The sequence below is a fragment of the Streptomyces olindensis genome, from assembly GCF_040645895.1.
Lineage (GTDB): Bacteria > Actinomycetota > Actinomycetes > Streptomycetales > Streptomycetaceae > Streptomyces > Streptomyces olindensis.
In genome coordinates this window covers 1-57,341 of sequence record NZ_JBEYZD010000047.1, presented here as the reverse complement: position 1 = coordinate 57,341, position 57,341 = coordinate 1, and the positions used below count along the sequence as shown (strand labels likewise).

At 71.8% G+C, this 57,341-nt stretch carries 46 protein-coding genes, 2 tRNA genes and 1 riboswitch (1 of these 49 running past the window's edge); of the genes, 18 read left to right on the top strand and 30 right to left on the bottom strand.

All coding sequences use genetic code 11. The annotated features are described in order from the left end of the window. Both ABZ948_RS27375 and hutU read right to left on the bottom strand, forming a co-directional pair. Window positions 1-982, bottom strand: the 5' portion of a protein-coding gene (locus ABZ948_RS27375) for an allantoate amidohydrolase (RefSeq protein WP_359763783.1). 236 nt of this gene lie to the left of the window's left edge; only the first 982 of its 1,218 coding nucleotides appear in the window; it begins with the start codon at window positions 980-982; its stop codon lies off the left edge, out of view. Beyond that, window positions 979-2,643 carry a urocanate hydratase gene (gene hutU / locus ABZ948_RS27370; protein ID WP_359763781.1) on the bottom strand — a complete coding sequence of 555 codons (1,665 nt, stop codon included), beginning with the start codon at window positions 2,641-2,643 and terminating at the stop codon, window positions 979-981. Before hutU ends, ABZ948_RS27375 begins: the two co-directional genes overlap by 4 nt. A 127-nt stretch (window positions 2,644-2,770) precedes the next feature. Between hutU and ABZ948_RS27365 the strand changes: the two genes are divergently transcribed. After that, window positions 2,771-4,150 (top strand): type III PLP-dependent enzyme domain-containing protein, encoded by a 1,380-nt coding sequence (locus ABZ948_RS27365; protein ID WP_359763780.1) that lies wholly within the window; start codon window positions 2,771-2,773, stop codon window positions 4,148-4,150. Between the two features lie 202 nt (window positions 4,151-4,352). Here ABZ948_RS27365 and ABZ948_RS27360 read toward each other — a convergent pair whose 3' ends face one another. Together ABZ948_RS27360 and ABZ948_RS27355 are read right to left on the bottom strand one after the other, a co-directional pair. Next, complete coding sequence (locus ABZ948_RS27360) at window positions 4,353-4,934, bottom strand: hypothetical protein (protein WP_359763779.1); 582 nt, start codon at window positions 4,932-4,934, stop codon at window positions 4,353-4,355. 105 nt (window positions 4,935-5,039) lie between these two features. Beyond that, on the bottom strand, window positions 5,040-5,882 hold the full coding sequence (locus ABZ948_RS27355) for a MurR/RpiR family transcriptional regulator (protein WP_359763777.1): 843 nt from the start codon (window positions 5,880-5,882) through the stop codon (window positions 5,040-5,042). Between the two features lie 153 nt (window positions 5,883-6,035). On the opposite strand from ABZ948_RS27355, the gene ABZ948_RS27350 reads away from it, so the two are divergent. Beyond that, a complete protein-coding gene (locus tag ABZ948_RS27350; protein ID WP_359763806.1) occupies window positions 6,036-6,458 on the top strand; it encodes a hypothetical protein in 423 nt (140 codons plus the stop codon). 565 nt (window positions 6,459-7,023) lie between these two features. Here the strand turns inward: ABZ948_RS27350 and ABZ948_RS27345 are convergent. Further along, window positions 7,024-8,412: a cystathionine beta-synthase gene (locus ABZ948_RS27345; RefSeq protein WP_359763776.1), complete on the bottom strand. Its 1,389-nt coding sequence runs from the start codon at window positions 8,410-8,412 to the stop codon at window positions 7,024-7,026. 156 nt (window positions 8,413-8,568) lie between these two features. On the opposite strand from ABZ948_RS27345, the gene ABZ948_RS27340 reads away from it, so the two are divergent. The 3 genes from ABZ948_RS27340 to ABZ948_RS27330 all read left to right on the top strand — a co-directional run bounded on the left by ABZ948_RS27340 (window position 8,569) and on the right by ABZ948_RS27330 (window position 12,043). Further along, entirely contained in the window at window positions 8,569-9,597 is a 1,029-nt protein-coding gene (locus ABZ948_RS27340; RefSeq protein WP_359763774.1) for an SGNH/GDSL hydrolase family protein, read from the top strand. 172 nt (window positions 9,598-9,769) lie between these two features. Beyond that, the gene (locus tag ABZ948_RS27335) at window positions 9,770-10,987 is read left to right on the top strand and encodes an acetyl-CoA C-acetyltransferase (protein ID WP_359763772.1); all 1,218 of its coding nucleotides are present in this window, start codon (window positions 9,770-9,772) and stop codon (window positions 10,985-10,987) included. Window positions 10,988-11,260: 273 nt separating this feature from the next. Further along, the gene (locus ABZ948_RS27330; protein ID WP_359763770.1) at window positions 11,261-12,043 is read left to right on the top strand and encodes a hypothetical protein; all 783 of its coding nucleotides are present in this window, start codon (window positions 11,261-11,263) and stop codon (window positions 12,041-12,043) included. 15 nt (window positions 12,044-12,058) lie between these two features. On the opposite strand, the gene ABZ948_RS27325 is transcribed toward ABZ948_RS27330, so the two are convergent. Then, window positions 12,059-12,364, bottom strand: coding sequence for a hypothetical protein (locus tag ABZ948_RS27325; protein ID WP_359763768.1), 306 nt, complete (start codon window positions 12,362-12,364; stop codon window positions 12,059-12,061). Between the two features lie 101 nt (window positions 12,365-12,465). Here ABZ948_RS27325 and ABZ948_RS27320 point away from each other — a divergent pair, with 101 nt between their 5' ends. Beyond that, window positions 12,466-12,696 (top strand): DUF4287 domain-containing protein, encoded by a 231-nt coding sequence (locus ABZ948_RS27320; protein ID WP_031119260.1) that lies wholly within the window; start codon window positions 12,466-12,468, stop codon window positions 12,694-12,696. Between the two features lie 73 nt (window positions 12,697-12,769). On the opposite strand, the gene ABZ948_RS27315 is transcribed toward ABZ948_RS27320, so the two are convergent. The 4 genes from ABZ948_RS27315 to ABZ948_RS27300 all read right to left on the bottom strand — a co-directional run bounded on the left by ABZ948_RS27315 (window position 12,770) and on the right by ABZ948_RS27300 (window position 15,900). Then, a complete protein-coding gene (locus ABZ948_RS27315; protein WP_359763766.1) occupies window positions 12,770-13,678 on the bottom strand; it encodes a Bax inhibitor-1/YccA family protein in 909 nt (302 codons plus the stop codon). A 213-nt stretch (window positions 13,679-13,891) separates the two neighbouring features. Then, window positions 13,892-15,067 carry a 4-hydroxybenzoate 3-monooxygenase gene (locus ABZ948_RS27310; protein ID WP_359763764.1) on the bottom strand — a complete coding sequence of 392 codons (1,176 nt, stop codon included), beginning with the start codon at window positions 15,065-15,067 and terminating at the stop codon, window positions 13,892-13,894. Window positions 15,068-15,243: 176 nt separating this feature from the next. Continuing rightward, window positions 15,244-15,320: transfer RNA gene (locus ABZ948_RS27305), tRNA-Leu, on the bottom strand. A gap of 496 nt (window positions 15,321-15,816) precedes the next feature. Then, a tRNA-Leu gene (locus ABZ948_RS27300) sits at window positions 15,817-15,900 on the bottom strand. 416 nt (window positions 15,901-16,316) lie between these two features. Between ABZ948_RS27300 and ABZ948_RS27295 the strand changes: the two genes are divergently transcribed. After that, the gene (locus tag ABZ948_RS27295; protein ID WP_359763762.1) at window positions 16,317-17,087 is read left to right on the top strand and encodes an ABC transporter ATP-binding protein; all 771 of its coding nucleotides are present in this window, start codon (window positions 16,317-16,319) and stop codon (window positions 17,085-17,087) included. A gap of 38 nt (window positions 17,088-17,125) precedes the next feature. Then, a complete protein-coding gene (locus ABZ948_RS27290; protein WP_359763760.1) occupies window positions 17,126-19,660 on the top strand; it encodes an ABC transporter permease in 2,535 nt (844 codons plus the stop codon). 74 nt (window positions 19,661-19,734) lie between these two features. Here ABZ948_RS27290 and ABZ948_RS27285 read toward each other — a convergent pair whose 3' ends face one another. The 16 genes from ABZ948_RS27285 to ABZ948_RS27210 all read right to left on the bottom strand — a co-directional run bounded on the left by ABZ948_RS27285 (window position 19,735) and on the right by ABZ948_RS27210 (window position 37,162). Beyond that, window positions 19,735-21,042, bottom strand: coding sequence for a class I SAM-dependent methyltransferase (locus ABZ948_RS27285; RefSeq protein WP_359763758.1), 1,308 nt, complete (start codon window positions 21,040-21,042; stop codon window positions 19,735-19,737). Window positions 21,043-21,249: 207 nt separating this feature from the next. After that, a complete protein-coding gene (locus ABZ948_RS27280) occupies window positions 21,250-22,638 on the bottom strand; it encodes an NAD(P)/FAD-dependent oxidoreductase (RefSeq protein ID WP_359763757.1) in 1,389 nt (462 codons plus the stop codon). A gap of 442 nt (window positions 22,639-23,080) precedes the next feature. Further along, on the bottom strand, window positions 23,081-24,022 hold the full coding sequence (locus ABZ948_RS27275; RefSeq protein ID WP_359763755.1) for a Ppx/GppA phosphatase family protein: 942 nt from the start codon (window positions 24,020-24,022) through the stop codon (window positions 23,081-23,083). Then, entirely contained in the window at window positions 24,019-24,549 is a 531-nt protein-coding gene (locus ABZ948_RS27270) for a DUF501 domain-containing protein (RefSeq protein WP_190053880.1), read from the bottom strand. The genes ABZ948_RS27275 and ABZ948_RS27270 overlap by 4 nt, the downstream gene beginning before the upstream one ends. 35 nt (window positions 24,550-24,584) lie before the next feature. Continuing rightward, entirely contained in the window at window positions 24,585-25,061 is a 477-nt protein-coding gene (locus tag ABZ948_RS27265; RefSeq protein ID WP_359763753.1) for an FtsB family cell division protein, read from the bottom strand. 115 nt (window positions 25,062-25,176) lie between these two features. Next, window positions 25,177-26,457 (bottom strand): phosphopyruvate hydratase, encoded by a 1,281-nt coding sequence (gene eno / locus ABZ948_RS27260; RefSeq protein WP_031117962.1) that lies wholly within the window; start codon window positions 26,455-26,457, stop codon window positions 25,177-25,179. 331 nt (window positions 26,458-26,788) lie between these two features. Then, entirely contained in the window at window positions 26,789-27,475 is a 687-nt protein-coding gene (locus ABZ948_RS27255; protein WP_359763751.1) for a transglycosylase family protein, read from the bottom strand. 4 nt (window positions 27,476-27,479) lie between these two features. After that, window positions 27,480-27,646: riboswitch (cyclic di-AMP (ydaO/yuaA leader) on the bottom strand. Window positions 27,647-27,874: 228 nt separating this feature from the next. Then, complete coding sequence (locus ABZ948_RS27250) at window positions 27,875-28,855, bottom strand: LysM peptidoglycan-binding domain-containing protein (protein ID WP_359763750.1); 981 nt, start codon at window positions 28,853-28,855, stop codon at window positions 27,875-27,877. Between the two features lie 180 nt (window positions 28,856-29,035). Beyond that, window positions 29,036-30,346 (bottom strand): cytochrome P450 family protein, encoded by a 1,311-nt coding sequence (locus ABZ948_RS27245; RefSeq protein ID WP_359763748.1) that lies wholly within the window; start codon window positions 30,344-30,346, stop codon window positions 29,036-29,038. A 46-nt stretch (window positions 30,347-30,392) separates the two neighbouring features. Further along, window positions 30,393-31,421: a nucleoside triphosphate pyrophosphohydrolase gene (locus ABZ948_RS27240; protein ID WP_359763746.1), complete on the bottom strand. Its 1,029-nt coding sequence runs from the start codon at window positions 31,419-31,421 to the stop codon at window positions 30,393-30,395. Window positions 31,422-31,490: 69 nt separating this feature from the next. Then, window positions 31,491-32,138 (bottom strand): SurA N-terminal domain-containing protein, encoded by a 648-nt coding sequence (locus ABZ948_RS27235; protein WP_359763745.1) that lies wholly within the window; start codon window positions 32,136-32,138, stop codon window positions 31,491-31,493. A 141-nt stretch (window positions 32,139-32,279) separates the two neighbouring features. After that, window positions 32,280-33,779 carry a serine/threonine-protein kinase gene (locus ABZ948_RS27230; protein ID WP_359763804.1) on the bottom strand — a complete coding sequence of 500 codons (1,500 nt, stop codon included), beginning with the start codon at window positions 33,777-33,779 and terminating at the stop codon, window positions 32,280-32,282. A 38-nt stretch (window positions 33,780-33,817) separates the two neighbouring features. Further along, a complete protein-coding gene (locus ABZ948_RS27225) occupies window positions 33,818-34,447 on the bottom strand; it encodes a hypothetical protein (protein WP_359763743.1) in 630 nt (209 codons plus the stop codon). Between the two features lie 182 nt (window positions 34,448-34,629). Beyond that, the gene (locus ABZ948_RS27220) at window positions 34,630-35,373 is read right to left on the bottom strand and encodes an N-acetyltransferase (RefSeq protein ID WP_359763741.1); all 744 of its coding nucleotides are present in this window, start codon (window positions 35,371-35,373) and stop codon (window positions 34,630-34,632) included. A gap of 154 nt (window positions 35,374-35,527) precedes the next feature. Beyond that, window positions 35,528-36,232, bottom strand: coding sequence for a DNA alkylation repair protein (locus ABZ948_RS27215; RefSeq protein ID WP_359763740.1), 705 nt, complete (start codon window positions 36,230-36,232; stop codon window positions 35,528-35,530). A 153-nt stretch (window positions 36,233-36,385) separates the two neighbouring features. After that, complete coding sequence (locus ABZ948_RS27210) at window positions 36,386-37,162, bottom strand: HNH endonuclease family protein (RefSeq protein WP_359763738.1); 777 nt, start codon at window positions 37,160-37,162, stop codon at window positions 36,386-36,388. A 160-nt stretch (window positions 37,163-37,322) separates the two neighbouring features. Between ABZ948_RS27210 and ABZ948_RS27205 the strand changes: the two genes are divergently transcribed. Beyond that, window positions 37,323-37,508 (top strand): antitoxin, encoded by a 186-nt coding sequence (locus tag ABZ948_RS27205; RefSeq protein WP_359763737.1) that lies wholly within the window; start codon window positions 37,323-37,325, stop codon window positions 37,506-37,508. A 337-nt stretch (window positions 37,509-37,845) separates the two neighbouring features. Here the strand turns inward: ABZ948_RS27205 and ABZ948_RS27200 are convergent, their stop codons facing one another. Next, window positions 37,846-38,682 (bottom strand): SCO6745 family protein, encoded by an 837-nt coding sequence (locus ABZ948_RS27200; RefSeq protein WP_359763802.1) that lies wholly within the window; start codon window positions 38,680-38,682, stop codon window positions 37,846-37,848. A gap of 240 nt (window positions 38,683-38,922) precedes the next feature. On the opposite strand from ABZ948_RS27200, the gene ABZ948_RS27195 reads away from it, so the two are divergent. From ABZ948_RS27195 to ABZ948_RS27185, 3 genes are all read left to right on the top strand, one after another. Next, on the top strand, window positions 38,923-39,525 hold the full coding sequence (locus ABZ948_RS27195; RefSeq protein WP_359763735.1) for a TetR/AcrR family transcriptional regulator: 603 nt from the start codon (window positions 38,923-38,925) through the stop codon (window positions 39,523-39,525). 112 nt (window positions 39,526-39,637) lie between these two features. Further along, complete coding sequence (locus tag ABZ948_RS27190) at window positions 39,638-40,471, top strand: SDR family NAD(P)-dependent oxidoreductase (protein WP_359763733.1); 834 nt, start codon at window positions 39,638-39,640, stop codon at window positions 40,469-40,471. 26 nt (window positions 40,472-40,497) lie between these two features. Then, window positions 40,498-40,869 (top strand): MerR family transcriptional regulator, encoded by a 372-nt coding sequence (locus ABZ948_RS27185; protein ID WP_359763801.1) that lies wholly within the window; start codon window positions 40,498-40,500, stop codon window positions 40,867-40,869. A gap of 147 nt (window positions 40,870-41,016) precedes the next feature. Here the strand turns inward: ABZ948_RS27185 and mfd are convergent, their stop codons facing one another. Then, complete coding sequence (gene mfd, locus ABZ948_RS27180; protein ID WP_359763731.1) at window positions 41,017-44,574, bottom strand: transcription-repair coupling factor; 3,558 nt, start codon at window positions 44,572-44,574, stop codon at window positions 41,017-41,019. Window positions 44,575-44,823: 249 nt separating this feature from the next. Between mfd and ABZ948_RS27175 the strand changes: the two genes are divergently transcribed. Continuing rightward, window positions 44,824-46,263: a DUF2079 domain-containing protein gene (locus tag ABZ948_RS27175; RefSeq protein ID WP_359763729.1), complete on the top strand. Its 1,440-nt coding sequence runs from the start codon at window positions 44,824-44,826 to the stop codon at window positions 46,261-46,263. Between the two features lie 197 nt (window positions 46,264-46,460). On the opposite strand, the gene ABZ948_RS27170 is transcribed toward ABZ948_RS27175, so the two are convergent. Together ABZ948_RS27170 and ABZ948_RS27165 are read right to left on the bottom strand one after the other, a co-directional pair. Continuing rightward, window positions 46,461-49,040, bottom strand: coding sequence for an ABC transporter permease (locus ABZ948_RS27170; RefSeq protein ID WP_359763728.1), 2,580 nt, complete (start codon window positions 49,038-49,040; stop codon window positions 46,461-46,463). Then, complete coding sequence (locus ABZ948_RS27165) at window positions 49,037-49,825, bottom strand: ABC transporter ATP-binding protein (RefSeq protein WP_094053521.1); 789 nt, start codon at window positions 49,823-49,825, stop codon at window positions 49,037-49,039. Before ABZ948_RS27165 ends, ABZ948_RS27170 begins: the two co-directional genes overlap by 4 nt. A 499-nt stretch (window positions 49,826-50,324) precedes the next feature. On the opposite strand from ABZ948_RS27165, the gene ABZ948_RS27160 reads away from it, so the two are divergent. The 5 genes from ABZ948_RS27160 to ABZ948_RS27140 all read left to right on the top strand — a co-directional run bounded on the left by ABZ948_RS27160 (window position 50,325) and on the right by ABZ948_RS27140 (window position 57,094). Continuing rightward, window positions 50,325-51,818, top strand: a complete 1,494-nt coding sequence (locus ABZ948_RS27160; RefSeq protein ID WP_359763726.1) for an MFS transporter — start codon at window positions 50,325-50,327, stop codon at window positions 51,816-51,818. Window positions 51,819-51,838: 20 nt separating this feature from the next. Then, a complete protein-coding gene (locus ABZ948_RS27155) occupies window positions 51,839-52,345 on the top strand; it encodes a GNAT family N-acetyltransferase (RefSeq protein ID WP_359763724.1) in 507 nt (168 codons plus the stop codon). 81 nt (window positions 52,346-52,426) lie between these two features. Beyond that, window positions 52,427-54,850 (top strand): hypothetical protein, encoded by a 2,424-nt coding sequence (locus tag ABZ948_RS27150; protein ID WP_359763723.1) that lies wholly within the window; start codon window positions 52,427-52,429, stop codon window positions 54,848-54,850. Between the two features lie 193 nt (window positions 54,851-55,043). Further along, window positions 55,044-55,484, top strand: a complete 441-nt coding sequence (locus ABZ948_RS27145; protein WP_359763721.1) for a DUF485 domain-containing protein — start codon at window positions 55,044-55,046, stop codon at window positions 55,482-55,484. Further along, a complete protein-coding gene (locus tag ABZ948_RS27140) occupies window positions 55,481-57,094 on the top strand; it encodes a sodium/solute symporter (protein ID WP_359763720.1) in 1,614 nt (537 codons plus the stop codon). The genes ABZ948_RS27145 and ABZ948_RS27140 overlap by 4 nt, the downstream gene beginning before the upstream one ends. Window positions 57,095-57,341 lie beyond the last annotated feature (247 nt).

Here is a 57,341-nt window from a genome sequence, read left to right as displayed (position 1 = left end):
GGGCGTGGTCGAACTCGACGACCGGGGTGAAGGACTCCCGGGTGACGGCGAGATCGACGCCGTGGGCGGCGGCGTACTCCCCCGCCGCCTTCTCGACGCCGGCGACCACGGCGTCCAGGCGCTCCTGGTCGGCGGCGCGCGAGTCGAGCCAGCCCCGCACGAGGGAGGGGATGGCGTTGACGCCGTTCGGCTCGACGGCGATCTTGCCGAAGGTGGCGACGGCACCGGCGAGTTCGGCCTCGCGGCGGGCGGCGAGGACGGTCTCGGCGTAGGACAGCATGGGGTCGCGCCGGTCGGCGAGGCGGGTGGTGCCGGCGTGGTTGGCCTCGCCGCGGAAGTCGAACCGCCAGCGGCCGTGCGGCCAGATGGCGCTGGCGATGCCGACCCGGTCGCCGGACAGGTCCAGGGCCCGGCCCTGCTCGACGTGCAGTTCGACGAAGGCCCCGATGCGGGCGAGCCGTTCGGGGTCGGGCCCGATGGCGTCCGGGTCGTATCCGGCGGCCTCCATGGCCCGGGGCAGGGTGGTGCCGCCCCCGTCGGTCAGCCGGTGGGCGTCCGCGACGGTGAGCTGCCCGGCCGTGAGCCGGGAGCCGACACAGGCGAGCCCGAACCGCGCGCCCTCCTCGTCGCCGAAGTTCACGATGCCGAGAGGGCGGGTGATCGGCGTGTCCCGGTCGCGCAGTTCGTCCAGCGCGGCGAAGGCGGACACCACTCCGAGGGGCCCGTCGAAGGCACCGCCGTCCGGTACGGAGTCGAGGTGCGACCCGGTGACGACGGCGTCGCCCCGGGCGGGGTCGCCGAGCCAGGCCCACTGGTTGCCGTTCCGGTCGACCTCGTACGTCAGCCCGCGTGCCGTGGCCTGCTGCTGGAACCAGGCCCGGCAGTCCCGGTCGGCGCCGGTCCAGGCGAAGCGACGGTAGCCGCCGGAGGCGGAGCTGCGGCCGATCGGCAGCAGCTCCGCCCACATGCTGTGGAAGGTCACGCCTGGTCACCCTCGCGCATCGGGACCCGGACACCGCGCTCGCCGGCCACCGACTCGGCGATGTCGTAGCCCGCGTCGACGTGCCGGATGACGCCCATGCCGGGGTCGTTGGTGAGGACGCGGCGGATCTTCTCCCCGGCGAGCGGGGTGCCGTCGGCGACCGTCACCTGCCCGGCGTGGATCGACCGGCCCATGCCGACGCCGCCGCCGTGGTGGATGGACACCCAGGAGGCGCCGGACGCCACGTTCACCATGGCGTTCAGCAGCGGCCAGTCGGCGATCGCGTCGGAGCCGTCGAGCATGGCCTCGGTCTCCCGGTAGGGGGAGGCGACGGAGCCGCAGTCGAGGTGGTCGCGGCCGATGACGACCGGAGCGGCCAGCTCGCCGCTCGCGACCATGTCGTTGAACCGCTCACCGGCCTTGTCGCGCTCGCCGTAGCCGAGCCAGCAGATGCGGGCGGGCAGGCCCTGGAAGTGCACCCGCTCCCCGGCCATGCGGATCCAGCGGGCCAGGGACTCGTTCTCCGGGAAGAGGTCGAGGATCGCCTTGTCGGTCTTGGCGATGTCGGCCGGATCGCCGGACAGGGCGGCCCAGCGGAAGGGGCCCTTGCCCTCGCAGAACAGGGGGCGGATGTAGGCGGGGACGAAGCCGGGGAAGGCGAAGGCCCGGTCGTATCCGGCGAGGCGGGCCTCGCCGCGGATGGAGTTGCCGTAGTCGAAGACCTCGGCGCCGGCGTCCATGAAGCCGACCATGGCCTCGACGTGGCGGGCCATGGACTCGCGGGCCCGGGTGGTGAAGCCGGCCGGGTCCTTGGCGGCGTAGGAGGCCATCTCGTCGAAGTCGACGCCGAGGGGGAGGTAGGCCAGCGGGTCGTGCGCCGAGGTCTGGTCGGTGACGATGTCGATGGGCGCGCCCATGGCGAGGAGCTGCGGCACGAGTTCGGCGGCGTTGCCGAGGACGCCGATGGACAGCGGGCGGCGCGCGTCGCGGGCCTCGGTCGCCAGGGCGAGGGCGTGGTCGAGACTGTCGGCCTTCACGTCCAGGTACCGGTGCTCGATGCGCCGCTCGATGGCGCGCGGGTCGCAGTCGATGCACAGGGCGACGCCGTCGTTCATCGTCACGGCGAGCGGCTGGGCGCCGCCCATGCCGCCGAGGCCGGCGGTCAGCGTGATCGTGCCCGCCAGCGATCCGCCGAACTTCTTCGCGGCGACGGCGGCGAAGGTCTCGTAGGTGCCCTGGAGGATGCCCTGGGTGCCGATGTAGATCCAGGAGCCGGCGGTCATCTGGCCGTACATGGTCAGGCCCAGCTGTTCGAGCCGGCGGAACTCCTCCCAGGTGGCCCAGTCGCCGACGAGGTTGGAGTTGGCGATGAGGACGCGCGGGGCCCACTCGTGGGTCTGCATGACGCCGACCGGGCGGCCGGACTGCACCAGCATGGTCTCGTCCTGCTTCAGGCCCTCGAGCGTGCGCACCATCGCGTCGAAGGAGCGCCAGTCCCGGGCCGCCTTGCCGGTGCCGCCGTAGACGACGAGCTTGTCGGGGTGCTCGGCGACCTCCGGGTCGAGGTTGTTCTGCAGCATCCGCAGGGCGGCTTCCTGCTGCCATCCCAGGGCGCTCGGTTCCGTGCCGCGCGGCGCTCGGACGGGGCGGGGTCCTGACATGGTCTGCCTCCTGGTGGGGTCTCCCGGCGGATGTTGCTGATGTTATTCACATCCTGGACTCATGAATAGAGCTAGTCAATACGTCGGGAGGTCGGCGCGGCGGTGCCGTGGGTGTTTGGCTGGACGCATGGGCACACACAGCGAGCCGGAAGAGACGGAACAGCCTGACGGGACGGACGACTCCGGGGCCGGGCGGGCGGCCCGGCGGGACGAGGCGGTGCGGGCCGCGGTGGAGCAGGGGCTGCTGGGGCCCGACAGCCCCATCGTCGGACTGCTGGACGTCACCGGCATCCGGGAGTCGGCGGCAGAGCTGCGGGCGGCGTTCGACGCGGTGGTGGCGCCGGGCACGCCCGTGCTGCACGCCTTCGCGGTGAAGGCGACCCCGCTGGTGCCGGTGCTGCGGCTGCTGCGCGAGGAGGGCGTCGGCGCGGAGGTGGCGAGTCCGGGCGAACTGGCGCTGGCCCGGCCGGCCGGACTGCCGCCGGCCATGACGGTGCTCGACTCGCCCGCGAAGACGCCGGTGGAGCTGCGCGAGGCGCTGGACCTGGGCATCGCCGTCAACGCGGACAATCCGCAGGAACTGGCGCGCATCGACGCGCTGACGCGGTCGCGGACCAGCCGCTCGCCCCTGGGGATCCGGGTGAATCCGCAGGTCGGCGGAGGTTCCATCGAGGCGTTGTCGACGGCGACGACCACCTCGAAGTTCGGAGTGGCGCTGCGCGACGAGGGGGCCCGGGAGTGGGTCGTGCGGGCGTATCTGGACCGGCCGTGGCTGACCCGGCTGCACGCGCACACGGGCTCCCAGGGGATCCCGCTGTCGCTGATGGTGCGGGGCGTGGCGGAGACGTACGCGCTCGCGGAGGAGATCAACCGGCGGGCCGGGCGGCTTCAGATCGACACGCTCGACATCGGCGGCGGGCTGCCCGTGAACTTCGCCTCGGACGCGACGACGCCGACGTACGCGCAGTACGCGCGCATGCTGGCCGAGGAGGTCCCGGGGCTGTTCGACGGGCGGTACGGGCTGGTCACCGAGTTCGGGCGGTCACTGCTGGCCAAGCACGGGACGGTGGTGGCGCGGGTCGAGTACGCGAAGGCCTCCGGCGGGCGGGCGGTCGCGGTGACGCACGCCGGGGTGCAGGTGGCCACGCGGACCGTGTACGCGCCGGGGAGCTGGCCGCTGCGGATCGCGGCGTACGACGCGAAGGGGCGGGTGAAGGACGGGCCCGTCGTCGTGCAGGACGTGGCGGGGCCGGCGTGCTTCGCGGGGGACCTGCTGGCGGAGGGACGGTCCATGCCGCTGCTGGAGCAGGGGGACTACGCGGCGGCGCTGGACACGGGGGCGTACTACTTCGCGCATCACTACGCGTACAACTCGCTGGTGCGGCCCGGGGTGTACGGGTTCTGGCCCGGGGGGCGGTTCGCGGTGGTGCGGCGCGCGCAGACCGTGGATGAGGTCGTCGCCGAGTCCGGCGGGGCGCAGGCGGACGGGCTGACGGGATCGCCGTGAGGCGTGCCGTGGGACGCAAGCGGACGGGCTGACGGGATCGCCGTGAGAGGCGCCGCGTCGCCGTGAGGGTGCCGTGGGGCGCAAGCGGACGGGCTGACCGGATCGCCGTGAGAGGTGCCGTGGTCGCCGTGAGGGTGCCGTGGGGCGCGGGGTGCGGGCCTCGTCGTGGCCGGTCGCGCAGTTCCCCGCGCCCCCCGGGGGGTCAGACGAGGGCCGGCGTCTTCCGCCGCGTTCCGCCCGGGGCCGCGTCGCCCGCCGCGATGCCCGTGCTGCGGAACGCCTTGACCTGCTTGCCCGTCGGGCGGGCCACGCCCGCGCGCAGCCAGTCCACGCGGACCCACAGCAGCACCTCGTCCGCGCGCTCACGGCGGCCCAGCCACGCCGCCTTCAGCCACAGGCCCACTGCCCAGCCGGCCAGCAGCATGCCGCCCGCGGCCGGCAGGGCGAAGGAGGTGCCCAGGGCGGCCAGGAAGGCCAGGAGGAGCCACCAGCGGTGGACTCGGCGCCAGTTGCGTGCCGTGACCGCGCGGTCCTGGAGCACGTCGTGCTTGCCGGCCCGGGCGGCCGAGGCGGCCAGGGCCCTGTAGCGCTTGCGGCGGGCGGCGCCCACCACGGCCGCGGCCAGGAGGAAGAGGGCCGCTCCCGTCAGCACCCCGATGCGACGGCCGGTGAGCCCTTCGGGGAGCAGGCCGATGCCGGCCGCCAGTACTCCCAGCCACCACAAGGGTGCGGCACCCGCCCGTACGACGACGGCCACCCGGGCCAGTCCATGTCCTCCACGCATGTCGATCAGCCTCCGTCCGGTACCCGAAGCGTCTGAAGAGTGTTGTAGGAGACGCACGTTAGCGACGCAACGTGAGACGAACCTGAGAATCCGCAGCGCGTGCCGTCAGTCGACGAACAGACCCCGTGCCGCCGCCCTCGTGTCGAACTCCTCCAGGCGGGACTGGGCCTCGGGCAGGTCGTCGCACATCGCCTCCAGCAGGACCCGGCCGAGCAGCATCGGGGCGCAGGCCGTGTCGAAGGCGAGGCCGGTGCCGACGGCGGCGGGCAGCAGCAGGTCGGACACCTTGGCGACGGGCGCGAACGCGGAGTCGGCGACCGTGACGACGGTCAGTCCGGCCTCCTTGGCGTAGGCGAGGGTGTCGACGACCTCGCGGGGGTGCCGGGGCAGCGCGAAGCAGAGCAGGGCGGTCGCGCCGGCCCGGGCGGCGGCGTCGATGCGGTCGTGGAGCATGGTGCCGCCCTCGTTGAGGAGCCGCACGTCGGGGTGGACCTTGGCCGCGAAGTAGGCGAAGCCGTGCGCCTGGGCGGCCGCCGCCCGCAGTCCGAGGACGGGGAGCGGGCGGGAGGCCGCGAGGAGGCGCCCGGCCCGCTGCACGGGCCCGGGGTCGGCCAGCGCCTCCGCGAGGTGCCGCAGGTTCTCGATCTCGGCCTCGACGGCCTGCTGGTACTCGTTGGCGGACCCCGCCTCCGCCGCGGGTTCGGCCGGGGCGACCTCGCGCAGGTGCCGGCGCAGGGCCGGGTAGCCGTCGAAGCCGAGGGCCACGGCGAAACGGGTGACGGAGGGCTGGCTGACCCCGGCCAGCTCGGCCAGCTCCACGCTCGACAGGAACGGCACGTCGGCGGCGCGGCGCACCATGCTGTGCGCGATGCGCCGCTGCGTCGGCGTCAGCCGGTGGCCCTCGAAGAGCGCCTGCAGCCGCGCGGCAGGGCTGTCGGTCGCGCTCATGACGTGCTCCCCCTCGCCTATTCAGTAGCTGAGGATTCTGCATGAGCATATGCAGCCCGGCAAGCGGCGGCAGGGCGTTCCCCCAGTCCGACAGGGGGGCTAACCCCAGTGCGGCCGGCGCGGGCGCTTTCTACCGTGGGTGTCATGACCGGAATGGACGCGCGGGACACCGACCTGAAGAAGGAACTCGACGCCACCCTGCACGCGCGCAGGGAGCTGGGTGAGGAGTACGAATCCGCGCTGGTCGACTCGTTCCTGGAGAAGATCGACCAGCGGATCGACGGCGCGGTGGACCGGCGGGTGCGCCGGCAGCTCGCCGAGCAGCAGATGCAGACGGCCCGGGACTCCCGCTCGCCGCGGGCCACGGACTCCTTCGGCGAGCGCTTCGGCTTCGGGATCGTCTCGCTCGTCCTCGCGGTGCCGCTGTCCGCGATCGGCGGGGGCGTGGCCCACCTGCCCGGGCTGCTCGTCGCCTGGGCGGGCATCGTCGGCGTCAATGTCGTGCAGGCCGCCCGCACCAACCCGGGCCTGTTCGGCCGCCGCACGTCCTCCGAGAAGAGCGACTGGGAGGACTGAGCGCCCGCGGCCCGGTCAGACCTGCCGCGTCGGCACGGCGACGGCCTCGCCGACCCCGCTCGCGCACCCGGTCGCGGGCCCGCTGACCCTCCCCTACGAGACCCTGATGGAGACCGCGGAGCGCCTGGCACCGCTGGGGAGCTGGGCGACGAGCCGGGCGGACTGACCGACCCGGGAGGCGGACCGCCGAAGAGGGAGAGGCGGACCGCCGGAGAAGGTGAGGCAGAACGCCGGAGAAGGGAATTGCGCGGGGACCGCCGCACCCCCGTGAACGGGGGGCGGGACGACGGCGGTCCCCGCGAAGGACGCGGGCCTGGTCAGGCCGGGCCCCCGCGTCCGTGGCGTCGGTGGAGGTCCGGGAGCCGCTCCGGAGGTCCTTGACGCCTACGGCGCCGGCCGGGGCGGGGAGCCGCTCCCGCCCTGCCGACACCCCCTAATGTGCAGGACCCGTGTTAAGCGGGTGCTGCGCGAACGTGACACGCTCGTACCACTTCCGCGAAGTCCACGAAGATCGCGGACGCCGCAAGTTCACCCGGTTCACGGGCGGTTCACCGGAGGTTCTCCCTCACTTCCCCGTACGGGCGAGGAAGGACAGCAGGTCCTGCCGGCTGACCACACCGGTCGGCTTGCCCTCGACGAGGACGATCGCCGCGTCCGCCTTGCCGAGGACGGCCATCAGGTCGGCGACGGGCTCGCCGGAGCCGACCTGGGGCAGCGGGGCCGACATGTGCTTCTCCAGCGGGTCGTCGAGCGAGGCGCTCTTGCTGAACAGCGCGTCCAGCAGCTCGCGTTCCACGACCGAGCCGACGACCTCGGCGGCCATCACGTCGGGGTGGCCCGCGCCGGGCTTGACGACCGGCATCTGCGAGACGCCGTACTCGCGCAGCACGTCGATGGCCTGGCCGACCGTCTCCTCCGGGTGCATGTGGACGAGGGAGGGCATGCGGTCGCCCTCCTTGTCGTTCAGGACGTCGCCGACGCGGGCGCTCGGGCCCGCGTCCTCCAGGAAGCCGTAGTCGGCCATCCACTCGTCGTTGAAGATCTTGCTGAGGTAGCCGCGGCCGCTGTCCGGCAGCAGGACCACCACGACGTCGTCCTCGCCGAGCCGCGCGGCGACCTCCAGCGCGGCCACGACCGCCATGCCGCAGGAGCCGCCGACGAGCAGGCCCTCCTCCTTGGCCAGGCGGCGGGTCATCTGGAAGGAGTCCTTGTCGGACACGGCGACGATCTCGTCCGCGACGGTGCGGTCGTAGGCGGTGGGCCAGAAGTCCTCACCGACGCCCTCGACGAGGTACGGCCGCCCGGAGCCGCCGGAGTAGACGGAGCCCTCGGGGTCGGCGCCGATGACCTTCACCCTGCCGTCGCTGATCTCCTTGAGGTAGCGCCCGGTGCCGGAGATGGTGCCGCCCGTGCCCACGCCCGCCACGAAGTGGGTGATCTTCCCCTCCGTCTGCTCCCACAGCTCCGGGCCGGTGGAGTGGTAGTGGGAGAGCGGGTTGTTGGGGTTGGAGTACTGGTCCGGCTTCCAGGCCCCGGGCGTCTCGCGCACGAGCCGGTCGGAGACGTTGTAGTACGAGTCCGGGTGCTCGGGGTCCACCGCGGTCGGGCACACGACGACCTCGGCGCCGTACGCGCGCAGCACGTTGATCTTGTCGGTGCTCACCTTGTCGGGGCACACGAAGATGCACTTGTACCCCTTCTGCTGCGCCACGATGGCGAGCCCGACGCCGGTGTTGCCGCTGGTCGGCTCGACGATCGTGCCGCCGGGCTTGAGCGCGCCGCTCTCCTCCGCGGCCTCGATCATGCGCAGGGCGATGCGGTCCTTCACGGACCCGCCGGGGTTGAAGTACTCCACCTTGGCCAGGACGGTCGCCCTGATGCCCTTGGTCACGCTGTTGAGCCTCACCAGCGGGGTGTTGCCGACGAGGCTGATCATCGAGTCGTGGAACTGCACCGTTGTCTCCGGATGCCGCAGAAGTGGTCTTAGTGGTGCCGCCAGCCTATGTGCTGCCCGTCGTCCGTGACGGTCGTTCACTCGCCGTTGAGATTGGGCGACGGTCCGTACGGGGCAAGCACTGGGTGTACGGGTTCGAGGAGGTGGCGGCGACGCATGACGAGCATGTCGAGGGCGCGGGTGGCCCGGCGGATCGCGGCCGGCGCCGCGTACGGCGGCGGCGGGATCGGTCTGGCCGGGGCGGCGACCGTGGGGCTGCTGCTGGCGGAGGCGCAGCTGGCGCGGCGCCGGGTGGGCAACGGCACGTCACCGCACGTGCCGAACGCGGACGGGCTCTACGGCCGTACGTACGCCGTCTCCACCGAGCAGCCGCCGCTGCGGCTGACCATGCTGGGTGACTCCACGGCCGCCGGCCAGGGCGTGCACCGCGCCGGGCAGACCCCGGGGGCGCTGCTGGCCTCGGGCGTGGCGGCCCTGGCGGAACGCCCGGTGGAGCTGCGCACGGTGGCGACGCCGGGTGCCCGCTCGGACGACCTGGACCGCCAGGTGGCCCTGGTGCTGGCCGCGCCCGATCCGGTGCCCGACATCTGCGTGATCATGGTCGGCGCGAACGACGTCACCCACCGCATGCCCCCGACCCGCTCGGTCCGCTGCCTGTCTTCGGCGGTGCGGCGGCTGCGCACGGCCGGCGCGGAGGTCGTGGTCGGCACCTGTCCCGACCTGGGCACGATCGAGCCGGTCCAGCAACCGTTGCGCTGGCTGGCCCGACGGGCCTCCCGCCAGCTGGCGGCCGCCCAGACGATCGGAGTCGTCGAACAGGGCGGCCGCACCGTGTCCCTGGGCGACCTGCTGGGCCCGGAGTTCGCCGCGAACCCGCGCGAGCTGTTCGGCCCGGACAACTACCATCCCTCCGCCGAGGGCTATGCGACGGCGGCGATGGCGGTCCTGCCGACCGTCTGCGCCTCTCTGGGCCTCTGGCCGGCCGAGGAGGAGCGCCCGGACGCCTCGCGCCGCGAGGGCTTCCTGCCGGTGGCACGGGCGGCGGCCGAGGCCGCCTCGGAGGCGGGCACGGAGGTCGCGGCGGCGATGCCGTCCGGCCCGAGGGGGCCGTGGGCCCTGCTGAAGCGCCGCCGGCGCCGGCGGCTGCCCGAGCAGGAACCGACCCCCGCCACGCCGTCGAACTGAGAGGCGCCACCGGGCTCCTGCGCCAACCGGGCTCCTACGCCCCACCCGGGAAAAGCAAGCGCTTAGAAAACTGCGGTCAGGGTCACACCGCGACACCCGTGACCCAGCCCATACGTACGGGTAACTTCCCAGACAGCCCAGCCAGACCACCCGGTACGTCAATGGAGCCGTGATGCCCGAAGCCGTGATCGTCTCAGCCGCCCGCTCCCCCATCGGCCGCGCCGTCAAGGGCTCCCTCAAGGACCTCCGCCCGGACGACCTCACCGCCACGATCGTCCAGGCCGCCCTCGCCAAGGTCCCCGAGCTGGACCCGCAGGACATCGACGACCTGATGCTCGGCTGCGGCCTGCCCGGCGGCGAGCAGGGCCACAACCTCGGGCGCATCGTCGCCGTGCAGATGGGCATGGACCACCTGCCGGGCTGCACCATCACCCGGTACTGCTCCTCGTCCCTGCAGACCTCCCGCATGGCCCTGCACGCCATCAAGGCCGGCGAGGGCGACGTCTTCATCTCGGCCGGCGTCGAGATGGTCTCCCGCTACGCCAACGGCAGCTCGGACATGCCCGGCACGCACAACCCGCTCTTCGCCGACGCCGAGGCCCGCACGGCCGCGACCGCCCAGTCCGAGGGCTCCACCTGGCACGACCCGCGCGAGGACGGCCTGCTGCCCGACCCGTACATCGCGATGGGCCAGACCGCCGAGAACCTCGCCCGCGCCAAGGGCGTCACCCGCCAGGACATGGACGAGTTCGGCGTCCGCTCGCAGAACCTCGCCGAGGAGGCCATCAAGAACGGCTTCTGGGAGCGCGAGATCACCCCGGTCACGCTCCCCGACGGCACAGTCGTCTCCAAGGACGACGGCCCCCGCGCCGGCGTCACCCTGGAGGGCGTGCAGGGCCTGAAGCCGGTCTTCCGCCCCGACGGCCTGGTCACCGCCGGCAACTGCTGCCCGCTGAACGACGGCGCCGCCGCGCTCGTGATCATGTCCGACACCAAGGCCCGCGAGCTCGGCCTCACCCCGCTCGCCCGGATCGTCTCGACCGGCGTCTCCGGCCTCTCCCCCGAGATCATGGGCCTCGGCCCGGTGGAGGCGAGCAACCAGGCCCTGAAGCGGGCCGGGCTGACCATCGACGACATCGACCTGGTGGAGATCAACGAGGCGTTCGCCGCCCAGGTGATCCCCTCCTACCGCGACCTCGGCATCCCGCTGGAGAAGCTGAACGTCAACGGCGGTGCCATCGCCGTCGGCCACCCCTTCGGCATGACCGGCGCCCGCATCACCACCACGCTCATCAACTCCCTCCAGTTCCACGACAAGCAGTTCGGCCTGGAGACGATGTGCGTCGGCGGCGGCCAGGGCATGGCCATGGTCATCGAGCGCCTCAGCTGAGCGCCCCTGCGTAGTCGCCATAGCACACGCTGTGAGGCTTGGGCCCAGGACCCCGGAAACCCCGGGGTTCTGGGCTGTTTTGTGATCCAATCTCCCCCAGGATGTGACCTATCTCCCTTGGCACGGAGAGAAGCCCAGGTCACAGCAGCCCCACCCCCTCCCCCGACACCGAAGCCCTGTCCGTTTCGTGACGTTACGCACTGACAGCTGGTTAGTCCGCCCTTCAAGCTGATGTAGGAAGTCGGGGGTCGACTTTGAACCGGGAGTACGTCAGTGAGCGCCATGCCGATCGCGTTGCTGGTCACCACGGCCGCCACGGGCGCCGTGGGCGTCGCCGTCCTGCGCACCGTCCTGCAGCTGCGCCGACAGGTCGCGGCCCTGCACACCGCGCTGGCCGAGAGCCGTGCCGCCACCACCCGCGCACTGCTGCCCGCCGCCCGTACGACTGCCGACACCGACGAGATACGGGCCGCCGTGGCGGCGGCACTGGCCGAGGAGCGGGAGCGGGAGCTCGCCGAGGCGCGCGCCTTCTGGGCCGCCCAGGAAGCCCGTGACGCCTCCGACGCCCCGTCCCTGCTGGGCCTGTCCGATCCCGATCTGTTCCTGCCCCGGCAGGCCGATTTCGCGGGCCTGGAGCCGGTATCCGAGCCCGGCGCGGACACCGAGGAGCCGGCCGGCGAGTCCGCCGAGCTGGCCGCGGCCCGCCGCCGTCACCCCTCCCACCCGGACTTTGTGCCGAACCCGTCGCCGGTCGTGAACGACCACGAGCGCACGGTCGCCACCCTGGAGGAGCTGGCCGCGTCCCGCGTGGAACTGACGGACGTCCGCCCGGGCCCCCTCGGCACCCTCGACGTCTACGTCTTCGCCGACGGCACGACCCTGTGCATGACCCCGGGCCACCGCGAGACGGCGGAGCGCCTGTCCGCAGCCCTGCGATCGGGCCAGACGCCGACCCTCCTGGGCGGCTCGGGCGTCTCGGGCGCCTACACACTGACCTTCGAGTGCGGCGACGAGAACGTCTACATCCTGGCCGACCGGGTCATCGCGTCCCTGTAGTTCAGGGGAACCGCGCTAAACCCCCGCCCGCTTCTGCGCCTCCTCGACCACCCGCACCGCGTCATCGACATCGGCATCACTGGGGATCACCACCGCCAGATCATGCCCGGCCACAGTGATCTGATCTGCGGCCGCAAACATCCCCGCATCCGGCATCTCCCGAGGCTCCACGCCCTCCAGCACCTGCGCCCTCCGGGCCAACTCCCGGGCGAGCCCGAGAGCCTCAGCAGCAGCGCCCCGCTGCAACCGGCTCTGGGGCGCGGCCCTCAAACGATCGGCGAAGTGATCCACCGCACGGGTCAGAGGCGTCGTATCAACCACGCCGCGAGCGTACGCGTCGCACCGGGACTGTTGCCAACGGGCGAACACTCAGGCACCGTGACCTGAAGGACCGGCTTACATCCCAGCGTCCGGAGGCGCCGATGTCCCAAGTCTTCTCCGAAGAGACCCACCGCAACATGCTCGCCCGCATCCCCCACTGCACCGGTCGTGAAATCGCCGACTGGTTGCGCACCGTCGAAGAAGGCCCGGCACTCTTCCGCTTCGAGGAAAAGGTCAGCTGGCTCCGGCACGAACACAATCTGGCGTACGGCCACGCCAAGGCGATCATCCACGAGTACGACCTGAGGAGGGCCGCGCGCAAACTGCTCTAGGCGGCGCACCGCCCGGCAGACGACGAAGGGCCCCGGCCGGAGCCGGGGCCCTTCGCGCTACGACCGTCGAGAACTAGTCGTTGCTGTTGAGGATCGAGATGAGCCTCAGGAATTCGAGGTAGATCCACACCAGCGTCAGCGTCAGGCCGAAGGCCGCGAGCCAGGCCTCCTCGCGCGGGGCGCCGTAGGCGACGCCGTCCTCGACCTGCTTGAAGTCCAGGGCGAGGAAGCAGGCGCCGAGGATGATGCCGATGATGCCGAAGACGACACCGAGGGCACCACTGCGGAAGCCGAGGCCGTCACCGCCGCCGAACACCGCGAACAGCAGGTTCACGGTCATCAGCAGGATGAAGCCGAGCGCCGCCGCCATCACGAAGCCGTAGAAGCGGCGGTTGACGCGGATCCAGCCGGCCTTGTAGGCGATCAGCACACCGGCGAAGACCGCCATGGTGCCGATCACGGCCTGCATGGCCGCGCCGTCGGCGATGCGGTTGTCGACGATGTTGGACACGACGCCGAGGAAGACACCCTCGAACGCGGCGTACGCCAGGATCAGCGCGGGCGAGGCCTTGCGCTTGAAGGACTGCACGAACGCCAGGACCATGCCGATCAGCGCGGCACCGATGCCGATGCCGTAGCTGCGGCTGATGTTGGCGTCGTCCACGGGCAGCAGGGCCCAGGAGAGCGCGGCGGTGAGGATGAGCACACCGAGCGTGCTCGCCGTGCGCAGGACGACGTCGTCGATGGTCATCCGGCCGGTGGTGGCCGGGGCCTGCGGCGGCGCGCCGTGCTGCAGGTCCTGCTGGGCGTAAGGGTTCTGCGCGTACGGGTTCTGCGCGTACGGGTTGCCCGTCGGCTGCGCGTACGGGTTGCCCTGGGTGGCGACAGCGGGACCCCCGGCCTGCGGCGCGGTGTTGAAGCCCGCGTAGCCGTTGTCGCGGCTGAACCCCCGTCGCGAGAAGACCGGGTTTCTGCTCCTCATTTCACTCCTCCATGGCCACACTGCGTGGCCTTGGCTCAAGAGTAATAGGTAGGCAAAGGAATGACCCTACTGCTTGGGGAGGATCTTTCCCTCGTCGTGCAGCGCAACACGCTACGCCGCTTCGTGATTCCCCTCACCGGAGGGGCTCATTCATCACCAAGCTGCGACACGTCCGGAACCGGTCGGAGACCACCCGCTGACGCCGGTCTTACCTCACCCGAACGGGAAACCCGTGTATCCCTCGGCCAGGTCGGTCTCGGCGGCGCGGGAGGAGGCGATGCGCTCCAGCCGGGCGAGCTGGAGCCGGTCGTCGAAGGGGCTCGCGTCGGGGGTGCGGTGCAGGAGGGTCGTCATGTCGTAGGAGAACCGCTCGGCCTGCCAGACGCGGCGCAGGCAGGTCTGCGAGTAGGCGTCGAGCAGCTCGGGTGAGCCCGTCTCCTTCTCGTGCGCCAGGGCCCGGGCGAACGTCACGACGTCGCCGACGGCGAGATTCAGCCCCTTGGCCCCGGTCGGCGGCACGATGTGCGCGGCGTCGCCGGCGAGGAAGAGGCGGCCGTGGCGCATGGGCTCGTGGACGTAGGAGCGCATGGGGGTGACCGACTTCTGGGTGATCGGGCCGCGCTCCAGGCGCCAGTCGTCGGCGGTCTCGAAGCGGCGCTCCAGCTCGTCCCAGATCTGCTCGTCGCTCCAGGCCTCGGCGTCGGTGCCGTCGGGCACCTGGAGGTAGAGGCGGGAGACGGCCGGGGAGCGCATGGAGAGGAGGGCGAAGCCGCGGTCGTGGCGGGCGTAGACCAGCTCGTCGTGCGAGGGCGGCACGTCGGCGAGGATGCCGAGCCAGCCGAAGGGGTACGTCCGTTCGAAAACCCGGGTCAGTGCGGCCGGGATCGCCTGGCGGGACACGCCCCAGAAGCCGTCGCAGCCGACGACGTACTCGCACTCCAGGACGTCCTCGCGGCCCTCGTGCCGGAAGCGGACGCGCGGGGCGTCGGTGCCCGCGTCCTCCACGGCCAGGGCTTCTGCCTCGAACAGCAGGGGGCCGCCCTCCCGGAGCTGGAGCGCGATGAGGTCCTTGCAGACCTCGGTCTGGGCGTAGACCATCACGGACCGGCCGCCGGTGAGGGCGGGGAAGTCGATGCGGTGGCGGCGGCGGTCGAAGCGCAGCTCTATGCCGTCGTGGCGCAGTCCCTCGCGGTCCATGCGCTCCCCGGCGCCGGCCGCGCGCAGCACGTCCGCCGTGCCCTGCTCCAGGATCCCGGCCCGCTGCCGCCGCTCGACGTAGGCGCGGTCGCGGCTCTCCAGGACGACCGAGTCGATGCCGGCGTTGTGCAGCAGCCGGGCGAGGAGGAGGCCGGCGGGGCCGGCTCCAATGATGCCGACGGTGGTGCGCATCGGACGCCCTCTTCTCATCCGTTCGTGTGGTGAACTTTTCTTCACCATTGTTGGATGTGAGTCTCCGACGGCATGCGACCGCTGTCAACGGGTACACCGCGAACCCCTCGAATGGCCCTCGCCTCGCTCTGAGCGACCGCACAAGGACGCCCGCCCCCGAGAGGCGGGCCGGCGGTTGGTGCCCGGGGTGGGAGTCGAACCCACACTCGACCGCGTTTAAGGCGGTTGCGTCTGCCAGTTGCGCGACCCGGGCCAGAACTCACACGGAGACCTGTGGCACAGGCCCCGGGTAACACTGCGTTGTGGAGACGCCCACGGCCGAGACTATCGAGATCAGGTGACGGCCACTCACATCGGCCTCGACAAGGCCGGATTGGTCACCACGGTCATGTCTCCCCCAAGACGTGCGCCCTTCGCTCCCCCCGGAGCCGCCAAGCTCGACTGTAATAGTCTCTCGCACGAGAGCCGCTGACACAGGAGTGAAATCGGTCAACAGGTTGACGCGAATGGGGCGCCGGTCCCGGCGCACAGGGCGGGCGTCCGGCCAGGTGCCGGACGGTTCGTCGGACGGCCGTGCGTGCCGCGGCATAGGGATCGACGGATTCGACTTTTCGATTCGGGCGGAACGCGGCCTGAAAACCACACGGCCTATGCATGTTCATGACCAAATGAAGGACCGCGGTCGGCGACACGGACGAGTGTGAGGAAAACCGGCCTTCTCGGCTCATCGGACGCGGTGCGTGCGAAAGTGCCCGGAGCCGGACTCGAACCGGCACGCCCGCGAAGGGGCAGCGAGGTTTAAGCTCGCCGTGTCTGCATTCCACCATCCGGGCAGGCCATGGGCTCCGCATCGAGGTTCCGACACTATCGGGACGGGTCCCCCGAACAGCGGAAGAGCGGACCGATGTTGTCTTATTTTATTGACGTCTGAGGGTGCATCAGCACGTGGAACGCGCCATCCGCACTTGCCAATAGCCTTACGCGCGACCGTCGGCCGCGTATGCGGAATGACGGAATTTCACCGTCCGAACAAGGGCACTCCACCTGTTCTCGACACCTCGCGCACGCGGCCTGCGACACCGCGCCCCCTCAGGGGCGGCCGTCATCCCCAGGTATGACACTGCCCGCCTCGGTCAGCCCGCAGTCGGTCCCCGGAACCGGAACAACGGGTGACTACACGGCGGCGTGGCACCCGGACGATGGAACACGTCCTTCCTCAACACCGTCGTCCCGACAGGAGTGCCATCCCGTGACCACCGCATCCCTCGCCGACCGGGCCACCACCGTGGCCGCGCGCGCCACGGATCTGTCGAAGATCTACGGGCAGGGTGAGACCCAGGTGGTCGCCCTGGACCGGGTCTCCGTCAACTTCCGGCAGGCCGAGTTCACCGCGATCATGGGCCCCTCCGGCTCCGGCAAGTCGACCCTGATGCACTGCGTGGCCGGCCTCGACACGTTCTCCTCCGGATCCGTGCGCATCGGCGAGACCGAGCTGGGCTCCCTGAAGGACAAGCAGCTGACCAAGCTGCGCCGGGACAAGATCGGCTTCATCTTCCAGGCCTTCAACCTGCTGCCGACCCTGACGGCCCTGGAGAACATCACCCTCCCGATGGACATCGCGGGCCGCAAGCCGGACAAGCAGTGGCTGGACTCGGTGATCCGCATGGTCGGTCTCGCGGACCGGCTCGGCCACCGGCCCTCCCAGCTGTCGGGCGGTCAGCAGCAGCGCGTCGCCGTGGCCCGGGCGCTGGCCTCCCGGCCCGAGATCATCTTCGGTGACGAGCCCACCGGCAACCTCGACTCCCGTTCCGGCGCCGAGGTGCTGGGCTTCCTGCGCAACTCCGTGCGGGAGATGGGCCAGACGGTGGTCATGGTGACCCACGACCCGGTGGCCGCGGCCTACGCGGACCGGGTGGTCTTCCTGGCGGACGGCCGGATCGTCGACGAGATGCACCGGCCCACGGCCGACTCGGTCCTGGACCGCATGAAGGAGTTCGACGCCAAGGGCCGCACCAGCTGATCCCCCGTCAGGACCGACAGGACTGAGAAGAAGAACCCATGTTCCGTACCGCCTTGCGCAACGTACTCGCGCACAAGGCCCGGTTGCTGATGACCGTGCTCGCCGTGATGCTCGGCGTCGCGTTCGTCTCCGGCACCCTGGTCTTCGCCGACACCCTCTCCAACGCCTTCCGCAACCAGTCGGCCAAGAGCTATGACGACGTCGCCGTCTCCGTCACCGCGTACGCCGACCCGGACGATCCCGAAAAGGCGCCCGGCCTGACCGGCAAGGACCTCGACAGGATCTCCGCCGTGGACGGCGTCGCCGGGGTGTACGGCCGCGTCGAGGGCTTCGCCGGGGTCGCCGACCCCGACGGGAAGCTGATCGGCGTCGGCTGGTCCAACAAGGGCTCCAACTTCGCCCCCGGCAAGGACGGCAAGGACCCCGCGTACACCTTCACCGACGGTTCGGGCCCGGTGAAGGACGACCAGATCGCCCTGGACAAGGAATCCGCGGCCAAGGGCGAATACAAGGTCGGCGACCGGGTGCGCGTCGCGACCAACGGCCCGGTGAAGGAGTACACCCTCAGCGGTGTCTTCACCACCGAGGACGGTGCCGTGAACGCCGGCGGCAGCCTCGTCCTCTTCGACACCGCCGTCGCCCAGAAGCAGTACCTCAAGCCGGGTTACTTCGAGAGCGTCACCGTCACCGCCGCCCCCGGCGCGAACGACACGAAGATCCTGGACGCGGTCAAGCCGCTGCTGCCGGACACCGCCGAGGCGCAGACCGGCCAGGCGCTCGCCGACGAACAGGCCGAGCAGATCGAGCAGGGTCTGGGCAACCTCAAGCAGGTCCTGCTCGGCTTCGCGGGCATCGCGCTCTTCGTCGGGATCTTCCTGATCTCCAACACGTTCACGATGCTGGTCGCCCAGCGCACCAAGGAGATCGCCCTGATGCGCGCCGTCGGCGCGTCCCGCAGGCAGATCACCCGCTCGGTGCTCGCCGAGGCCGCGCTGGTGGGCCTGGTCGCCTCGGCCGTCGGCTTCGCCCTCGGCATCGGCCTGGCCGTCGGACTGCGCTCCGGGATGGCCGCCTTCGACATGAAGATGCCGGACGGTCCGCTGGTCCTGTCCGCCACGCCGGTGATCGCGGCGTTCGCGGTGGGCGTGCTCATCACGACGTTCGCCGCCTGGCTGCCCGGCCGCCGGGCCGCGAAGATCCCGCCGGTGGCGGCCATGAACAGCGTCCACGCGGTGGCCACCACCAAGTCGCTGGTGCTGCGCAACTCCATCGGCGCTGCCGTCACCGCCCTCGGCGCGGTGGGGATCGTGGCGGGTGCCTCGACCGGCGGCGACGACGGCCGGATGTACATCGGGGCGGGCGCGTTCCTCGCGCTGATCGGTGTGATCATCCTGATCCCGCTGCTGTCCCGGCCCGTGATCGCGCTCGTCCGTCCGCTGCTCGTCGGCCCCTTCGGAGTGGCGGGCAAGCTCGCCGGCCAGAACGCGGTCCGCAACCCGCGCCGCACCGGAGCCACCGCCTCGGCGCTGGCGATCGGGCTGACGCTGGTGACCGGCCTGTCGGTGCTCGGCGTCACGGTCGGCACGGCCATCGACAAGATGACCACCGACAACATCAAGGCCGACTACATGGTCTCGATGGCCAACGGCGGTGACCTCGACGAGTCCGCGCTGACGGCGCTGCGGAAGGCGAAGGGCGTGTCCGCCCTCTCGCCGCAGCAGGACGCCTACTTCCAGGTCGACGGCAAGGACTACGTGTCCGCCTCCGCCGTCACCCCGGGCGACATCGAGAACGTCCTGACCGTCGACGTCGTCAGCGGCAGCGCGGCCTCGCTCGCCGAGGGCCGGATCGCGGTCGCCGAGAAGACGGCGAAGAGCAGGGGCTGGAAGACCGGCGACACCGTCCCGGTCACCTTCGGCGACGACAAGAAGGCCACGTTGACGGTCGGCGCCGTCTACAAGGACAGCGAGTTCCTCTCCCCCGTCCTCGTCGACCGGAAGATCGTGGACCGGCACGAGACGAAGCCGTTCATCCGGCAGATCTTCGTGAAGGTCGACGGCGGCCAGTCCGCGGCGAACGAGAAGGTCATCGTCGACGCGCTGGGCGACAACCCGGCGATCACCGTGATGGACAAGCAGGACATCCGCAACGAGTTCGGCGGCGTCATCAACACCCTGCTGAACGTCATGTACGGCCTGCTGGCGATGGCTCTGATCATCGCGGTGCTGGGCGTCGTCAACACCCTCGCGATGTCGGTCTTCGAACGGCAGCAGGAGATCGGCATGCTGCGCGCCATCGGTCTGGACCGGCGCCGCGTGAAGCGGATGGTCCGGCTGGAGGCCGTGGTCATCTCGGTGTTCGGCGCGGTGGTCGGCATCGCTCTCGGGGCGTTCCTCGGCTGGGCCATCGGCGAGACCTTCGCGGACCAGATCCCGGGGTACGCGCTGGTCCTGCCCTGGGACCGGATCGGGATCTTCCTGGTGCTGGCCGGTCTGGTCGGCGTCCTGGCCGCGATGTGGCCGGCCCGCAACGCCGCCCGGCTGAACATGCTGAACGCCATCAAGGCCGAGTGACCACGCCGCGCCGCGGCACACCGAAGGGCCGGCTCCCCCGCTGCGGGGGAACCGGCCCTTGTCGTCGGTCCGGGTCAGTCGCGGCCGGGCGCGCCCCAGGTGCGGGCCCGCAACGGCATCCCGGAGGCGCCCGACTCCGGTGTCCGCACGGCCAGGACCTGGTTGACGCCGATGCGGTTGTGCTCGAAGGCGAGCGCGGAGGCGGCCATGTACAGGCGCCAGACGCGGGCGCGGCCGGGGCTGGTGAGCCGGACGGCGCGCTGCCAGTCGGCCTCCAGACGGGCGACCCACCGGCGCAGGGTGAGGGCGTAGTGCTCGCGGATCGACTCCACGTCGCGCACCTCGAAGCCGGCCCTCTCCAGCTGGGTGACGGTCATGCCGATGGGCTGGAGTTCCCCGTCGGGGAAGACGTAGGAGTCGATGAAGGAGTCGACGTGGTACGTCGTCTCGTCCCGCTGCGGGCGGCGGGCGATCTGGTGGTTCAGCAGCCGCCCGCCGGGCTTGAGCAGGTCGTACAGGTCGGCGGCGTACTCCAGGTAGCGGTCGGCGCCGACGTGCTCGGCCATGCCGATGGAGGAGACGGCGTCGTACGGCCCGTCGCGGACGTCGCGGTAGTCCTGGACGCGGATCTCGACCTTGTCGGTGAGCCCCTCGTCGGCGACGCGCTTGCGGGCGTAGGCGGCCTGCTCCTGGGAGAGCGTGACGCCGACGACGCTCACGCCGTGGTCGCGAGCGGCGTGGATGGCCAGCGAACCCCAGCCGCAGCCGACGTCGAGCAGCCGCTGACCGGGCTTCAGGCCGAGCTTGCGGCAGACGAGTTCGAGCTTGTCGCGCTGGGCCTGTTCGAGGGTGCTGTCCGGGGCGGGCCAGTAGGCGCAGGAGTACACCATGGACGGGCCGAGGACGATCTCGTAGAAGTCGTTGCCGACGTCGTAGTGGTGGCTGATGGCGCGTCTGTCGGTGCGCTTGGTGTGCAGGTGGCGGCGGGGCCTGCGGGCCTCCTCGCGCGGCGGGGCGGGCGGCAGCGGGGGGCCGGCGAGCTTGACGAGTCCGCGGACGGCGGCCCGGACCTCGGGGTCGCGCAGGGCCTGGGCGAGGGTGCGGGCGTCCTCACCGCGCTCCCAGATGAGGCCGGCCAGCAGGTCGAGCGTGGTGTAGAGGTCGCCCTCGATCTCGAGGTCGCCCGCCACCCAGGCGCGGGCCAGGCCCAGTTCGCCGGGCTTCCACAGCAGACGGCGCAGGGCGCGGCGGTTGCGTACGACCAGAGTCGGCGCGCCCGGCGGGCCCGCCTGCGAACCGTCCCAGGCGCGGATGCGCACGGGAAGCGGTGCGTCCAGCACCTGTGCGAAGAGGCCCTGCAGTCGCTGCGCGGCGTCTGCCATGGTGTACACCTCCGTGACTTGAATCCCGGAATGTCCGACACCACGTAAACATCTGCGGGGCTTCGGCGCAGTCCCCGGCACGCGTCATGTCTGTGCAAAACCGGTCGCCGGTCGCCCTTCGGCGCACACGCGCCCCACGCACGCCGAAGGGCCTCCCGCACCACGGACGGCGGGAGGCCCTTCGTCAGGCCGGTGAGGGACCGGAGGTCAGGAGGCCTTGGCCTTCTCCTCGGTCTTCTCCTTCGGCGCGGCGGCGACCGGGGCCGGCTTGGCGGCCTCGTAGAACTCCTCGCGCGGCGTCTCGATGGCGCCGAGCGAGACGACCTCGCGCTTGAGGAACATGCCGAGGGTCCAGTCGGCGAAGACGCGGATCTTGCGGTTCCAGGTCGGCATCGCCAGGCCGTGGTAGCCACGGTGCATGTACCAGGCGAGACGGCCCTTGAGCTTGATCTTCATCTTGCCCATGACGATCATCGCGACGCCCTTGTGGAGGCCGAGACCGGCCACCGCGCCCTTGTTGGCGTGCGAGTAGTCCTTCTGCGGGAAGCCGCGCATGCCGGACAGGACGTTGTCGCCGAGGACCCGGGCCTGGCGCAGCGCGTGCTGGGCGTTCGGCGGGCACCAGGCGTTCTCGTTGCCCGCCTTGCGGCCGACGAGGTCCGGGACCTGGGCGTTGTCGCCCGCGGCCCAGATGTAGTCGGTGCCCTTGACCTGGAGCGTGGTCTCGCAGTCGACGTGGCCGCGGGGCCCCAGAGGCAGGCCGTAGCGGGAGAGGACCGGGTTGGGCTTGACGCCGGCGGTCCAGACGATGGTGTTGGAATCGACCTCGAGGCCGTTCTTCAGCACCACGTGGCCGTCGACGCAGGAGTCCATGGAGGTGGACAGGTAGACCTCGACGCCGCGGCCCTCGAGGTGCTCCTTGCCGTACTTGCCGAGCTTGGGGCCGACCTCGGGGAGGATCTTGTCGGCGGCGTCGACGAGGATGAAGCGCATGTCCTCGCGGGACACGTTCTTGTAGTACTTCGCCGCGTCGCGGGCCATGTCCTCGACCTCGCCGATGGTCTCCGCACCGGCGAACCCGCCGCCCACGAAGACGAAGGTGAGCGCCTTGCGGCGGATCTCCTCGTCGGTGGTGGAGTCGGCCTTGTCGAGCTGCTCGAGGACGTGGTTGCGCAGGCCGATGGCCTCCTCGATGCCCTTCATGCCGATGCCCTGCTCGGCGAGGCCGGGGATCGGGAAGGTGCGGGAGACCGCGCCGAGCGCGACGACCAGGTAGTCGAAGGGCAGCTCGTACGCCTCGCCGACCAGCGGGGAGATCGTGGCGACCTTGCGGTCCTGGTCGATGGTGGTGACCCGGCCGGTGAGAACCTCCGCCTTGGGCAGCACGCGTCGCAGCGGGACGACGACGTGGCGCGGGGAGATGTTGCCGGCGGCGGCTTCCGGGAGGAAGGGCTGGTAGGTCATGTACGACCGGGGGTCGACGACCGTGACGGTCGCCTCTCCGTAACGCATCTTCTTGAGGATGCGCCGAGCTGCGTACAGGCCTACGTACCCACCGCCTACTACGAGGATCCTGGGACGCTCCGTGGTGCTCATGCCATCGAGTATCCACCCGCTTCAGGGGGGTGGCTCGTGCGCCCCTTCACAAGCTTGCGCAGGGTGTGTGCTATCCTCCGCGGCTCGCGTGATCCACGTCATGATGACAATCGGGATCGTTTGTGCACCCCGGACCGTTGTCAATGCCGCGTGAGCTGCCTCTCTGGGTCGGAGGAGCCCCTGTGAGGCCCTCCCGGAGGTCGGTGCCGGACCCCTTCCCGGACACCTCCATACCATGCTTCTGAACATGTTCAAAGGGCCGTTCGCCCCCCGGACGGGTCAACCGGACCCTTCTCGTCGCCCGGGAGGGCCGAATTCCTTGTGAAGAACTTCACGAACTTTTCCGACGGGCTGTCGCCGAGGGGCCCCTCCGGACCCCTCGGAGCCGCTCATTCGTGATCCATGCCTGCTCAGAAGCGGGCCCGGACCTTCCTGAAGCGGACTACGCCACCGACCACGCGATGCCGTCGAGGATGTCGTGCTCGCTCACGACGACCTCCTCCGCGCCGATCCGCTCCATGATCGACAGGAGTACGAGGGCACCCGCCCCGATCACGTCGACCCGGCCCGGGTGCATGGACGGCACGGCCGCCCGCTCGGCGTGCGTGGAGCGCAGCAGCCACTCGGTGATCTCCCGGACCCGCTCGTAGGAGACCCGGGAGTGGTGGATGGCCTCCGAGTCGTACTCGGGCAGCTCCTGGGCGATCGCCGACACGGTCGTCACGGAGCCGGCCAGGCCGACCAGCGTCCGCGCCTCGCGCAGCGGCACCGTCTCCTCGGCGAGGTCGAGCGCGGCCTCGATGTCGGTCCGCATCGCCGCGATCTGCTCCTCGGTCGGGGGGTCGCTCACCACGCCGTCCCGGACCAGGTGCCGCTCGGTCATGCGGACGCAGCCGATGTCCACCGACCGGGCCGCCCGGACGTGGTCGTCGCCGACGACGAACTCGGTCGAGCCGCCGCCGATGTCCACCACCAGGTAGGGCTTGGGCAGGTGGTCGCGCCCGGCCAGCTCCTTGGTGGCGCCGGTGAAGGAGAACTCGGCCTCCTGGTCCCCGGAGATCACCTCGGGCTCGACGCCCAGGATGTCCAGCACGCCGCGCACGAACTCGTCCCGGTTCTCGGCGTCCCGGGAGGCGGAGGTCGCCACGAACCGCAGCCGCTCCGCCCCGTGCTCCTTGACGATCGCGGCGTACTCGCGGCACGCCGCGAAGGTCCGCTGCAGCGCCTCGGGCGCGAGCCGGCCGGTGCGGTCGACGCCCTGCCCGAGCCGGACGATCGTCATCCGGCGGTCCAGGTCGGTCAGCTCACCGGTCGCCGGGTCGGCGTCGGCGACCAGGAGGCGGATGGAGTTCGTACCGCAGTCCACGGCGGCGACACGGGTCACTGGGCGTCCTCCTCGGCGGTCGTCACACAGGCGCCCTTGCGCCACCACTCCGGCAGCATGGCCAGCGCCTCGTCGCCCAGCGGGTTCACCCCGGGACCCGCGGCCAGCGAGTGCGCCACCAGCACGTGCAGGCACTTCACCCGGTCCGGCATGCCGCCGGCGCTCGGGAAGTTCTTCAGCTCCTCGATCTCGTCACGGCGCCGGATGTAGTCCTCGTGCGCCGCCCGGTAGGAGGCCGCCAGCTCCGGGTCCGAGGCCAGCCGCTCGGTCATCTCCTTCATCACGCCGTTCGCCTCCAGCGTGCCGATGGCCGAGTTCGCCTTCGGGCACGTCAGGTAGTACAGCGTGGGGAACGGCGTGCCGTCCGGCAGCCGCGGGGCCGTCTCGACGACGTCGGGCTGTCCGCAGGGGCAGCGGTGCGCGATGGCCCGCAGGCCGCGCGGGGGCCGACCGAGCTGCTGCTTGAAGGCCTCGACGTCCGCGTCGGTGGGCTCGGTGCGCGGAGTGGTCGGCGGGGGCGTTTCCATGACTGTCTTCAGGCTGTCTTTCTCTGGGGTCACATTTACTGGTCGGAGGCGTCGGACTTGTCGACCCCGTCCCAGATGTTCGAGTACCAGGGGCGGTCGGCCGCCCCGAGGTCGGCGCGCGACTGCTTCGCCGCGTGCGGGTCGACGACGATGAACCCCGTCTCCCCCGGCATGACGTAGTGCAACCGCTGCCGGATCTGCTGCTCGGCGTAGGCGTCGTCCTGCCAGCGCGCCTTCATGTCGCGCAGTCGTTCGACGCGCTGGCGGGCCTGCTGCTGCTCGCGCTGCAGGTCGTCGATCTCGGCGCGCTGGGAGACGTACTCCCGCATCGGGTAGGCCAGCGCCACGATCAGCGAGCACATCACCAGCGCGAGCAGCGCGGCCCGGCCGGTCAGCCGGGAGCGGCGGGCCTGCCGCTTGGTCTGGGAGCGGTAGACCCGGGCCGCGGTCTGCTCGCCGAGCAGCCGGATCCTGGTCGCGGTGGAGAACCGGTCCCGGTCCTTCACGGCCATGTGCGTCCGCCTCCCGCTCCGCCGTCATACGCGCGTACGTCCCCGGACACGGTACGGGACCGGGTACGGGGACGTACGTACGACGCTGCCTCTTACGAGTCGGGCCTTTCGGCGATCAGCCCTTGAAGCGCGGGAAGGCCGAGCGGCCGGCGTACACCGCGGCGTCGTCGAGGATCTCCTCGATGCGCAGCAGCTGGTTGTACTTGGCGACGCGCTCGGAGCGGGCCGGGGCGCCGGTCTTGATCTGGCCGCAGTTGGTGGCGACGGCCAGGTCGGCGATGGTGACGTCCTCGGTCTCGCCGGAGCGGTGGGACATCATGCACTTGAAGCCGTTGCGCTGGGCCAGCTCCACGGCGTCCAGGGTCTCGGTGAGCGAACCGATCTGGTTGACCTTGACCAGGAGCGCGTTGGCCGCGCCCTCCTCGATGCCGCGGGCGAGGCGCTCGGGGTTGGTGACGAACAGGTCGTCGCCGACGAGCTGGACCTTGTCACCGAGCTTGTCGGTGATGGTCTTCCAGCCCTCCCAGTCGTCCTCGAACAGCGGGTCCTCGATGGAGACCAGCGGGTACGCCTCGACCAGCTCCGCGTAGTACTCGGTCATCTCGGCGGCCGAGCGGCTCTTGCCCTCGAAGGTGTAGGAGCCGTCCTTGTAGAACTCGGACGCGGCGACGTCGAGCGCCAGGGCGATCTGCTCGCCGGGGGTGTAGCCGGCCTCCTTGATGGCCTCGAGGATGAGGTCGAGGGCCTCGCGGTTGGAGCCGAGGTTCGGGGCGAAGCCGCCCTCGTCGCCGAGGCCGGTGGCCAGGCCCTTGCTCTTCAGGACCTTCTTCAGCGTGTGGTAGACCTCGGCGCCCCAGCGCAGGGCCTCGGAGAAGGACTCCGCGCCGATCGGGGCGATCATGAACTCCTGGATGTCCACGTTGGAGTCGGCGTGCGAGCCACCGTTCAGGATGTTCATCATCGGCACCGGCAGCAGGTGCGCGTTCGGGCCGCCCAGGTAGCGGAAGAGGGGGAGGTCGCTGGCCTCGGAGGCGGCGTGGGCGACGGCGAGCGAGACGCCGAGGATGGCGTTGGCGCCGAGGGAGCCCTTGTTGTCGGTGGCGTCCAGGTCGAACATGGCCTGGTCGATCAGGCGCTGCTCGGTGGCGTCATAGCCGACGAGCTCCGGGCCGATCTGCTCGATGACCGCGAGGACGGCCTTCTCCACACCCTTGCCGAGGTAGCGGTTCGAGTCGCCGTCGCGGAGCTCGATGGCCTCGAAGGCGCCCGTGGAGGCGCCGGACGGGACGGCGGCACGACCGGTGCTGCCGTCGTCGAGGCCGACCTCGACCTCGACCGTGGGGTTGCCTCGGGAGTCCAGGATTTCCCGGGCTACGACGACGTCGATGGACGGCACGAGCATCTCCTTCTTCATGTGACGCGGTGACGCGGGTCGCGTGGACCCGGCGAGGTGCGGGCCGGTGGCTCGCGACATGAGCCTAACCGGCTCCGGGCGATCGGCCACCGGGTCGCCCACCCCATGGACAGAACCGAGAGTAAATTGTTTCCGAACGGAACAAAGCCGAAGCGCAAAGCCCGGCGGAAAAAACCCCGCCCCGGCGCGTACGGGGGAACACGCGCCGGGGCGGGGAGCCCGTGGGGACGGGGGTGGGCCGTGCCCGTGGGGGCGGGCGGGCGGCCCTGTGGGGGGCGGGCGGGCCGCCCCCTGGGGACGGGCGGGCCGCTGCTTACTTCAGGTGCAGCTGCTGGCCCGGGTAGATGAGGTTGGCGTCCTCGACGATGTCCTTGTTCAGCTCGTAGAGCTTCTCCCAGCCGCCCTTGACCTTCTTCTCCGCGGCGATGGAGCTGAGGGTGTCGCCCTTGACGACCTTGTACTCGCCATCGCCCTTCTTGACCTTCTTGCCGGTCGGGGTGGTGACGGTCTTCTTCGCGGCCGGGCGCTCGTCGGAGCGGGAGGCCGGCTGCTGCTGGGTCTCGCGGGTCTCGGTGCTCTGCTGCGCGGAGCTGCCGGAGTCGCTCGAGGAGCCGCCGCCGGTGTAGCCGGCGCTCGACAGGCCCTTGCCGCAGACCGGCCAGGCACCCTTGCCCTGGCTCGCCAGGACCTTCTCGGCGATCTCGATCTGCTGGGCCTTGGTGGCCTGGTCGGCGGTGGAGGCGTACTTGGTGCCGCCGTAGCCGGACCAGGTGGAGGCGGAGAACTGCAGGCCGCCGTAGTAGCCGTTGCCGGTGTTGATGGACCAGTTGCCGCCGGACTCGCACTGGGCCACGGCGTCCCACTCGGAGGCGGTGGCGGCGGAGGCGTTGCCGGCCGCCATCAGCGGGGCGGCGACGGCGGCGCCGGCGACACCGGCGACGGCGATGGCGCGAGTGGCCTTGGACGGACGACGGTGCTTGCCCTTGCCGGAAAACAGCATGGATGGATCCCCTCACCGACGCCTGCGAGGTGAGCTGTCGGGTTCGGGCCGGTTGAGTTGCCCGGCCGCGCCCCTCCCGGGACGCGGCTTCACCCCAAGCCCGTCCGGCACAACTGTCCGGTCGGGCACCTACCTTGGGTCCCCCGCTCCTGCCTACGGCGCTTGACGCGACGACTGTTCCCGTGCGGCCGCTGGCAGGATTCGGCGTTGCGGCAGCCGGGGCTCGCGGTGGCGAGCGGTCATGACCGTAGACACGCGATCGACGGAATTTCAAAGACGATCAGGGCTTCTGAGATCTATCTCTCACCGCACTTATACGGGACATTCACCGCGAAACATGACGCGAACTCGCGCGGTTTCGGGGCGACTTCCGCCGCGGTTTCCGCTCTGCCCCACCGACTACTCCTCGTCCGCTTCGGCCCCTACTGTGAGCCTCTGACCGGGGCGGATGAGGTTCGGGTCGGTGCCGACGGCGTCCTTGTTGCCGGCGTAGAGCGCGTGCCATCCGCCGCTGAGGTCAAGGGAGTCGGCGATGGACCAGAGGCTGTCGCCGACGCGGACGGTGTAGGAGCCGTCCGTGGCGTCGCGGGACGCGTCGTCGCCGCGCGAGGCGTGCCGGCCCGTGGACTCGTTCGCACGGCCGTCGGCGGGCTCGGTGTTCTCATCGGCGCTGGGGCCGCGGTGGCGGCCGGAGCCGGTGTCGGTCAGCGCCGAAGAGGTGCCGTCCTGCCGCGAATTGTCGGACTCGCCGCTTCCGGACGTGGCCGAGGGGGAGCTGTCAGGCTCCCGGCCCTGGGACGCGGACTCTCCGGAATCGGACGACTTGTCGGAGTCAGCCGGTTCGTCCTTCGACGTCGACGGCGCGTCAGGGGACTCGGACGTCGAAGGGGACGAGGAAGGAGTCGACGAGTCGGCCGACGAGGAGGTCGAATCGGAGGAGTCGAGCAATCCCGGCGAGTCGGTCGGATCGGACGAGTCGGATGAGTCGGATGCACCCGACTTCGAGTCCTGCTGGAGGCCGGAGAGCAGTCCGCAGGTGCGCCAGGCGCCGACCCCCTGGTCGGCGAGGATTCTCTCGGCCACGGCGATCTGCTGGGCGCGGCTGGCCAGGTCGGCACTCGCGGCGTAGTCGAGACCGCCGTGGTTCTCCCAGTCCTCCTGGGAGAGCGCGAGGCCGCCGTAGTAGCCGTTGCCGCTGTTCTGACTCCAGGCGCCGCCGGTCTCGCAGTCCGCGACCCGGTCCCAGGTCGTGCCGTCGGCCGCACTGGCACCGGAGGCCCCGAGGAGCGGGATCGCGATGGCGGAGCCGGTCACTCCGGCCGCGACGAGGAGAGCCGGAGCCTGGCGGGGGCGACGGTGCCGACCGTTCCCGGAGAGCATACGGAGACCTTTCGCGAGACAGCAGTGACCGGCGCGGCGCAGAGGCCCGGCCGCGCTGATGGGTGAACGTATCGGCAGACGATCACTTGTCACAAGTTCATGCCGCGCAGATCACGTGAAGATCACAGGTCTGACGGCGTGTCATGTTTAGCCGTTCGCCCCAGTGGTGAGGGCGGGCTGTCATGCCGGTGTGAACTCCACCGGCAGGGTGCGCAGCCCCCGCATGATGAGGCCGCCGCGCCACCTCAGGTCGGCCGGATCCGCCGCGAGCCGGAGGTCCGGGAGGCGGGTGAGAAGGGTGGCGAGGGCGGTCTGGCCCTCCAGGCGGGCTAGCGGGGCCCCCAGGCAGTAGTGGATGCCGTGGCCGTAGCCGAGGTGCTGGTTGTCGCGGCGGGAGAGGTCGAGCACGTCCGGGTCGGCGAACCGCTCCGGGTCCCGGTCCGCGGCGGCCAGGACGACGAGGACCGGGTCGCCCGCGTCGATGTGCTGCCCGCCGATGGTGAGCGGCCGCGTGGCGAACCGCCAGGTGGCGAGCTCGACAGGGCCGTCGTAGCGCAGGAGTTCCTCGACGCCGGTCTCCAGCAGGCCCGTCTCGCCGGCGGCGAGGGAGGTCTGGAGGCGGGCGCGCTGCCCGGGGTGGGTGAGCAGGGCGTAGGTGCCGTTGCCGATGAGGTTGACGGTGGTCTCGAACCCGGCGAACAGCAGGATGAACGCCATGGCGGCGGCCTCGTTCTCGGTGAGGTGCTCGCCGTGGTCGGAGGCGCGGATGAGACCGGAGATGAGGTCCTCGCCGGGGACGGGTTCGGCGGGCAGGGCCTCCCGCTTGCGGTGGATGAGGTCGGCGAGGTAGCCGCGCATCTTCTTCACGGACCGCGCGACACCGCCCCGGGGCCCGCCCTGGTGGCGGATCATCATGCCCGCCCAGTCCCGGAAGTCGTCCTGGTCCTCGCGGGGGACGCCGAGCAGGTCGCAGATGGCGTAGATGGGGAGCGGGAAGGCGAACTCGTGGATCAGGTCGGCGGACCCCTGCCGCGCGAACCCGTCGATGAGGTCGTCGGTCAGCTCCTGCACGCGTGGCGCGAACTCGGCGACCCGGCGGGGCGTGAACGCCTTGGACACGAGCCGCCGCAGCCGCGTGTGGTCCGGCGGGTCGATGTTGAGCAGGTGCGTCATCAGCTCGGCCTTGCGCTCACCGGGGATCCCGGTCTTGCCCTTGGCGTGCGCGGGTTCGTCGTGATGCGCCGGGTTCTTGGAGAGCCGGTTGTCGGCGAGGGTCTGCTTGGCGTCGGCGTACCGCGTGACCAGCCAGGCCTCCACACCGCTGGGCAGCCGCGTCCGGTGGACGGGCGCGTGCTCGCGGAGCCAGGCGTAGGCGGGGTAGGGGTCGCTGGCGAACTCCCAGGTGAACAGGTCGGGGGCCGGAGCGGACGTGCTGGGCTCGGACTGGTCGGGGGCGGGAGCGGACGTGCTGGGCTCGGACTGGTCGGTCACCCCCCGACCGTATCCGGCCCGCCGCCGCTCCCCCTTGCCGGTCCGCTCAGCTCTCGGTCTCCCTGATCGCGTCCCGGTAGGCGCGGGCCGCCGCTCTCAGGGCCGCCTCCGGGTCGACGCCCTCCGCCTCGGCGCGGACCGCCAGGGCCAGCAGGTCGTAGCCGATGCCTTCGACGGGCGGGAGCGGTATGTCCAGGCCGGCGGTGCGGGCCCGGGACGCGAGCTTGGCGGCGAGGGCCAGGCCGGGCTGGCCGAGCGGGATGCCCTCGGTGATCGAGGAGCGCTGCTTCTCGACCGCCTTGGTGCGCAGCCAGTGCTCCTTGACCTCCTCGGGGGTGGTGGCCGTCGCGTCGCCGAAGACGTGCGGGTGGCGGTGGATCAGTTTGGCGACGATGCCGCCGGCCACGTCGTCGATGGAGAAGGGGGCGTCCAGGTCCTCCTCGGCGATGCGGGCGTGGAAGACGACCTGGAGCAGGACGTCACCGAGCTCCTCGCGCAGCTCGTCGCGGTCGCCCTCCTCGATCGCCTCGACCAGTTCGTACGCCTCCTCGATGCCGTACTTGGCGAGGCCCTTGTGGGTCTGCTGGGACGACCAGGGGCACTCGGCGCGGATGCGGTCCATGACCTGCACGAGGTCGAGGAGACGGGCGCCCGGCAGGTCGTAGGAGGCGGGCAGCAGCTCCAGTTCGGGCATGGAGAGGCGGCCGGTGCCGGCGAGGCGGGCCAGGCCGTCCGTCAGGGCCGGTTCGCCCTCGCCCGTCGCCACGACCACCACCGTGCGCCCGCCGGCGCAGCTGTCGACCAGCTCCTGGGCGGTCGGGGACGCCTCACCGACCGTGATCCCGGCCTCGCGCAGATACGGCAGCTGCGGGTGCGCGCCGTCCGCGCACAGCACCTGGTCGGCCGCGTGCAGAGCCTGCCAGGCGGGCCAGGACAGCAGACCGGGGGCGACGCGGTGACTGGTGGTGAGCAGGACGATGCGGCCGGGGGCGGCGGCCGCGCCGGGGGTGGTCTGCTCAGGTCCGGGGGTGGTCCGCTCGGGGCCCGGGGTGGCTTCGGAGCTGTTGGCGTTCACGATTCGAAGCTATCCCACGCCGCCGACAGTCCCGGAAGTTATCCACAGGGCCCCGCGGGGCGGGATGCCCTACAGGGACTGCTGCGTCTGCGCCGCCGTCACGTCCCGCACCCACGGCGTCTTGGCGTCGGCGCGGCTGCTCTTCTGGACGTCCCAGGTGCCGTAGCGCGGGTTGAGGTCGACGTCCAGGTCCTTGGAGGCCTTGGACAGGGCCTTCCAGAACTCGGGGCGGTTGGTGTCGGTGCCGAGCTTCTCGGCGAGCTTCTGGGCCTCCAGCTGGAGGCGGAGGTTCTCGTCGAGGCGCTGCGGCGGGATGCCGTACTGCTGCAGCCAGGTCGTCTCCAGCGCCTTGGCTCCGCCGGCCTGCTCCTCCAGGGCGGACCGCATGCCCTGGATCTCGCGGCGGGTGACGGTCACCCCGGCGTCCTCGGCGGCGCGGTGCAGCACCCGGTCGAGGACCATGGTGTGCAGGGTGGCGCGGGTGAGGGTGCCGGTCCTGGCGATGGCCTGCTGGTACTGGGCGTCGTTCTGCACGGCCGCCCGCTGGGCCGCGCGGACCTCGCCGACCCGCTCCTCCAGCTGGGAGACGGTGATCCGCTGCCCGCCGACCACGGCCGCTGCGCCGGGATGCGCCTCGTTCCCGCAGGCGGTGAGCAGGGGCGCCGCGGCGGCGATCGCGGCGGTGAGGACGAGCGCGGTGCGACGGCGGCGGTGCAAGGAGACCTCCCGAGGAGATTGTGCGACGGTGCACAAAGTCTTGCGGTGATCGATGGTAGGCAGTGGCCAGGCTCTGGCCAACCCATTCGACCAACGATTCACCGGGACTTCCGGCACCGCCGCGCCGCCCCGGGGCCGCGGTCAGCCCCGGACCTGCCCCAGCCACTGCAGTGTCCTGCGGATCTCCGCGCCGAGCGGGTGCCCGGGCCCGTGCGTGCGCTCCACGTCGTGCAGCAGCCGGGCCAGGGTGTCGTGGGCGGCGCCGCGGTCGCCGAGGGCGAGCAGGAGGTGGCCGATGCGGCGGCGGACGTCGTGCGCGAGCTCGGGGCCGCCGGCGGCGACGTACTGGTTCTCGTAGTACGGCAGCACGGCCCGGTACTCGGCGAGCGCCGCCGCCGGTTCGCCCATCTGTTCGAGGCACTGGGCGGCCTCGTAGCGGAAGCGCAGGGACTGCGGGTCGGCCTGGCCGGCCTCGGCGGCGCGTTCGTCGGCGAGGCGGCGCAGCTCGGGCAGGGCGCGCCGGAACTGGCCGTCGTCCAGGAGCGTGGCCGCGTACTGCTTGCGCAGGGTGCGCACGACCGGGGAGTGCTCGCCGTGCTGTTCGGCGGCAGCGGGCAGGATCGCGCCGAGGATGTCGACGGCCTGGGTGATGCGGCCCTCGCCGAGCAGCCGCTTGACCTCGTCGACCGCGCGGGCGATGTCCGTCTTCCCGGTGGTCTCGGCGACGGGCGCGGCGGGCGGCGCGGGCTGGGGCGCCGGGGTGCGGGCCCGGTCGGGCCAGGGGGCGTGCGGGCGCAGGAACGGGCGCGTGGGGTCGAGGGCCGCCCCGGTGGGCGTCCCGCGTGCGGGCAGGAGCTGCTCCAGGTGCTCGTAGACCTCCTGTGCGGAGGCGGGCCGGTGCTGCGGGTCCTTGGCGAGCAGGCGCAGGACGAGGGTCTCCAGGGCTTCGGGGACCTCGGGGCGCAGGCGGCGCACCGGCAGCGGGGGCTCGTAGAGGTGCCGGTGCAGGACGCCGAGGGCCGTGGAGCCGGAGAAGGGCACGTCCCCGCTGAGCAGTTCGTGCAGGACGACGCCGAGCGCGTACAGGTCCGTGTACGGGCCGACCGCGCCGCCCATCGCCTGCTCCGGGGCCATGTAGGCGGGCGAGCCGATGGGGGTGCCCGTGTGGGTGAGGCGGGTGGTGTCGGCGTCCATGACGGAGGCGACGCCGAGGTCGAGGACGGTGACCGTGCCGTCCTGCTTCACCATCACGTTGCGCGGCTTGAGGTCGCGGTGGACGATCGGCACGGCGTGCACGGCGCTCAGCACGGCGCACAGTTGCGCGGCGACCGCGACAGCCCAGGGCCAGGGGTACGGGTCGTGTTCGGCGAGGTGGCCGGCGAGGTCGGCGCCGTCGATGTACTGCATGACGAGGAACAGCTCCTCGCCCTCACTGCCCGCGTCGTGCACCGTGACGAGGCCCGGGTGGTCGACCTGCGCGGTCACCCGGCACTCGCGCACGAAGCGGCGGCGCAGCTCCTCCGCGTCCTGACCGGCCACCTTGTCGGGGCGCAGCAGCTTCACCGCCACGCGCCGGTCGAGCCGCCGGTCGTACGCCGTCCAGACCTGTCCCATGCCGCCGTGCCCGAGGAGCGTGGACAGTTCGTAGCGGCCGGCGACGACACGTCCTGCCGTCACGGTCACCTGCCGTCCTCGTCGCGGCCGTCCCGGTGGCCCTCGCCTTCCTGTCGGCGCAGGTAGTCGCTGAGCTCGTCGAGTTCGGCGCGTACCTGGTCGATGCGGGCGGGCGCGGGGCGCTGGGGGGACGGCGGCGGCTGGACCGGGCCGGGGCCGTGGGGCGTGGCGTCCCGGGGGGCGGGGGTGTGCGGTCCGGGGGGCTGCGGGGTGGGCGTGGACGTGGGGGCGTAGGGCGGGGCGGGGTGCGGATAGCCGTACGCGGAGTGGACGGTCGGCGCGTGCGGCGGCGCGTAGCCGGCGAACTGCCGCTGCTCGCTGTGGTGCCCGATGTCCACGACGAGGAAGTAGATGCCGGCGCCCGCGCCGATCAGGAGGATCACGGCCAGCGCGATGTCGGTGCGGACGTCGCTCTCCGGCAGCACCCCGACCACCGCGAAGCACACGATGGACAGGGGCAGGCTCGCCCAGGCCAGCACCCAGTCGAGGACCCGTCCGCGCAGGACGGCCACCCGGAACAGCGGTACGCAGGCCAGCAGGCCGCACGTGAGGAAACCGGCGGCGGCGAACAGCACGCGCAGGGAGATGACCGTTGCCGCGCTGCGGGGAGGCGGCGCCGCGCCGTGGCCGTACATGACTGCTCCTGGACCGGTGTAGCCGATAGGACGAACGTGCGAGTGACAGAACCCGGTGGGGGATCCGAGCGTATAGCCCGACACGGACAACCGGTTACGGGTTGTACCGAACCGTTGTCGTGCTGATCACTTCGTACCCATGGGCCGTCCCGCGCGATCGCGGCCGTACCGCCCGTCGCGCCTCACAGCGGGTGGCGCATCCACACGTTGGGTTCGACGTACACCGCGTATCCCCGGGCCGGTTCGCAGCGCACCGGCACCAGGCCGCCGGGCACCTCGATGTCGCCCTCGGTGTCGAAGGGCAGCCCGGTCCAGCGGCGCCAGTCCGCCAGCGGGGCGGCCACCGTCATGGACGCCGGGGCCACGGAGTCGATGGTGGCTCCGGCCCGGGCGTGCACCCGCAGCCACGGGTCGTGGGGCAGGCCGTCGGGGCGGACGCGGTGGGCGTACTCCTCGATGGGCGTGTGCGGTTCGAGGTGCTTGGCGTTGGGCCGGACCGGGGCGACGACCTCCTTGAAGCCGAGCGCGCGGGCGTTGTCGCGCATGGCCGAGAGCATCACCGCGGACAGTCCGCGGCCCTGCGCGTGCGGGGCGATGGAGACCGCGATCGCGCTGACGGTGTCGGGGCGCACACCGCGGCGCAGGTCCGAGAAGGCCCAGACGAGAACGGCGTCCCAGCCCTTGCCCGGCAGCGTGCCGCGGCCCTCCGCGCCGAGAGCGAAGGGCACGCTGTAGGCGCTCGCGACGACCTCGCCCCGCTCGTCCTCGGCGAACAGGACGTACTCCGGGAGTTCGCCCGCGATCCGCGGGTAGTGCGCGGCGCCCACGAGGTCCTGGGTGACGAACTCCGGCCAGGTGTCCGCCATTCCGACGACCCGCTCCAGCATGTCGGGGCGGTCGGCGAGGCTCGATATCTTCGGTTGCATGCGGTCACGGTAGGCGCGGGAGCGGACCATCCGGAATCGAATTACCGGGCGGGGAAGCCGGTTTTCCCGTGGCGGGAGGGACTCGGCCGGCCGGGTGCGAGAGGTGCGGGGCCCGCCTTCGCCGGCCCGCCGGACGCACCCAGCCCCCCTTCCCCTACCGCGTTCTCACGAACCGCGACCGCTCCTCCGCCGGGAGCAGCTCTGTCCCGTAACGCACGGTGATGCGCGGCAGGTCGGCTAGGTGCTGTTCGAGGAACGCGACCAGCCGGGGCGCGTCCCGGCGGCCGATCTCGCGCAGCATCCAGCCGAGCGCCTTGTGGATCAGCGGTTCCGGGTCGCGGCACAGGGCGCGCACCAGATGGAGGGTCGGGTCGAAACGCCCTGCGCGGATCAGTGCCAACGTGGCGACGACGGCGATCCTGCGGTCCCAGAGCGAGGACGAGGCGGCCAGTTCGTCCAGGACCTCCAGGGCGTCCTCGGGTCCGTCGACGAGCCACGGCCCGAGCACGACGTGAGCCGAACCGTCCACCAGATCCCAGTTGTCCACCCACCGCGTCCGGGCCAGGTAGAAGTCGACCAGATACCGACGCTGCGCGCCCCGGGCGGTTCGCATCCGCTCGGCCAGCACCAGCACTCCGGCCAACCGCTCCTCGTGAACGGTGCTGCGCAGCAGGGCGTCCAGGTCCTCCCAGGCCAGCTCCCGGTGCGCCCGGGCCAGTTCGCGCACCACGGGCACCCGCACACCGAGCAGTTCGTCGCTCTCCGGCGGCCGCAGCACCCGAAGCTGCTGGGCCCTGACGTCCGGCTCCGCCCTGTCCCGCAGGGCGCTCCGCAGAGCCTCCAGCGCATGGCTCGTCATGCCGGCGGACGGTAGCGCAGGACGAGTGGGTCGCTCCGCTTCTCTCCGCTTCTCTCCTCTCTCAGCCGCCGCGCAGCCGCTCTCTCAGCCATCGCCCTGCCGTTCTCTCAACCGTCGCACTGGCGCTTTCTCAGCCGTCGCATTGCCGCTCTCTCAGCCGTCGCATTGCCGCAGCATCATCCGCTTGTCGGCAGCCGTCACGGGCAGGTCGTACTTCAGTGACACCTGGGCGAAGCGCACCGAGTAGGAGCAGCGGATGCGTTTGTTCGGCGGCAGCCAGGACGCCGGACCGGAGTCTCCCTTCGCGCTGTTGGTCGGCCCGTCCACCGGGACGAGGTTGAGCGGGTCGTTGGCGATGGCCTCCCGCTTGTCCTTCGTCCAGCGCGACGCGCCCATCTGCCAGTCGTACGACAGCGGCATGACGTGGTCTATCTGGACCTTCGTCGCACGGGACTTGGTCCACTCGATGACCTTCCCGGTGTACGGGTCGTGCAGCGTGAGGGAGCTGACGACGCAGTCCGAGCCCGACCGGAAGCGAAGGTCCTCACCGTCCCTTTGCAGCAGGTCGTTCCGTGTGTCACAGCCGTTGCGGGAGAAGGGGACGTCGCGGGGCGCCGAGTCCATCCAGGCGTAGCCGAACTCGTCCCGTTCGTATCCGGTCCTCGGGCCGCGCCCCTTGGTCGCCACCTTCTCGATCAGAGCACGGGCACTCGCCCGGTCCGCGGCGGACGTGATCGCCGCCAGCCCCGGCTTCGTGCCGTCCGGGTTGTCCAGCGGGCTCACCGCCCGGCCGTTGCCGTCGGCCGGGACGCCGGAGCCGGAGGGACCGCCGCCGTCCGCAGGCGGGGTCAGCCCTTCGCAGCCGGCCAGCGTCACACCGGCGAACACCATCGCGGCAACCGCTGTCGCCCCGCCCCTCAGACGCCTCACCGTGCGCCCCTCCCTGCTTGCCTGTTCCGCCCGGGCATGGGCGGCTGTGCCTGCCCCACGGTAGCGAGGGAGAGGTACAGACCACATCCGTGCCCAAATGGGCATACCTCGCATGTCACGCGTATCGTCGGTTCTGAGTCACCCCCGGAAGGAGTTCTGCATGGGCATCTTCGACAAGTTCAAGAGCCAGGCGCGGAACAGGGGCAAGCAAGGCTCCGACACCGCGGAACAGAAGATCAACGAGAAGACCGGCGGCAAGTACGAGGACCAGGTCGACACGGGGCAGCAGCGGGTCGAGGGCACGCTCGGCATGGACCGCGACCGCGATCGGCCCGACCAGCAGTAACGCCTCAAGTCACACCTCCACCAGCGCGGGGTCGCCCACGGGACGAGCCTTGGACGCCGGCTTCTGCGTCAGCTCCAACGGCCGTCCTGTGGGCGGCTTTCCCCGTCCGGGCCGGATCGCATGGCATCGCCTGTCCGGGCTGAATCGGATGGCACCGCCTGCCCGGGCCGGATCGCATGGCACCGCCCGTCCGGGCCGGATCGCATCCCTCGACCGGGTCGGACTGCAGGGCACCCCTCGCCCGGGCCGGACCGTACGGCATCGCGTGTCCGGGCCGGATCGCATGGCATCCCTCGACCGGGCCGGACTGCAGGGCATCCCTCGTCCGGTCTCCCGGTCAGACCTTGCCTATGCCCAACGTCGTCTCCGAGGGCAGCAGGCCCGATCCGAGGACCGCGATCCAGTAGTCGCCCAGCAGTCCGGCGAGCCGGTCGACGCCGTAGGGGCCGAGGGACCGCCAAGGGCCGGCGGCCAGTTGGTCGGTGAGGCGCTCCACGCGGTGGCGCAGGGCGCGGCCCTCCCCCGTGGCCGTACCGTCCTCGTCGACCAGCCCCCTGGCGGCGAGGCGGTCGCGGGCGGCCGCCCACTCGCCGGGACTCCAGCCTCGGCTCGCGAAGCGTTCCACCGAGGCGGCGCCTATCGCGGCGAAGGAGACGAGCGACTCCACGGGATCCAGGCCCGCCAGGAGCAGGGCCGCGAGATGGCCGTCGCCGCGGTGCTCGCGCAGGATCGTCGCGGCGTGCCACAACTGGAGGTGCGGGGCCTGCGGCCAGGGCAGTGCGGCGTTGGCGGCGGCGAGCGGACGCGCGGCCGTGTCCGCCGCCTCGGCGGCGCGCCGGGCGAGCGCGGCGGCCTCCGCCAGCTCAGGGCTGTCCACCCGGCCTCCGAAGAGGGTGCGGTAGGCCCGGTCGACCGCCCGTGTCCTCGCTTCCAGCACGGCGCCCGGGCTCGCGATCCGCCACGCCGGCCCGATGTGCTCCGCGACCATGCGCGGGCTGAAGCTGTAGAAGGCCGAGGCCACCTGCCGCGGGCCGGCCTCCCCCAAGGGGGCGGCGCGGTACGGGAAGTAACTTGGCCAGCGCTCCCGCGTGTCGAACCCGAGGGCGGCCGCCTCCTCGAAGGCCTCCGGTGCGTAGTACAGCACCGCGTGCAAGGGCTCCAGCAGGTGCCACATCTGCCGGACGCGGGCCGGCTCCACGCTGCCGCCCCGTGTCACCGCGCCCTCGCCGTTTCCGCCCGGCCGCGAGGTCTCGCCGATCTCGCCGACATGTTCCGTCATGGTGTGCCTCCGCTCGCGTCCGCCCCCTCGGCGCGGGGTCGGACGACACCCGATCCCGCCACAACTTGACAATGACAAGATTGCCTCGCCCGCCCCCAACTTGTCAATGCCTAGATTCGGCGTACGCTCCTGCCCATGAGCTCCAGCAAGGCGTCAGCGAACAGCAAGGGCCCCGCAGGTCGCCCGTACCACCACGGCGACCTGCGCCGCGCCATCCTCACGGCCGCCCTCGACGCGATCGCGGTGGACGGTCCGTCCGGGCTGAGCCTGCGCGACCTGGCCCGCCGCGCGGGCGTCTCGCACGCCGCGCCGGCCCATCACTTCAAGGACCGCGCCGGGCTGCTCACCGCGATCGCCGCCGAGGGTTTCGGGCTGCTGGCGGCCGCGTTGCGGGAGGCGGCGGACCTGAAGGAGGCGGGCGTGCGCTACGTACGCTTCGCGCGTGAGCATCCGGCGCACTTCCAGGTGATGTTCGCGCCCGAGCTGCTGCGCGCCGGCGATCTGGAGCTGACCACGGCCCGGGCCCTCGCCTCGGACGCCCTGCGCGAGGCCGTCACCGCCGTGCCGCCGGAGGGCCGGGGCGCCGACGCCCGCCTGGCCGGTGTCGCCGCCTGGTCCCTGGCCCACGGCTTCGCCACGCTGCTGCTCAGCCGCAACCTGGACGGCCCGGTGGGCGACCGGGATCCCGAGGAGGTGTTCCGCGTGCTGGCGGAGATGCTGTTCCGACGCGGCGAGTAGCGGCGGCGGAACGCCGGCCGGGGCCGACGCAGGGGCGCCCGCGACCGGCAGCGGCTGCGCCCTCGTCACGCGCTTGACCTTGCCGCTGGCGTCAGGGTCCGAAGATCCCCGCATGGACTTCACCAACCCGCAGAACCCGCAGAACCCGCAGAACCCGCAGAACCCGCAGAACCCGCGCGAGACTTCGTCGACGACATCGTCGACGACACCGCGAACGGTGCTCGTCACCGGCGCCGGCACGGGCATAGGCCGGGCCACCGCCCGCGCCTTCGCCGACGAGGGCGCACACGTCGTGGCCGTGGGCCGTCGCGCGGCGCCCCTCGCCGAGACCGCCGCCCACGACCCGTCCCGTATCAGTCCGCTGGTCGCGGACGTCACGGCCGACGACGGCCCCGAGACCATCGTCCGTACGGTGCTCGACCGGCACGGCGGCATCGACGTACTGGTGAACAACGCCGGCATCGTCACCACCCAGTCCTTGCGCACGTACACCCGTGCCGCCGTCGAGCCCCAGCTCGCGACGAACCTCCTCGCTCCGGTGCTGCTCGTCCAGGCCGCGCTCCCGGCGCTGGAGGAGAGCCGCGGGGTGATCGTGAACGTGACGACCTCGGTGGGGCAGCGGGGCTGGCCCGGCAACTCCCTCTACGCGGCGGGAAAGGCTGCCCTGGAGGTGCTCACGCGCAGTTGGGCGGTGGAGCTCGCGCCCCTGGGGATCCGGGTCGCCGCCGTGGCCCCCGGTGCGATCGACACCCCGATCGCCGACCACTCCGGCCTCACCCCCGAGCAGCGTGCCGCGATCCGCGCCTGGCAGCTCGACCACACGCCGCTCGGCCGGATCGGCCGCCCCGGGGAGGTGGCGTGGGCCATCACCCAACTTGCCTCGCCGCGGGCGTCGTTCGTCACCGGCGTGGTGCTTCCGGTGGACGGTGGCGCGGTCGTCGGCTGAGACTGGCGCCCATGGCAGCACCTCGTATGCGGATCGGCGAACTCGCCGAAGCGACCGGCACCACGGCGCGCGCCCTGCGCCACTACGAGCAGGCGGGGCTCATCACCTCCGAACGGGCCGCGAACGGCTACCGCCTGTACGACGCCGATGCGGCGGTCCGCGTCCGCAACATCCGCGGTCTCCTGGAGGTCGGCCTGACCCTCGACGACGTGCGGGTGTTCCTGCCGTGCCTGGACGGCGACGTCATGGCCAGGCCCGCCTCGGACCAGGCCCTGCGGGTCGCGGCCGACCGGCTCGCGGTGCTGGACGCGCGGATCGCAGCACAGGTCGCGGTCCGCGACCGGCTGGCGACAGCACTGCGCCGGGCCACCGGTGCACGGGTGAGACCGGTGGCCTGACGGAGCTCGACGGCGCTTGACGACGCTTGAGGGCGCTCGAGGGCAGCGCGCCGCACGGCGCGGACGCCAGGCGGCACTGGGCGTCTGACAGCCCTACAGCCCTACAGCCCTACAGCTTTCCAGCCCTCCAGCCCTACAGCCCCGGCATCAAGACCCCAGCACCGACGTCAGGAACTCCCCGACCCACGCCAGCAGCTCCCGCCCGACCAGCGGCTTCCCGCCCACCTTCGCCGTCTTCGGGCGCGGCACCAGCACCTGGTGCACCGCCGGCTTGATGACGACCCCGGGGTACAGCCGCTTGACCCGCAGCTCCTGCGATTCGCGCAACTCCACCGGCGCGAACCGGATGTTGTTGCCCTGCAGCACGATCTCGCCGACGCCGCACGCACGCGCGAGCATGCGCAGGCCGGCGACGAGCAGCAGGTTCTCCACCGGTTCGGGCAGCTTGCCGTAGCGGTCGACGAGTTCCTCGCGTACGGCCTTGATGTCCTCCTCCGTGTTGGCGGAGGCGATGGCGCGGTAGGCCTGGAGGCGGAGACGCTCGCCGGGCGCGTAGTCGTGCGGGACATGCGCGTCGACGGGCAGCTCGATCTTGACCTCGAGCGGCGGCTCCTCCTCGATCTCGCCGGTCTCCAGCTGGCGCCGGTAGTCCGCGACGGCCTCGCCGACCATGCGCACGTACAGGTCGAAGCCGACGCCCGCGATGTGTCCGGACTGCTCGCCGCCGAGGAGGTTGCCCGCGCCGCGGATCTCCAGGTCCTTCATCGCCACGTACATGCCGGCGCCCATCTCGGTGTGCTGGGCGATCGTCGCGAGCCGCTCGTGCGCGGTCTCCGTCAGCGGCTTCTCCGGCGGGTAGAGGAAGTAGGCGTAGCCGCGCTCGCGGCCCCGGCCGACCCGGCCGCGCAGCTGGTGCAGCTGGGACAGGCCGAAGTTGTCGCCGCGCTCCACGATCAGGGTGTTGGCGTTGGAGATGTCGATGCCGGACTCCACGATCGTCGTGGACACCAGCACGTCGAACTTCTTCTCCCAGAAGTCGACGACGACCTGCTCCAGCGTGGACTCCGACATCTGGCCGTGGGCGGTGGCGATGCGCGCCTCGGGGACGATCTCGCGCAGCCGGGCGGCGGCCCGGTCGATCGACTCGACCCGGTTGTGGATGTAGAAGACCTGGCCCTCGCGCAGCAGCTCGCGGCGGATGGCGGCGCCGATCTGCTTCTCCTCGTAGGGGCCGACGAACGTCAGGACCGGGTGGCGCTCCTCGGGCGGGGTGGTGATGGTCGACATCTCGCGGATGCCCGTCACCGCCATCTCCAACGTCCTCGGGATCGGGGTGGCGGACATCGTCAGCACGTCGACGTTGGCGCGCAGCTTCTTCAGCTGCTCCTTGTGCTCGACGCCGAAGCGCTGCTCTTCGTCGACGATGACCAGGCCCAGGTCCTTGAACTTCGTCTCGGACGAGAACAGCCGGTGCGTGCCGATGACGATGTCGACGGAGCCCTCGCGCAGGCCCTCCAGGACCGCCTTGGCCTCGGTGTCGGTCTGGAAGCGGGACAGCGCCTTCACGCTCACCGGGAACTGCGCGTACCGCTCGCTGAACGTCCCGAAGTGCTGCTGCACCAGCAGGGTCGTCGGCACCAGGACGGCCACCTGCTTGCCGTCCTGGACGGCCTTGAAGGCGGCCCGGACGGCGATCTCGGTCTTGCCGTAACCGACGTCGCCGCAGATCAGGCGGTCCATGGGGACCGACTTCTCCATGTCCTCCTTGACCTCGGCGATGGTGGTGAGCTGGTCGGGCGTCTCCGCGTAGGGGAAGGCGTCCTCCAGTTCGCGCTGCCAAGGGGTGTCCGCGCCGAAGGCGTGCCCGGGGGCGGCCATGCGGGCGCTGTACAGCTTGATGAGGTCGGCGGCGATCTCCTTGACGGCCTTCTTCGCGCGGGCCTTCGTCTTCGTCCAGTCGGCGCCGCCCAGGCGGTGCAGGGTGGGGGCCTCGCCGCCGACGTACTTGGTGATCTGCTCCAGCTGGTCGGTGGGGATGTAGAGGCGGTCACCGGGCTGGCCGCGCTTGGCGGGCGCGTACTCGACGACCAGGTACTCGCGGGTCGCGCCCTGCACGGTGCGCTGCACCATCTCGATGTAGCGGCCCACGCCGTGCTGCTCGTGGACGATGTAGTCGCCCGCCTCCAGGGTGAGCGGGTCGATGGTCTTGCGGCGGCGGGCCGGCATCCGGGCGCCCTCGCGGCCGGACGCCCGCTGGCCGGTCAGGTCGGTCTCGGTCAGGACGGCGAGTCTGAGGGCCGGGTCGACGAAGCCGTGCTCGATCGAGCCGCACGCCACGTGCACGAGCGACGGGGAGATCTCCGCGAGGTCCGTGTCGAGCCGGGCGGCGATGCCCTCGCCGCCGAGCACCTCGACCGTGCGGGCCGCCGGTCCGTGCCCCTCGGTGACGAACACCGCGCGCCAGCCGTCGGCGAGCCAGCCCTTGGTGTCGGCGAGGGCCTTGGCGGTGTCGCCGCGGTAGGTCTCCGGGGCGTGCATGCCGAGCTTGAGGGTGTCACCCGCCGCGTCAGCGGCAAATGGATCCGTCAGCTCCTCGTCCGCGGCGAAGGGCGACACGGACCACCACATCATGTCCAGCTCGCGGGCCCGGTCCCGGACGTCCCCGATGGACCACAGGGAGGCCGCGCCGACGTCGATGGGCGCCTCGCCGCCGCCGGCGGTGGCCGCCCAGGAGGCCTGGAGGAACTCCTGCGAGGTGGCCACGAGGTCCGACGCGCGCGTGCGGACCCGTTCCGGGTCGCAGACGACGGCCATGGCGCCCTTGGGCAGCACGTCGAGCAGCAGCTCCATGTCGTCGACCAGGACCGGAGCGAGGGACTCCATGCCCTCGACGGCGATCCCCTCGGCGATCTTGCCGAGCAGCTCTCCGAGCTCGGGGTGCTGTTCGGCCAGGGCACGCGCGCGTGTGCGGACGTCTTCGGTGAGCAGAAGCTCGCGGCACGGCGGCGCCCACAGGCCGTGCTCGGCGACTTCGAGGGAGCGCTGGTCGGCGACCTTGAAGTAGCGGATCTCCTCGACGTCGTCGCCCCAGAACTCGACACGCAGGGGGTGTTCCTCGGTGGGCGGGAACACGTCGAGGATGCCGCCGCGGACGGCGAACTCGCCGCGCTTCTCGACGAGCTCCACGCGCGCGTAGGCGGCGGCCGCGAGGGCGTCGACCACCTCGTTCAGGTCGGCGCTCTGGCCGGTCCTCAGGGCGACCGGCTCCAGGTCACCAAGGCCCTTGACCTGCGGCTGGAGCACGGACCGCACCGGTGCCACGACGACGGAGACCGGGCCCGTCTCGGGGTCGTCGGGCCGGGGGTGGGCCAGGCGGCGCAGCACGGCCAGGCGGCGGCCGACGGTGTCGCTGCGGGGGCTGAGCCGCTCGTGCGGGAGCGTCTCCCACGACGGGTACTCCACGACACCCTCCGGCGGGAGGAGGGAGCGCAGGGCCGCGGCCAGGTCCTCGGCCTCGCGGCCCGTCGCCGTCACCGCCAGCACCGGGCGGCCCGTGTCGCGGGCCAGGGCGGCGACGGCGAAGGGGCGGGCCGCGGGGGGACCGACCAGGTCGACGTGCATGCGGTTGCCGTCTGCGGCCGCCTTGATCGCTTCCGCGAGCGCGGCGTCCTTGACTACGGCGTCGAGCAGACCGTGCAGGCTCATTCGGGGCTTTTTCCGTCCAGGGGAGGGGCAACACGACGGGCCCGACGCGCGCTGCGGGCCGGGGGTCTCCAGCGTACGACGATGCGCGCCCGCGCGGCGGGCCTGTGGATAACGACCGTTCTCCCCTGGCCGCGCCCGGCTCCGCCGGTCAAGGGGGAATCAGCCGCCCAATCTTCACAACTTCACCCCCACCAGTTGTTTTCACCACGGCATGATCTGTCCGATTCCCGCCCCTGCGTAAGGCACGTCATGCCTGCCTCCACCCTCCAGGTCCCGTCCCCCCGGATACCTGCGCCGGCCGCCCACGCCCCGGGTGGCCGGCGCCGCCTCGGCGCGCGGTGGGACCCCTGGGTCCTCGCCGCCGCCCTCTTCGCCGCCTACGCGACCGTCTCCGTCGGCCGCTACCGGCACATGACGACCCTCTCCTGGGACCTGGGCATCTTCGAGCAGGCCGTGCGCGGCTACGCGCACCTCAGGGCGCCGGTCGCGGACCTCAAGGGCCCGGGCTTCGACATCCTGGGGGACCACTTCAGCCCGGTGACCGCCGTGCTCGCGCCGCTGTACCGGCTGTTTCCCTCACCGGTCACGCTGCTGGTCGCGCAGGCCGCGCTCTTCGCGCTGTCCGCCGTGCCGGTCACCCGCGCCGCCGCCCGGCTCCTGGGCCGCCGCCGGGGTCTGGCCCTCGGCCTCGCCTACGGGCTGTCCTGGGGCGTCCAGCGCGCCGTCGACTTCGACTTCCACGAGATCTGCTTCGCCGTCCCGCTGATCGCCTTCTCCCTGGAGGCCCTCCTCGCGCAGCGCCTGCGCGCGGCCCTGTGCTGGGCGCTCCCCCTGGTGCTGGTCAAGGAGGACCTGGGGCTGACCCTGGCCGCGATCGCGCTGGTCGTGGCCTGGCGGGCACGCGACCGGTCGCCCAGGGCGGTCCGGTACGCGCTCGGTGTCGCGGTGTTCGGCGTGGCGGCGACGGTGCTCGCCCTCACCGTGGTGATCCCGTGGTTCAGCCCGTCGGGCGGCTACGCCTACTGGGACAAGGTCGGCGCAGCGGGCAGCCCCTTCGAGGGCCTCGGCACCAAGCTGCGCACCCTCGCCTGGCTGCTGGTCCCCACCAGCGGGCTGCTCGCCCTGCGCTCCCCGCTGCTGGTGGTCGCCCTGCCGACGCTCGGCTGGCGCTTCCTGTCCGGGGACGCGCACTACTGGGGCACCGACTGGCACTACAGCGCGGTCCTGATGCCGGTCGTCGTGCTCGCACTCGCCGACGCCCTCACGACCGCGCGCCTCAGCACGCGCGCGTGGCTGCGCTCGTACGCCGCCCACCTGCCGGCCGCCGTCGCCGCCGCGGCGCTGGCGCTGACCACCTCGCTGCCGCTGGCGCAGCTGGCCGAGGCCGAGATCTACCGCAAGCCGGCCGCCGTGTCCGGCGTCGAACGCCTGCTGGCGCGGATACCCGACGGCGCCACCGTCGAGGCCAACATCGGCCCGATCAGCCGCCTCACCTCGCGCTGCCGGGTCTTCTGGCTCGGCAACACCCAGGGCGTCACCCCTGAGTACATCGCCCTGGAGAACGTCGACGGCGGGTACCGCGACCCGGTGGGCTACGCCCGCGTGCTGCACCCGGGAGCCGAGTACGCCGTCGCGGGCGAGGCCAACGGGTACGTGGTCCTCCAGCGGCGGACGGCCACCGGTAGCTGACACGCCGTACGACCCACTCGCCGTACGACCCACTCGCCGTACGACCCACTCGCCGTACGGCTCTCATGCCCTGCGGCCGGCGCGGCGCGCCGAAGCGGCCCGGCGGGGAGCGCACAGCGCTCGGCCCGCCCCGGAGGTGGAGACCTCCGGGGCGGGCCGTTCCCCCGCAACCCCCGTGTGCGGTGGTTCCTGGGCGGTTACTCGGTCGCGATCGCGTTCAGGACGTTCATCCGGCCCGCCCGGAACGCCGGGATCAGTGCCGCGAACAGGCCCACGAACGCCGAGCCGATGAAGACGCCGATGATCGTCGGCCAGGGGATCTCCAGGACCATCAGGCCCTCCAGCGCGAGCAGCTGCTGCGCGGTGGCTCCCCAGCCCATGCCCAGTCCGAGGCCCAGCAGGGCGCCGAAGAGGGCGATGACCACCGACTCCATGCGGATCATGCGGCGCAGCTGGCGGCGGGAGAGGCCGATCGCCCGCATCAGGCCGATCTCCCGGGTGCGCTCCACCACGGACAGGGCCAGGGTGTTCACCACGCCCAGGATGGCGACGATGATCGCCAGCGCCAGCAGGCCGTAGATCATGTTGAGCAGCTGGCCGATCTGGTCCTTCAGGGCCTCCTTGTAGTCGGTCTGGTCGCGCACGGTGTACTGCGGGTAGTCGTGCAGCGCCGACTTCAGGGACTTGTAGGCGGCGTCCTGCTGCCCCTCCTTGGCGCTGGCGAAGACCAGCGAGTCCAGCGGCATCTTGTCGGCAGGGACGTACTTGGCCATCGTGGCGATGGACGTGTACATCGCGCCCGCGTCGATCACGACGTCACTGCTGGTGATCGCCCGGACCGTCAGGTCGGCCGCCGAGCCGTCCTTGAAGGCCACCTTGACCTTCGAGCCGAGGCTGATGCCGTGGTCCTTGGCGAACTTCTCGTGCACGGACATCGAGTCGGGCTTGTAGGCGTCGGGCAGCTTGCCGGCGACCGTCTCGGTGCGCAGGTCGGTGGCGTACGACGGGTCCGCCGCCGTGATCGCCGTGTCCTTGAGGGTCTCGCCGTCGGGGGTGGTGAAGTCGGCCTTGGTCCACTTGTACTCGGTGACCCGCTCCAGCTCCGGCGTCGACTTCATGGCCTTGACCGCCTGCGGGGTGATCAGCTGCCCGCTGTCGGACTGGACGATGAAGTCCGTGCCGACGGTCTTGTCGAGCTGGTCGGTGGCGGAGGCCACCATGGAGGAGCCGACCACGGACAGGCACGCCACCAGGGCGAGGCCGATCATCAGCGCGGCACCCGTGGCGCCGGTGCGGCGCGGGTTGCGCAGGGCGTTGCGCTCGGCCATGCGCCCGACGGGGCCGAACATGCGCAGCAGGGCGGCACCGAGGACGCGGACCACTCCGCCGGCGAGCAGCGGGCCGATGACGACGAAGCCGATCAGCGACAGCACCACGCCGAGACCGAGCCACAGGGAGCCGTCCTTGGCCTTGTCGGCCGCCGACGCCAGGTACAGGGCGAAGCCGCCGGCGCCGGTGAGGACGGTGCCGATCACACCGCGTATCCAGCCGGCCCTGGCGTCCGCCGGGGCTCCCGCGTCGCGCAGGGCGGCCATCGGGGAGATCTTGCCGGCGCGGCGGGCGGGCAGGTAGGCGGCCAGGACGGTGACGATCACGCCGAGGACGAGGCCGACCACGGGGGTCGTCCAGGCCACGGTGAGGTCGCTGGTGGACAGCTCCATGCCCATCTGGCCCATGAGCTTCATCAGGCCGACCGCGAGGCCGACGCCGGCGCCCACGCCGAGCACCGATCCGACGAGGCCGAGCAGCAGCGCCTCGGCGAGCACCGAGCGGTTGACCTGCTTGCGGGAGGAGCCGATCGCCCGCATCAGGCCGATCTCCCGGGTGCGCTGGGCGACCAGCATGGAGAAGGTGTTGATGATCAGGAAGATGCCGACGAGGAAGGCGATCCCGGCGAAGCCGAGCATGGCGTACTTCATGACGTTCATGAAGCCCGCGACGTCCTTCTGGTTGGCGTCCGCGGTCTCCTTGGCGGTCTTGACCTGGTAGTCGCCGCCGAGTTCGGCCGTGACGTTCTTCTTCAGCTGTGCGTCGCTGGTGCCGGCGGCCGCGGTGACGTTGACGTTGGTGTAGACGCCGGACTCGCCGACCAGGGTCTGCTGGGCGGTCTTGGTGTCCAGGTAGAAGATCGCGGCGCCGGGGTTGGTGACGGTGAAGTCGGCGATGCCGGAGATCTTCGCCTTGTGGGTGCCGACCGCGCTGATCACGCCGATCTCGTCGCCGAGCTTCAGGTCGTGCTTGTCGGCGGTGTCGGCGTCGACCATGATCTGGTCGCCGCCCCTGGGCGCCGCGCCGGAGGTGATCTTCATGGTGCGGGCGTCGTTGCCGTTCCAGCTGCCGACGATGGTCGGGGCGCCGCTGGAGGGCGAGAGGTTGTCCTTGTCGGCGTCGACGACGGTCACCGACGTGGAGAAGACGGTGCCCTCGGCGGACTTCACGCCGTCGGCCTTGCGCACCTCGGCGAGCACGGACGCCGGCAGCACGGGCGGCTTGCCGTTGTCGGCGGTCGTCTCACCGCTGTCGGAGGCGCCCTTGGCGCTCACCGTCACGTCCGAGGAGGTGGCCGCGAAGAGCTTGTCGAACGTGGTGGACATGGTGTCCGTGAAGACGAGCGTCCCGCAGACGAAGGCCACCGACAGCAGGACGGCGATCGCGGAGAGCGCCATGCGGCCCTTGTGCGCGAGGAAGTTGCGCATCGAGGTCTTCATGACGGTCATGACGTGCGCCCCCGGGCGTCGAAGTCCTTCATGCGGTCCAGGACGGCCTCCGCGGTCGGCTTGTACATCTCGTCGACGATGCGGCCGTCGGCGAGGTACAGCACGCGGTCCGCGTACGAGGCGGCCACCGGGTCGTGCGTGACCATGACGATGGTCTGGCCCAGCTCGGTCACGGACCGGCGCAGGAAGCCGAGGACCTCGGCGCCCGCGCGCGAGTCGAGGTTTCCGGTCGGCTCGTCACCGAAGATGATCTCGGGCCGGGCCGCCAGCGCCCGCGCCACGGCGACGCGCTGCTGCTGGCCTCCGGAGAGCTGGGTGGGCCGGTGCTTGAGCCGGTCGGCGAGGCCGACGGTCTCCACGACCCGGGCCAGCCACTGCTTGTCCGGCTTGCGGCCCGCGATGTCCATGGGCAGCGTGATGTTCTCGATGGCGTTCAGCGTCGGCAGCAGGTTGAACGCCTGGAAGATGAACCCGATGCGGTCCCGGCGCAGCTGCGTGAGCTTCTTGTCCTTCAGGCCGGTGATCTCGGTCTCGTCGAGGTAGATCTGCCCGCCGGTGACGGTGTCGAGGCCGGCGAGGCAGTGCATGAGCGTGGACTTGCCGGAGCCCGAGGGGCCCATGATCGCGGTGAACTGGCCGCGTGCGATGTCCACGTCGACGTGATCGAGGGCGACGACCCGGGTCTCTCCGGACCCGTACGCCTTCACGACCTGGCGCGCCCGCGCGGCAACGGCCGTACGCCCTCCAGTACCCCCGTGCCTGGGAATGGTCACAGCCGAAGTCACGGTATGTCTCCTATATCGGTCAGCAAATGGTGAAGGCGGTCGCCTGGTCGACAGCCGCGGTACGCGCTCTCGGAACGGATGAGCCCGTCCGACGCGTTTCAGTCTCGCCGCGGGGAGGGGCCCCGCGCCCTGGTGTTCAGCGCAGTCTTTTCCTGAGGAAAACCCCACCCCCGCCGGTGTGTGAAACCGCCCCCCGGCGGCGTAAAGCCAGGTTAAGGAACGCCCTCTCCGCGTCTCGTCCTCCGCCGGTACGAACCCTCCCCAGGTCGTAGTACGGAGGTACCCCTAGGGGCAGTCCACCGAAGGGTGGAGGCCGTCTCAGGGTCGGCTCCACCCGTCGGTCCAGTGAGGCTCCCCCCGTCGGTCCAGTCAGGCTCCACCCTCCCGCGACGTCAGGGTCAAGTGGGAAGCTGTCGGGCGGCAGGTAGGTGCAAGGGGCAGGCATGGCGGCACCGGCGCAGGACTGCGGCGTGGCCACGGCGAGGGGGAGGAACCCGGGGTGGGCGGCACCAGTTCCACGGCACATGAGACCGCGCGGCCGGCCGCGACCGACCGGCGCGGAGCCGTCGTCGCCGCGCTGATGCTCTCGATGGCGCTGGCGGCGCTCGACGCCACCATCGTCTCGACGGCCGTCCCGCAGATCGTGGGGGACCTCGGCGGTTTCTCCGTCTTCTCCTGGCTGTTCTCCGGCTATCTGCTGGCCGTGACCGTCACCCTGCCCGTGTACGGCAAGCTCTCCGACACCTTCGGCCGCAAACCGGTCCTGATAGCGGGCTCGGTGATCTTCCTCGTCGGCTCCCTGCTGTGCGCGCTGGCCTGGAACATGGGGGCGCTCATCGCCTTCCGGATCGTGCAGGGACTGGGCGGCGGCGCCCTCCAGGGCACGGTGCAGACGCTCGCCGCCGACCTGTACCCGCTGAAGGAGCGGCCCAGGATCCAGTCGAAACTGTCGACGGTGTGGGCGCTGTCCGCGGTCGCGGGACCGGGTCTCGGCGGTGTGCTCGCCACGTACGCGGACTGGCGCTGGATCTTCCTGGTCAACCTGCCGATCGGCGCGGTCGCCCTATGGCTGATCGTCCGTCACCTCCACGAGCCGGAGCGGGAAACGGCGACGCACGCGCGCGTGGACTGGGCGGGCGCGCTCGCGGTGTTCGCCTGCGGCGGCGTCCTGCTCACGGCCCTGGTGCAGGGCGGGGTGGCGTGGCCGTGGCTGTCGGCGCCTTCCCTGGCCCTGTTCGGTGCGGGGCTCCTCCTGGTCGCGGTGGTGGTGCTGGTGGAGCGCCGGGCGGCGGAGCCGATCATCCCGGGCTGGGTGTGGCGGCGCCGCACGATCGCCGCGGTCAACCTGGCCCTGGGCGCGCTGGGTCTGCTGATGGTCGCGCCGGCGGTGTTCCTGCCCACCTACGCCCAGTCGGTGCTGGGCCTCGCGCCCGTGGCCGCCGGATTCGTGCTCTCCGTATGGACGTTGAGCTGGCCGGTGTCGGCGGCGCTGAGCCAGCACGTGTACCGCAGGATCGGCTTCCGCAACACCGCGATGCTCGGCATCGGAGCGGCCTCGCTGACCCTGTTCGCGTTCCCCTTCCTGCCGTACCCCGGGCAGGCGTGGCAGCCGACGCTGCTGATGCTGCTGCTCGGCGCCGCGCTGGGCCTGTTCCAGTTGCCGCTCATCGTCGGGGTGCAGTCGACGGTGGGCTGGGCGGAACGCGGTACGACGACCGCGTCGGTGCTGTTCTGCCGCCAGACCGGCCAGACGGTCGGCGCGGCGGTCTTCGGCGCGGTCGCCAACGGGGTGCTGGCCGCCAGGCTCGGCGGGGCGGGCGACCTCGACTCGGTGACCCGGGCGCTGGGTTCGGGCAGCGCGCCGGAGGCGACGCGGCGGGCGATCGCGGACGCGGTGCACGCGGTCTACCTGGGTGCGGCGGGCGCGGCGGCCCTGGCGTTCCTGGTGCTGCTGTTCCTCGCGCCCCGGAAATTCCCGGTGCTGAAGGACTGACCGTACGTATCCTCCGGCCCATGGTGACCTTGGAACGGCTGACGGCCGGTCACGCGGAAGCCCTGCTGGCCTTCGAACGGGAGAACCGCGCCTACTTCGCGCGCACCGTGCCGGACCGGGGGGACGCCTACTTCACTCCGTCCGGCTTCGCCGCACGCCATCAGGCCCTGCTGGCCGAACAGCGGGCGGGTGTGTGCCACTTCCACGTCGTCCTGGACGACGAGGGGAAGCTGATCGGCCGGGTGAACCTGCTCGACGTGGCGGACGGCGGCGCCGAACTCGGCTACCGCGTCGGCGAACGCGCCGCTGGCCGGGGCGTGGCGAGGGCGGCCGTGGCGGAGGTGAGCCGCCTGGCCGCCACCGAGTACGGGCTGACGACCCTCACGGCGGTCACGACCCTGGACAACCCGGCGTCGATGACCGTCCTGGCCCGCAGCGGTTTCACGCGCGTGGAGAACACGACCGTCGACGGCCGCCCCGGCGTCCGCTACCGCCGGCACCTCACCGCCGTCCCCGGCACCCCCTAGGGCCCGACCCCGACGCCTTTCCGGGACCGGACACTCGTGCGGGTGACGCGCCGTGACGGCCGGTGCGTGTCTGCTGGTGGCATGGACTTCAACAGGCGCACGGCGATGGCGGCGGGACTCGGAGCGATGGCGGCGGCGAGCGGCTCGGCCGCGGCCCGGGCGGCCACGCCCGCGGCGGTGACGGTGACGGTGCAGGGCGAGGCCGCGGTACGCACGAACATCCCGGTGGTCAGGGACCGCCGGGCCTCGGGCGGGCGGTACCTGAGGTTACGGACTGCGGGGAAACCCCCGGCGGGGACCGGCTGGTACGCGACCTACGCGGTGCGCGTCCCCCGGCCAGGGGTGTACGCGCTGACCGCCGTCGCCACGGCACCGATGGAGACGCCGCACACCGAGGCCGTCGCCTCCTATCCGCACCTGTCCGTGGACGACGGCCCGTTCGAGGAGATCGCGCGCTCACAACCGCACTGGTACGAGTCGCCGCCCGCCTGGGGCGACCTGTCCGTCCTGGACCTCGGCGTGGTCGAACTGGACGGCGGCACCCACACGTTCACCTTCCGCGTCACCGAACCGGCCGTCCTCGGCGACACGACGGCGTACGCCCTGTCCCTGGACCGCTTCACCCTGCGCCACCTGGCCGGGCACCCGGCCCTGCGCGAGCTGTCCGTGCCCCGGCACCGCGTGGGTGAACCGGCCAGGCTGCGGCTGGCCCTGGACGGGCGGGCCACGCGCGCGTACCGCGTGCGGTACGTCGTCAGCGACCACCGCGGAAGCCGGGCAGCGGCCGGCCGGGCCACCATCGCCGCGGGTGACACGAGCGTGACGGTCACACTGCCCGCCCTGCCCCCGGGGCACTATCGGGTGCACGCGGACGGCGTGACGGGCCGGTTCGCCCGCCTGCCCGAGCGGTCCGCCGTCACCGGCCCCACCAGCCGCTTCGGCGTCAACGTCTGGGCGTCCTCCCTCGTCCCGCCGTCCCGGCTGCCGGACTTCGCCGCGGCCCTGCGGGACATGGGAACCGGCTGGGTACGGGACGGCCAGTCCTGGCCCGCGGCCGAGCCTGCACCCGGCGCGTACGACACCTCCCACCACGACCGCCGCACCCGCACCCTGCGCGCCCACGGCCTGGCCGTCCTCGACGTGCTCTCCCCCGCCCCCGAGTGGGCCATGACCGACGCCTCGCTGCCGCTCCCGGCGGACCTCAGGCACGCCTACCGCTACGCCCGGCACCTGGCGGCGGCCGGCCCCGAGGCACTCCAGCTCTCGAACGAACCGGACGTCGACACCACCCGCAGCACCGGCGACGCCCACGCCGCGTTCGTGAAGGCCGCCGCCCTCGGAATCAAGGACGCCGCGCCCGAGCCCTGCCTCGTCGTCCTGCCGGGCCTCGCGCAGACCGGTCCCTTCCAGGACCTGATGCTCGCCAACGACGTCGTGCGCTACGCCGACGTGTGGGCCTTCCACGGCTACCCGGACCCGGCCGAGCCCGGCGAGCCGCGCTTCCCGGGCGCCGCGCGGGAGCAGCACGAACTGGCGCGCCGGCACCAGGCGCACGTACCGCTGTGGATGACGGAGTGCGGCGCGTTCCAGAAGGCCCGGCCCGGGGAGGACCTGACGCCGGAGCAGGAGATCGTCCAGGCGCGGTACGTGGTGCGTTCCATGGTGGAGGGGCCGGCGGCCGGGAACGAGCGGCAGTTCTGGTTCGCGGGCCCGCCGCTGCACGACGACGGCGTCTACTTCGGGCTGTTCGACCGGGATTTCCGGCCGCTGCCCGCCTACAGCGCCTTCGCGGCACTCACCTCGCTGCTCGGCGCGGCACACTTCACCGGCCTCGCGCCCGGCCTGCCGGACGGGGTCCGGGGGTTCGTCTTCGACAGCGGGCGTGGCGAGCGGGTCATGGTGCTGTGGGCGGAGCGGCCCGTGCGCGTGGACCCGGCAGGGGTCGCGTACGACCTGATGGGCCGCCGCCTGCCCGCGGGCCCGGTGACCGCCGCACGCGACCCCCTGTACGTCGTCTCCCCCGCGACCCCCGCGACCCCCGCGAGTCCGGCGGTTTCCGCGCCTTCCCTCCGGGCCACCGCTCGCCCCCAGGCCACCGCTCGCCCCCGGGCCCGCCTCTCCCCCGCCGAGCACATCGTCCTGGCCCAGCGTTTCCCCGCCCGCAACGCCGCCCCCGGCAAGGACGACGGGGACGCGCCGCCGCCGTACGGCTACCGTCTCGGCCGCCGCACGCGCATGGTCGTCGACGTCTACAACTTCGGTACCACCGCACGCCACGTGACGGTCGCGGCCCGGCCGGTGGGCGACGGGTGGTCCGTGCGGACGGAACACGGACGGCAGGAGGAACGCATACGCGTTCCCGCCGGAGGACGGGTCGGCGTCGGTTTCACCGTGCGCGCCGGGAGTCCGGTGCGGCGTCGCACCGACCGGCGGCTGACGTTCGGCGCGACGCTCGACGACGGCGGCGAAGTACCGGCGTCCGTGGCACTGATCCACCTCAGGTAGCCCACCGGGGACGCGCACCAACCTCGGTTAACGCGGGTAACACCCGAGGTCGGAAAGGTAAGCGCGTACCGACCGATCAGTTTGGTGAAACCCTCGCGCAGCCCCGGTACTCCGAAGTAACGTGCGTGGCCGCTCACCCCCCACCTCCCTGCGGTCCGCCGCACCGGATAAAACCCTCGCAAGGAGCACCGGGATGTCCTACGACCCGCCCCCGTACCGCCCCTACCCACCGCCACCCGATGCGTCGCCCTCGTACGACACCTACCCCTGGGCGCCGCAGCAGGAGCCCGAGCCGGCGGCCGCGAGGCGTCCCCAGCGCCACGCCGCCCTCGGGCACCACAGCGACCTGCGGATCCTGCGCAGTGCCTACCGCTGGCAGCGGCGCGTGGCCACGCTCACGGCGCTCGGGTACTTCACCCTGTTCCTGATCCTGTCGGCGTTCGCGCCGTCGTTCATGACGAGCACGGTCACCGACGGCCTGCCCACCGGCCTGCTCCTGGCGCTCATCCAGGTCCCCGTGACGTGGCTGGCGATCGCCCTGTACGAGACCACGGCCCGCCGCCACGTCGACCCGATCGCGGACCGGATACGCAAGCAGGCCCAGTTGGACGCCAAGCGGGAGGAGGCGCGGTGACCACCGAGTTCAGCGGCAACGCCCAGGCGATGTCCCTGGTCGGCTTCTCCACGGTCGCCACGATCACGCTGCTGCTCTGCGTGATGACCGGCCCGGACCGGGACGACCTCGACGAGTTCTACACCGGCTACAGCTCCCTGTCCCCCATGCGCAACGGCCTGGCGATCGCCGGCGACTACATCTCCGCCGCGACCGTCCTCGGCACGGGCGGCGTGATCGCCCTGTTCGGCTACGACGGCACGGTCCTGGCGTTGAGCACGGCCCTGTCACTGATGCTGCTGATGTTCCTGCTGGCCGAACCGCTGCGCAACGCGGGCCGGTTCACCATGGGCGACGCGCTGACCCGCCGCATGCCGGGACGCGCCGTGCGCATCGCGGCCTGCGCGGTGACCCTGGCGGCGCTGCTGCCGCTGATGCTGGTGCAGTTGGCGGGCACAGGGCAGCTGATGGCGTTCATCCTCGGCTTCTCCGGCGAGTCCTTGCAGACGGGCTGCATCATCGGCGTGGGCGCGCTGATGATCAGTTACGCGGCGATCGGAGGCATGAAGGGCACCGCCCTCATCCAGATCCTGAAGATCGTGATGCTGCTCGGCTCCGGCCTGGTGGTGGCGGCGCTGATCCTGAACCGCTTCGACTGGGACCCCGGGGCGCTGTTCGGCGCGGCCGCCGGGAACAGCGGCGTGGGTTCGGCGTTCCTCTCGTCGGGCCTGCAGTTCTCGGGCGCCGCCAGCCCCGACCTGGACATGATCACGGCGCATCTGACGATCGTCCTCGGCGGCGCCTGCCTGCCGCACGTCACCATGCGCATGTACACCGCCTCCAGCGCCCGGCAGGTACGGCGTTCGATGTCCTGGGCCGTGTCGAGCGTGGCCCTGTTCGTGCTCGTCATCACGGTCGTCGGCTTCGGCGCGACCGCGCTGGTCGGGCGGGAGGTCATCGCCCAGGTCGACCCGCAGGGCAACACGGCCTATCTGCTGGGCTCCCAGGCGGCGTTCGGCGCGGACGTGTCGACGGCGGAGACGTTCCTGTTCACGACCGTCACCACCGCGGTCTTCCTGACCCTGCTCGCCTCCGTCGCCGGGATGATCCTCGCCTGCGCCAACTCCCTCGCCCACGACGTCTTCGCGGCCCGGGTACGGGAGATGTCACCGCGCCGCGAGATGGCACTGGCCCGGATCTCGGCCCTGGCGGTGGGCATCCCGGCGATCCTGCTGGCCACGCTCGTCCAGCACCGCAGCCTGCAACCCCTGGTGACGCTGTCCTTCTGCCTGGGTGCCTCGGCCATCGCGCCCGCGCTGGTCTACAGCCTGTTCTGGCGCCGCTACACGCGAGCGGGACTGCTCAGCACGCTCATCGGCGGCTCACTGGCCGTCCTGCTGCTGATGCCGGGGACGAACCTGGTCTCCGGCTCGCCCGTCTCCGCCTTCCCCGAGGCCGACTTCAACTGGTTCCCGTTCACCACCACGGGCCTGCTCTCCATACCCCTGGGCTTCGCCTGCGGCTGGCTGGGCACGATGGCCTCCGGCCGCCGCAAGTCGGAGGAGCAGCGCCACCAGTACGAGGCGGTGGAGGGCTGGATCCTCGCGGGCGCGGTACGGAGGAACCGCTGACACGGACGACACGGCGGCGGTACGGCCTGCCGTACCGCCCGCCCCGGCGGAACGCAAGGCGGCCGGGCGTGACCCCAGAGCCGGGGCTGTCTTCACACGCCCCGACCGTCGGGCACTCGGGCGTGCTGCCACAGCCACCCCGGCCACCGGACACTAGGTGTATTGGCCCGCAGCGTTGTTGACACGGCTGATGGGTGGCTGGCCGCCCAGTGCGGTGTGGCAGCGGTGGTGGTTGTAGGTGTGCAGG

Bases quoted from the DNA above. Each gene is read 5' to 3' on its own strand.
- hutU (WP_359763781.1), bottom strand. From the start codon at position 2,643: ATGTCAGGACCCCGCCCCGTCCGAGCGCCGCGCGGCACGGAACCGAGC.
- ABZ948_RS27365 (WP_359763780.1), top strand. From the start codon at position 2,771: ATGGGCACACACAGCGAGCCGGAAGAGACGGAACAGCCTGACGGGACG.
- ABZ948_RS27360 (WP_359763779.1), bottom strand. From the start codon at position 4,934: ATGCGTGGAGGACATGGACTGGCCCGGGTGGCCGTCGTCGTACGGGCG.
- ABZ948_RS27355 (WP_359763777.1), bottom strand. From the start codon at position 5,882: ATGAGCGCGACCGACAGCCCTGCCGCGCGGCTGCAGGCGCTCTTCGAG.
- ABZ948_RS27350 (WP_359763806.1), top strand. From the start codon at position 6,036: ATGGACGCGCGGGACACCGACCTGAAGAAGGAACTCGACGCCACCCTG.
- ABZ948_RS27340 (WP_359763774.1), top strand. From the start codon at position 8,569: ATGACGAGCATGTCGAGGGCGCGGGTGGCCCGGCGGATCGCGGCCGGC.
- ABZ948_RS27335 (WP_359763772.1), top strand. From the start codon at position 9,770: ATGCCCGAAGCCGTGATCGTCTCAGCCGCCCGCTCCCCCATCGGCCGC.
- ABZ948_RS27320 (WP_031119260.1), top strand. From the start codon at position 12,466: ATGTCCCAAGTCTTCTCCGAAGAGACCCACCGCAACATGCTCGCCCGC.
- ABZ948_RS27315 (WP_359763766.1), bottom strand. From the start codon at position 13,678: ATGAGGAGCAGAAACCCGGTCTTCTCGCGACGGGGGTTCAGCCGCGAC.
- ABZ948_RS27310 (WP_359763764.1), bottom strand. From the start codon at position 15,067: ATGCGCACCACCGTCGGCATCATTGGAGCCGGCCCCGCCGGCCTCCTC.
- ABZ948_RS27290 (WP_359763760.1), top strand. From the start codon at position 17,126: ATGTTCCGTACCGCCTTGCGCAACGTACTCGCGCACAAGGCCCGGTTG.
- ABZ948_RS27285 (WP_359763758.1), bottom strand. From the start codon at position 21,042: ATGGCAGACGCCGCGCAGCGACTGCAGGGCCTCTTCGCACAGGTGCTG.
- ABZ948_RS27280 (WP_359763757.1), bottom strand. From the start codon at position 22,638: ATGAGCACCACGGAGCGTCCCAGGATCCTCGTAGTAGGCGGTGGGTAC.
- ABZ948_RS27270 (WP_190053880.1), bottom strand. From the start codon at position 24,549: ATGGAAACGCCCCCGCCGACCACTCCGCGCACCGAGCCCACCGACGCG.
- ABZ948_RS27265 (WP_359763753.1), bottom strand. From the start codon at position 25,061: ATGGCCGTGAAGGACCGGGACCGGTTCTCCACCGCGACCAGGATCCGG.
- ABZ948_RS27255 (WP_359763751.1), bottom strand. From the start codon at position 27,475: ATGCTGTTTTCCGGCAAGGGCAAGCACCGTCGTCCGTCCAAGGCCACT.
- ABZ948_RS27250 (WP_359763750.1), bottom strand. From the start codon at position 28,855: ATGCTCTCCGGGAACGGTCGGCACCGTCGCCCCCGCCAGGCTCCGGCT.
- ABZ948_RS27225 (WP_359763743.1), bottom strand. From the start codon at position 34,447: ATGTACGGCCACGGCGCGGCGCCGCCTCCCCGCAGCGCGGCAACGGTC.
- ABZ948_RS27220 (WP_359763741.1), bottom strand. From the start codon at position 35,373: ATGCAACCGAAGATATCGAGCCTCGCCGACCGCCCCGACATGCTGGAG.
- ABZ948_RS27215 (WP_359763740.1), bottom strand. From the start codon at position 36,232: ATGACGAGCCATGCGCTGGAGGCTCTGCGGAGCGCCCTGCGGGACAGG.
- ABZ948_RS27205 (WP_359763737.1), top strand. From the start codon at position 37,323: ATGGGCATCTTCGACAAGTTCAAGAGCCAGGCGCGGAACAGGGGCAAG.
- ABZ948_RS27200 (WP_359763802.1), bottom strand. From the start codon at position 38,682: ATGTGGCACCTGCTGGAGCCCTTGCACGCGGTGCTGTACTACGCACCG.
- ABZ948_RS27195 (WP_359763735.1), top strand. From the start codon at position 38,923: ATGAGCTCCAGCAAGGCGTCAGCGAACAGCAAGGGCCCCGCAGGTCGC.
- ABZ948_RS27190 (WP_359763733.1), top strand. From the start codon at position 39,638: ATGGACTTCACCAACCCGCAGAACCCGCAGAACCCGCAGAACCCGCAG.
- ABZ948_RS27185 (WP_359763801.1), top strand. From the start codon at position 40,498: ATGCGGATCGGCGAACTCGCCGAAGCGACCGGCACCACGGCGCGCGCC.
- mfd (WP_359763731.1), bottom strand. From the start codon at position 44,574: ATGAGCCTGCACGGTCTGCTCGACGCCGTAGTCAAGGACGCCGCGCTC.
- ABZ948_RS27175 (WP_359763729.1), top strand. From the start codon at position 44,824: ATGCCTGCCTCCACCCTCCAGGTCCCGTCCCCCCGGATACCTGCGCCG.
- ABZ948_RS27170 (WP_359763728.1), bottom strand. From the start codon at position 49,040: ATGACCGTCATGAAGACCTCGATGCGCAACTTCCTCGCGCACAAGGGC.
- ABZ948_RS27155 (WP_359763724.1), top strand. From the start codon at position 51,839: ATGGTGACCTTGGAACGGCTGACGGCCGGTCACGCGGAAGCCCTGCTG.
- ABZ948_RS27150 (WP_359763723.1), top strand. From the start codon at position 52,427: ATGGACTTCAACAGGCGCACGGCGATGGCGGCGGGACTCGGAGCGATG.
- ABZ948_RS27145 (WP_359763721.1), top strand. From the start codon at position 55,044: ATGTCCTACGACCCGCCCCCGTACCGCCCCTACCCACCGCCACCCGAT.